At 40.4% G+C, this 57,671-nt stretch carries 53 protein-coding genes (1 of these 53 running past the window's edge); 12 read left to right on the top strand and 41 right to left on the bottom strand.

What is annotated here, in order from left to right; genetic code table 11:
• Positions 1-475 precede the first annotated feature (475 nt).
• The 12 genes from lysS to pth form a co-directional block, all read right to left on the bottom strand.
• Positions 476-1,954 (bottom strand): lysine--tRNA ligase, encoded by a 1,479-nt coding sequence (gene lysS / locus FC90_RS00005; RefSeq protein WP_057907378.1) that lies wholly within the window; start codon positions 1,952-1,954, stop codon positions 476-478.
• Between the two features lie 97 nt (positions 1,955-2,051).
• Positions 2,052-3,041, bottom strand: coding sequence for a tRNA dihydrouridine synthase DusB (gene dusB / locus FC90_RS00010; protein ID WP_057907254.1), 990 nt, complete (start codon positions 3,039-3,041; stop codon positions 2,052-2,054).
• Between the two features lie 88 nt (positions 3,042-3,129).
• Complete coding sequence (hslO, locus tag FC90_RS00015; RefSeq protein ID WP_057907255.1) at positions 3,130-4,008, bottom strand: Hsp33 family molecular chaperone HslO; 879 nt, start codon at positions 4,006-4,008, stop codon at positions 3,130-3,132.
• A gap of 74 nt (positions 4,009-4,082) precedes the next feature.
• Positions 4,083-6,185, bottom strand: a complete 2,103-nt coding sequence (ftsH, locus tag FC90_RS00020) for an ATP-dependent zinc metalloprotease FtsH (RefSeq protein WP_057907256.1) — start codon at positions 6,183-6,185, stop codon at positions 4,083-4,085.
• A gap of 88 nt (positions 6,186-6,273) precedes the next feature.
• The gene (hpt, locus tag FC90_RS00025; RefSeq protein ID WP_057907257.1) at positions 6,274-6,819 is read right to left on the bottom strand and encodes a hypoxanthine phosphoribosyltransferase; all 546 of its coding nucleotides are present in this window, start codon (positions 6,817-6,819) and stop codon (positions 6,274-6,276) included.
• A gap of 22 nt (positions 6,820-6,841) precedes the next feature.
• The gene (gene tilS, locus FC90_RS00030; RefSeq protein WP_057907258.1) at positions 6,842-8,221 is read right to left on the bottom strand and encodes a tRNA lysidine(34) synthetase TilS; all 1,380 of its coding nucleotides are present in this window, start codon (positions 8,219-8,221) and stop codon (positions 6,842-6,844) included.
• A 95-nt stretch (positions 8,222-8,316) separates the two neighbouring features.
• The gene (locus FC90_RS00035; protein WP_057907259.1) at positions 8,317-8,757 is read right to left on the bottom strand and encodes a S1 domain-containing RNA-binding protein; all 441 of its coding nucleotides are present in this window, start codon (positions 8,755-8,757) and stop codon (positions 8,317-8,319) included.
• A 118-nt stretch (positions 8,758-8,875) separates the two neighbouring features.
• Positions 8,876-9,274 carry an FtsB family cell division protein gene (locus FC90_RS00040; protein WP_057907260.1) on the bottom strand — a complete coding sequence of 133 codons (399 nt, stop codon included), beginning with the start codon at positions 9,272-9,274 and terminating at the stop codon, positions 8,876-8,878.
• Positions 9,275-9,431: 157 nt separating this feature from the next.
• Positions 9,432-9,698: an RNA-binding S4 domain-containing protein gene (locus FC90_RS00045; protein ID WP_057907261.1), complete on the bottom strand. Its 267-nt coding sequence runs from the start codon at positions 9,696-9,698 to the stop codon at positions 9,432-9,434.
• Positions 9,698-11,290, bottom strand: a complete 1,593-nt coding sequence (locus FC90_RS00050) for a putative polysaccharide biosynthesis protein (protein WP_057907262.1) — start codon at positions 11,288-11,290, stop codon at positions 9,698-9,700. The genes FC90_RS00045 and FC90_RS00050 overlap by 1 nt, the downstream gene beginning before the upstream one ends.
• Positions 11,291-11,312: 22 nt before the next feature.
• Positions 11,313-14,843, bottom strand: coding sequence for a transcription-repair coupling factor (gene mfd / locus FC90_RS00055; protein WP_057907263.1), 3,531 nt, complete (start codon positions 14,841-14,843; stop codon positions 11,313-11,315).
• Positions 14,844-14,958: 115 nt separating this feature from the next.
• Complete coding sequence (gene pth / locus FC90_RS00060) at positions 14,959-15,516, bottom strand: aminoacyl-tRNA hydrolase (protein WP_057907264.1); 558 nt, start codon at positions 15,514-15,516, stop codon at positions 14,959-14,961.
• Between the two features lie 229 nt (positions 15,517-15,745).
• Between pth and FC90_RS00065 the strand changes: the two genes are divergently transcribed.
• The 3 genes from FC90_RS00065 (at position 15,746) to cbpA (ending at position 19,164) form a co-directional block, all read left to right on the top strand.
• Positions 15,746-16,723: an L-lactate dehydrogenase gene (locus FC90_RS00065; RefSeq protein WP_057907265.1), complete on the top strand. Its 978-nt coding sequence runs from the start codon at positions 15,746-15,748 to the stop codon at positions 16,721-16,723.
• 196 nt (positions 16,724-16,919) lie between these two features.
• The gene (locus tag FC90_RS00070; protein WP_057907266.1) at positions 16,920-18,299 is read left to right on the top strand and encodes a L,D-transpeptidase family protein; all 1,380 of its coding nucleotides are present in this window, start codon (positions 16,920-16,922) and stop codon (positions 18,297-18,299) included.
• A 184-nt stretch (positions 18,300-18,483) separates the two neighbouring features.
• A complete protein-coding gene (gene cbpA, locus FC90_RS00075; RefSeq protein WP_057907267.1) occupies positions 18,484-19,164 on the top strand; it encodes a cyclic di-AMP binding protein CbpA in 681 nt (226 codons plus the stop codon).
• A 270-nt stretch (positions 19,165-19,434) separates the two neighbouring features.
• Here the strand turns inward: cbpA and FC90_RS00080 are convergent, their stop codons facing one another.
• The 16 genes from FC90_RS00080 to FC90_RS00150 form a co-directional block, all read right to left on the bottom strand.
• Positions 19,435-19,824 (bottom strand): MarR family transcriptional regulator, encoded by a 390-nt coding sequence (locus tag FC90_RS00080; RefSeq protein ID WP_057907268.1) that lies wholly within the window; start codon positions 19,822-19,824, stop codon positions 19,435-19,437.
• A gap of 178 nt (positions 19,825-20,002) precedes the next feature.
• Positions 20,003-20,920, bottom strand: coding sequence for a WxL domain-containing protein (locus FC90_RS00085; protein ID WP_057907269.1), 918 nt, complete (start codon positions 20,918-20,920; stop codon positions 20,003-20,005).
• A 198-nt stretch (positions 20,921-21,118) separates the two neighbouring features.
• Positions 21,119-21,289 carry a hypothetical protein gene (locus FC90_RS09135; protein ID WP_157053027.1) on the bottom strand — a complete coding sequence of 57 codons (171 nt, stop codon included), beginning with the start codon at positions 21,287-21,289 and terminating at the stop codon, positions 21,119-21,121.
• On the bottom strand, positions 21,282-22,376 hold the full coding sequence (locus tag FC90_RS00090; RefSeq protein WP_057907270.1) for a WxL protein host-binding domain-containing protein: 1,095 nt from the start codon (positions 22,374-22,376) through the stop codon (positions 21,282-21,284). The genes FC90_RS09135 and FC90_RS00090 overlap by 8 nt, the downstream gene beginning before the upstream one ends.
• Before the next feature lie 3 nt (positions 22,377-22,379).
• Positions 22,380-23,417 (bottom strand): WxLIP family cell surface protein, encoded by a 1,038-nt coding sequence (locus tag FC90_RS00095; RefSeq protein ID WP_057907271.1) that lies wholly within the window; start codon positions 23,415-23,417, stop codon positions 22,380-22,382.
• A 25-nt stretch (positions 23,418-23,442) separates the two neighbouring features.
• Positions 23,443-27,039 (bottom strand): WxL domain-containing protein, encoded by a 3,597-nt coding sequence (locus FC90_RS00100; protein ID WP_057907272.1) that lies wholly within the window; start codon positions 27,037-27,039, stop codon positions 23,443-23,445.
• Between the two features lie 693 nt (positions 27,040-27,732).
• Entirely contained in the window at positions 27,733-28,260 is a 528-nt protein-coding gene (locus FC90_RS00105; RefSeq protein ID WP_057907273.1) for a QueT transporter family protein, read from the bottom strand.
• 147 nt (positions 28,261-28,407) lie between these two features.
• A complete protein-coding gene (locus tag FC90_RS00110) occupies positions 28,408-28,773 on the bottom strand; it encodes a type II toxin-antitoxin system PemK/MazF family toxin (RefSeq protein ID WP_057907274.1) in 366 nt (121 codons plus the stop codon).
• Between the two features lie 15 nt (positions 28,774-28,788).
• A complete protein-coding gene (locus FC90_RS00115) occupies positions 28,789-29,055 on the bottom strand; it encodes a hypothetical protein (protein ID WP_057907275.1) in 267 nt (88 codons plus the stop codon).
• 70 nt (positions 29,056-29,125) lie between these two features.
• Positions 29,126-30,268: an alanine racemase gene (gene alr, locus FC90_RS00120; protein WP_057907276.1), complete on the bottom strand. Its 1,143-nt coding sequence runs from the start codon at positions 30,266-30,268 to the stop codon at positions 29,126-29,128.
• Positions 30,269-30,275: 7 nt separating this feature from the next.
• Positions 30,276-30,629, bottom strand: a complete 354-nt coding sequence (acpS, locus tag FC90_RS00125) for a holo-ACP synthase (protein WP_057907277.1) — start codon at positions 30,627-30,629, stop codon at positions 30,276-30,278.
• 138 nt (positions 30,630-30,767) lie between these two features.
• The gene (gene cshA / locus FC90_RS00130) at positions 30,768-32,339 is read right to left on the bottom strand and encodes a degradosome RNA helicase CshA (protein ID WP_057907278.1); all 1,572 of its coding nucleotides are present in this window, start codon (positions 32,337-32,339) and stop codon (positions 30,768-30,770) included.
• A 252-nt stretch (positions 32,340-32,591) separates the two neighbouring features.
• On the bottom strand, positions 32,592-33,971 hold the full coding sequence (locus FC90_RS00135) for a UDP-N-acetylmuramoyl-tripeptide--D-alanyl-D-alanine ligase (RefSeq protein WP_057907279.1): 1,380 nt from the start codon (positions 33,969-33,971) through the stop codon (positions 32,592-32,594).
• 115 nt (positions 33,972-34,086) lie between these two features.
• A complete protein-coding gene (locus tag FC90_RS00140) occupies positions 34,087-35,325 on the bottom strand; it encodes a DUF3114 domain-containing protein (protein ID WP_057907280.1) in 1,239 nt (412 codons plus the stop codon).
• Between the two features lie 67 nt (positions 35,326-35,392).
• Positions 35,393-36,292, bottom strand: coding sequence for a zinc metalloprotease HtpX (gene htpX, locus FC90_RS00145; RefSeq protein ID WP_057907281.1), 900 nt, complete (start codon positions 36,290-36,292; stop codon positions 35,393-35,395).
• Positions 36,293-36,305: 13 nt separating this feature from the next.
• On the bottom strand, positions 36,306-36,869 hold the full coding sequence (locus FC90_RS00150; RefSeq protein WP_057907282.1) for a LemA family protein: 564 nt from the start codon (positions 36,867-36,869) through the stop codon (positions 36,306-36,308).
• A gap of 150 nt (positions 36,870-37,019) precedes the next feature.
• Here FC90_RS00150 and FC90_RS00155 point away from each other — a divergent pair, with 150 nt between their 5' ends.
• A complete protein-coding gene (locus FC90_RS00155; protein ID WP_057907283.1) occupies positions 37,020-37,754 on the top strand; it encodes an SMI1/KNR4 family protein in 735 nt (244 codons plus the stop codon).
• Positions 37,755-37,780: 26 nt separating this feature from the next.
• Positions 37,781-39,022: a multidrug efflux MFS transporter gene (locus tag FC90_RS00160; RefSeq protein ID WP_057907284.1), complete on the top strand. Its 1,242-nt coding sequence runs from the start codon at positions 37,781-37,783 to the stop codon at positions 39,020-39,022.
• Positions 39,023-39,122: 100 nt separating this feature from the next.
• Here FC90_RS00160 and FC90_RS00165 read toward each other — a convergent pair whose 3' ends face one another.
• The 5 genes from FC90_RS00165 to FC90_RS00185 all read right to left on the bottom strand — a co-directional run bounded on the left by FC90_RS00165 (position 39,123) and on the right by FC90_RS00185 (position 44,189).
• A complete protein-coding gene (locus FC90_RS00165) occupies positions 39,123-39,800 on the bottom strand; it encodes a DUF2238 domain-containing protein (protein ID WP_057907285.1) in 678 nt (225 codons plus the stop codon).
• Between the two features lies 1 nt (position 39,801).
• Positions 39,802-40,431, bottom strand: a complete 630-nt coding sequence (locus tag FC90_RS00170; RefSeq protein WP_057907286.1) for a TMEM175 family protein — start codon at positions 40,429-40,431, stop codon at positions 39,802-39,804.
• A gap of 59 nt (positions 40,432-40,490) precedes the next feature.
• Positions 40,491-40,754 carry a type B 50S ribosomal protein L31 gene (locus FC90_RS00175; RefSeq protein ID WP_004270647.1) on the bottom strand — a complete coding sequence of 88 codons (264 nt, stop codon included), beginning with the start codon at positions 40,752-40,754 and terminating at the stop codon, positions 40,491-40,493.
• A 152-nt stretch (positions 40,755-40,906) separates the two neighbouring features.
• A complete protein-coding gene (locus FC90_RS00180; RefSeq protein ID WP_057907379.1) occupies positions 40,907-42,166 on the bottom strand; it encodes a UDP-N-acetylglucosamine 1-carboxyvinyltransferase in 1,260 nt (419 codons plus the stop codon).
• 430 nt (positions 42,167-42,596) lie between these two features.
• On the bottom strand, positions 42,597-44,189 hold the full coding sequence (locus FC90_RS00185) for a CTP synthase (RefSeq protein WP_057907287.1): 1,593 nt from the start codon (positions 44,187-44,189) through the stop codon (positions 42,597-42,599).
• A 269-nt stretch (positions 44,190-44,458) separates the two neighbouring features.
• On the opposite strand from FC90_RS00185, the gene FC90_RS00190 reads away from it, so the two are divergent.
• Positions 44,459-45,385, top strand: coding sequence for an ROK family protein (locus FC90_RS00190; RefSeq protein WP_057907288.1), 927 nt, complete (start codon positions 44,459-44,461; stop codon positions 45,383-45,385).
• Between the two features lie 59 nt (positions 45,386-45,444).
• On the opposite strand, the gene rpoE is transcribed toward FC90_RS00190, so the two are convergent.
• Both rpoE and FC90_RS00200 read right to left on the bottom strand, forming a co-directional pair.
• Positions 45,445-45,996: a DNA-directed RNA polymerase subunit delta gene (gene rpoE, locus FC90_RS00195; RefSeq protein ID WP_319016961.1), complete on the bottom strand. Its 552-nt coding sequence runs from the start codon at positions 45,994-45,996 to the stop codon at positions 45,445-45,447.
• Positions 45,997-46,084: 88 nt separating this feature from the next.
• A complete protein-coding gene (locus tag FC90_RS00200; RefSeq protein WP_057907290.1) occupies positions 46,085-46,525 on the bottom strand; it encodes a YwiB family protein in 441 nt (146 codons plus the stop codon).
• 162 nt (positions 46,526-46,687) lie between these two features.
• Here FC90_RS00200 and FC90_RS00205 point away from each other — a divergent pair, with 162 nt between their 5' ends.
• From FC90_RS00205 to FC90_RS00220, 4 genes are read left to right on the top strand one after another with little or no spacing between them, the layout of a single operon-like run.
• The gene (locus FC90_RS00205; RefSeq protein WP_057907291.1) at positions 46,688-47,518 is read left to right on the top strand and encodes a lipoyl protein ligase domain-containing protein; all 831 of its coding nucleotides are present in this window, start codon (positions 46,688-46,690) and stop codon (positions 47,516-47,518) included.
• Positions 47,519-47,542: 24 nt separating this feature from the next.
• Positions 47,543-48,892, top strand: coding sequence for an HD domain-containing protein (locus FC90_RS00210; protein ID WP_057907292.1), 1,350 nt, complete (start codon positions 47,543-47,545; stop codon positions 48,890-48,892).
• A gap of 15 nt (positions 48,893-48,907) precedes the next feature.
• Positions 48,908-49,735, top strand: coding sequence for a sugar-phosphatase (yidA, locus tag FC90_RS00215; protein WP_057907293.1), 828 nt, complete (start codon positions 48,908-48,910; stop codon positions 49,733-49,735).
• 17 nt (positions 49,736-49,752) lie between these two features.
• On the top strand, positions 49,753-50,805 hold the full coding sequence (locus FC90_RS00220) for a YdcF family protein (protein ID WP_057907294.1): 1,053 nt from the start codon (positions 49,753-49,755) through the stop codon (positions 50,803-50,805).
• 44 nt (positions 50,806-50,849) lie between these two features.
• Here FC90_RS00220 and FC90_RS00225 read toward each other — a convergent pair whose 3' ends face one another.
• On the bottom strand, positions 50,850-51,590 hold the full coding sequence (locus FC90_RS00225) for a TerC family protein (protein WP_057907295.1): 741 nt from the start codon (positions 51,588-51,590) through the stop codon (positions 50,850-50,852).
• Between the two features lie 181 nt (positions 51,591-51,771).
• Here FC90_RS00225 and mscL point away from each other — a divergent pair, with 181 nt between their 5' ends.
• The gene (mscL, locus tag FC90_RS00230) at positions 51,772-52,167 is read left to right on the top strand and encodes a large conductance mechanosensitive channel protein MscL (RefSeq protein WP_057907296.1); all 396 of its coding nucleotides are present in this window, start codon (positions 51,772-51,774) and stop codon (positions 52,165-52,167) included.
• Positions 52,168-52,217: 50 nt separating this feature from the next.
• Here the strand turns inward: mscL and FC90_RS00235 are convergent, their stop codons facing one another.
• Both FC90_RS00235 and glmU read right to left on the bottom strand, forming a co-directional pair.
• The gene (locus FC90_RS00235) at positions 52,218-53,189 is read right to left on the bottom strand and encodes a ribose-phosphate diphosphokinase (protein WP_004270350.1); all 972 of its coding nucleotides are present in this window, start codon (positions 53,187-53,189) and stop codon (positions 52,218-52,220) included.
• 350 nt (positions 53,190-53,539) lie between these two features.
• A complete protein-coding gene (glmU, locus tag FC90_RS00240; RefSeq protein ID WP_057907297.1) occupies positions 53,540-54,928 on the bottom strand; it encodes a bifunctional UDP-N-acetylglucosamine diphosphorylase/glucosamine-1-phosphate N-acetyltransferase GlmU in 1,389 nt (462 codons plus the stop codon).
• A 390-nt stretch (positions 54,929-55,318) separates the two neighbouring features.
• Between glmU and dhaS the strand changes: the two genes are divergently transcribed.
• The gene (gene dhaS / locus FC90_RS00245) at positions 55,319-55,894 is read left to right on the top strand and encodes a dihydroxyacetone kinase transcriptional activator DhaS (RefSeq protein WP_057907298.1); all 576 of its coding nucleotides are present in this window, start codon (positions 55,319-55,321) and stop codon (positions 55,892-55,894) included.
• A gap of 27 nt (positions 55,895-55,921) precedes the next feature.
• On the opposite strand, the gene dhaM is transcribed toward dhaS, so the two are convergent.
• The 3 genes in view from dhaM to dhaK are tightly spaced (at most 12 nt apart) and all read right to left on the bottom strand, a layout consistent with a single transcriptional unit that may run on beyond the window.
• Entirely contained in the window at positions 55,922-56,293 is a 372-nt protein-coding gene (dhaM, locus tag FC90_RS00250) for a dihydroxyacetone kinase phosphoryl donor subunit DhaM (RefSeq protein ID WP_057907299.1), read from the bottom strand.
• Complete coding sequence (gene dhaL / locus FC90_RS00255) at positions 56,290-56,874, bottom strand: dihydroxyacetone kinase subunit DhaL (RefSeq protein ID WP_057907300.1); 585 nt, start codon at positions 56,872-56,874, stop codon at positions 56,290-56,292. Before dhaL ends, dhaM begins: the two co-directional genes overlap by 4 nt.
• A 12-nt stretch (positions 56,875-56,886) precedes the next feature.
• A protein-coding gene (gene dhaK / locus FC90_RS00260) for a dihydroxyacetone kinase subunit DhaK (protein WP_057907301.1) crosses the window boundary here: on the bottom strand, positions 56,887-57,671 show its 3' portion. The gene runs 211 nt beyond the window's last position; the window shows 785 of its 996 coding nt (coding positions 212-996); its start codon lies off the right edge, out of view; the stop codon is at positions 56,887-56,889.

Genomic DNA, 57,671 nt, shown 5'->3' on the forward strand with positions numbered 1-57,671 from the left:
GGCGACCCTACACATTTGGTTTGTCGAAACTTTGTTCAGTTTTCAAAGGTCTACTGAGTTGAAACAGCTTAATTAATATACCATTTCTAATAAATAATGTCAAATGACATTAATTTTTTGAATAAATATTCAAAATAATTAACTTTTAACTTATTAACCATGAAATATCATCGCACTGACAACATAGAATACTATATCAGCTATCCAACATTTCGTCAACAATTAGCTTTACGCATTAATTGTGAACTATCATAAAGTAAACAGTTGATAATATCCGCTATTTATCCAAACAAGCGAGCCATACAACTTATAATAATTATTAATAACACAATATTACGAAAATTCTTGTAAATATAGCCAACACAAGTTCTAAAATTTTTTTAAATTTCTATTTCTATATCGTAATCACCTCCTTATTTTTACGCAAAATAAAAAAGGTTCAAATGATTACTCATTTGAACCTTTTAGTCTGTCCTTAATCATTATTATCAGGTCGCATAGTTGGAAATAGCAAGACATCGCGAATTGATGCAGCATCAGTTAGTAACATCACTAACCGATCAATTCCAATTCCAAGTCCACCAGTTGGTGGCATCCCATATTCCAGCGCTTCAATATAATCTTCATCGATTCCTTCAGCTTCATCGTTTCCATTTTCTCGTTCCTCAGCTTGCGCTTCAAAACGTTCACGTTGGTCGATTGGATCGTTTAATTCAGTAAACGCATTGGCATATTCGTTACCGTGCATAAACAACTCCCAACGATCTGTGAAACGATCATCTTCGGCATTTTTCTTAGCCAATGGTGAGATTTCAACTGGATGACCATAGATAAAGGTTGGTTGTACCAGTGTATCTTCCACAAATTCTTCAAAGAATGCATTAATAATGTGACCCACTTGCCAGTATGATTCATACTTTACGTGGTGTTGATCAGCTAATTCTTGCGCAGTTTCAACAGTCATTGGTTGCCAGAAGTCGACACCCGTCTTTTCCTTAATCGCATCAACCATGTGAACTCGGGCAAAATCGCTGTCAAGATCAATGGACTGACCCTGATACGTTATCTTACCAGTATTGAGCACCTTGTGAGCAGCAAACCGAATCACACCTTCGGTTTCATCCATCACGTCTTTATAATCAAAATATGCAGCATATGTTTCCAGCATTGTGAATTCAGGATTATGTTTCGTATCAATCCCTTCGTTCCGGAAAACACGGCCAATTTCATAAACACGTTCCATTCCACCGACAATCAACCGTTTCAAATGGAGTTCGAGGGCAATTCGTAAATATAAATTAATATCTAATGCATTATGGTGTGTTATAAACGGCCGCGCTGAGGCACCACCAGCTTGACCATGCAAAACTGGCGTTTCAACTTCAGTAAAACCATTGTTATCTAAGTATTCACGAATAGCCGAAATAATCTGACTCCGTTTTGTAAAACGGTCTAAACTTTCTGGATTAGCAATTAGATCTAAATACCGTTGACGATAAATTTGCTCCACGTTTGTTAAACCATGAAACTTATCTGGTAACGGACGTAGGGCTTTTGATAGAAAAGTCAGGCGCGTTGCTTTAACAGTTAACTCGCCCATGTCAGTTTTCATAATTTGCCCAGTGATTCCTAAATGATCACCCAAATCAGCTTTTTTGAAAATTAAATAGTTTTCTTCGCCGACTTCATCTTTACGCACATAAATTTGAATTTTACCGGAGCGGTCACGAATATCAGCAAAACCAACTTTTCCTTTGCCACGCTTAGACATCATTCGTCCTGCAATCGTCACTTCGACATGCTTAATATCTAAAGCTTCTTTTTCGACCATTTCATATTCGTTGTGTAATTCAGCAGCCATATGTGTTCTATCAAAACGACTTCCAAAAGGATCAATCCCGGCATCCTTTAGCAGTTGTAGCTTTTCCCGCCGAACTTTTAGTTGGTCGTTCATTTCTTTTTGATTATCTTTTTGTCCCAACTGACAATTCCTCCATACATTCAATTATCTACTAATGCGATTTTAACACGAAACTAACAACATAAGGAACCTAATTTGCCATTCGTGCTTCAGTTTCTTCCACAAAACGATCCAAGATATCACCAACAGCTTGTTCAGTTTCAACTTCGTTCACTGCAGCTTTGGTTTTAGCAGCGCGGGGAATTCCCTTCAAATAGTAGGCAGCTTGCTGTCTAAATTCACGACAAGCCACGTTTTCGCCTTTTAATTCAACTAAGCGGTGGAGCTGTAACTTTGCAGTAGTAATTTTCTCACGTGGTGTTGGTTCGGCAATCAATTCTCCACTTCGCAAATAAGTTTCAACTTGACGCAACACCCACGGATTACCAAGGGCTGCCCGACCAATCATCACCGCATCGGCGCCCACTTCGTCTAACATGCGTTTCGCATCTTGCGGCGTCCGGACATCGCCGTTGCCCATAAATGGAATTGTTAATTCAGATTTGACTTGTTTTAAAATGTTCCAATCGGCTTTACCGGTATACATTTGTTTCCGCGTCCGGCCGTGCATAGCAAGGGCTGCAGCACCCGCTCGTTGTGCAGCGAGTGCATTTTCAACAGCAAAAATATGATCTTCATCCCAACCAGTTCGCATCTTGACTGTTACCGGCTTTTTCACTGCGTCGGTTACATATGAAACCATTTCATAAACTTTATTTGGATCTAATAGCCAACGGGCACCAGCATCGGTTTTGACGACTTTATTAACTGGACACCCCATATTGATATCAATGATATCCGCTTGGGTATGTTGATCTACAAACTTAGCAGCTTCAACCAAGGTATCTTTGGAACCACCAAAAATCTGTATACTTACAGGGTGTTCGTTTGGATCAACAAACATCATTCCCATTGTTTTTTTATTATTGTGCATAATTCCGCGATCACTAATCATTTCACAGACTACTAAACCGGCGCCAAATTCTTTAGCTGTTACGCGAAACGCCGCATTTGTAATACCTGCCATTGGTGCGACGACGACTTGATTTGGAATCGTCACGTCTCCTATTTGCCATGTCATATTACCAACCCATTCCCTTCGTGTCTTGCGACAATATCCAAACCATCATAGCAAAAAAATAGTCTTCAAGCAAAAATTTGCTTTGTTGCTATTGTGCCATTAGAATATTTCGAAGTTCGATTTCTGTAAACTGGTATTTCTTGCCACAGAATCGGCAAACTGCTTCTGCACCATGATCTTCATCGATTAACTGTTGTAGATCAGCGGGAGCCACAGAACTTAATGCTTTTGCAAATCGATCTTTAGAACAATCACATTCATACTTAACCGGCATCTGTTCCAGCGTCTTCATTGGTAGTTCACCAACAATTTCCGCGATGATTGCTTCTAATGTCATATCTTGCTGTAGCAAATCAGACACTCGTGGCATTTCTTTCAAACGTGCTTCCAAAATATCGATTAACCGATCATCTGCACCTGGTAGAATTTGAATCATAAAACCACCGGCGACACCAATTGAATTATCATCGTTCACAAAAACTGAAACACCAACCGCAGATGGTGTCTGTTCTGACTTAGCGAGGTAGTACGTAAAATCTTCGCCAAGTTCCCCAGAAACTAATGGCACTTGACCAGTAAAAGGTCCTTTTAAGCCGAGATCTTTAGTCACACTCAACGTGCCAACGGTCCCGACACCGCCTCGCACATCAATTTTATGCTTATCATTCAAAGGTAAATTAACATGGGGGTTAGCTACATACCCCTTGACTGTGCCTTGAGCATTCCCGTCGACCACGATTTTCCCAACCGGACCATCGCCATCAACCCTAACCGTCATCTTGGTATCTCCTTTTAAACCAGCAGCGCTCAATAGCAATGTTCCAACAATCGTTCGACCAAATGCTGCCGAGGAAGTTGACCACGTATCATGTTTACGCTGTGCATCTGATACCACTTCAGTCGCGTTCACAGCATACGCACGCAGTTGTCCATTTTCTGAAATTTGTTTAAGTAAGTAATCTACCATATAAATAACCTCTTTTATTGATTGATACAAAAAGGTCGACCACTCATGCGTGTCGACCTTTTTGGTGTAACGATTTATGCCTCATCGTTTGGATGTTGATCATCTTCGGATGTGTTTGAGGTTGATTGGTTCTCATCAACCGGCATTGTTGACGTTTCTTTTTTATCAGCTGTTTTTTCTAAATCGGCTTTTTCGGCCTCTTTAGCTTCAAGGGCCTTCTTAGCCTCTTCAAAAGTTGCTGCTTTTTCACTTGGAAATTCTTCAGCGTTCTTTTCGGGCATCTTGCCATCATTGAACAAGCTCAGGATTTCCTTTTCGTTTAATGTTTCATACTTCAAGAGCATTTCCGCAATTAACTTATGTTGTTCACGGTGAGCTTCGATAATTTCATGGGCTCGTTGATGTGCTTCGTCAATAATTCGGCGAATTTCACTATCAATTGCAGCCGCAGTTGTTTCAGAAAAGGCTGGGCCTTGACCGTAAGCTGCCCCAACGAATGGTTGCCCTTCTTTTTCAAGGGATACTGTACCAAGTTTATCTGTCATTCCGTATTGAGTGACCATTCCTCGCGCAATGTCTGTCGCTTGTTCAAAATCGTTAGAAGCCCCAGTTGATTGTGAGTTGAAGATAATTTCTTCAGCCGAACGACCACCCAATAAGCCGACGATTTGTTCGGTTAATTCTTTTTTACTCATCAAGAATTGATCATTCTTCGGTAACATAATGGCATACCCGCCAGCACGCCCACGAGGGACAATTGTCACCTTACGAACAACACGAGAATCACTAAGAACTAAACCAATGATAGCATGACCAGCTTCGTGGTAGGCCACGGTTTCACGTTCTTTCGGATTAATGACGCGATCGCGCTTAGCAGGACCAGCAATTACGCGATCTTCAGCTTCATCAACATCAGAAGCGTCAATATCGGCCTTGCTACGCCGCGCAGCTACTAAGGCGGCTTCGTTCAATAAGTTTTCCAAATCAGCACCAACGAACCCTGGGGTTTGTTGGGCGATTTCTTTCAAATCAACATCAGCAGCTAATGGTTTGTTCTTAGCATGGACTTTCAAGATGGCTTCACGGCCCTTAACGTCTGGACGACCAACTAAGATCTTCCGGTCAAAACGACCTGGACGTAAAAGCGCCGGATCTAAGACGTCTGAGCGGTTAGTAGCAGCGATGACGATAACGCCTTCGTTACCCGTAAATCCGTCCATTTCAACTAACATTTGGTTCAATGTTTGTTCCCGTTCGTCGTGGCCACCACCCATACCAGCACCACGTTGACGTCCAACAGCATCGATTTCATCGATAAAGATAATTGATGGCGCTGCTTTTTTGGCTTGTTCAAACAAATCACGTACTCGACTTGCCCCAACACCAACAAACATTTCCACGAAGTCTGAGCCAGAAATCGAGAAGAATGGGACACCCGCTTCTCCGGCAACGGCTTTAGCTAATAATGTTTTACCGGTACCTGGAGGTCCTTCCAAAAGAACCCCTGCTGGAATTCGAGCCCCGAGTGAAACAAACTTTCGGGGATCTTTCAAGAATTCGACAACTTCGACTAACTCTTGTTTCTCTTCTTCTGCACCAGCAACGTCTGAGAAACGAACCTTATTAGCTTTTTTATCAGCCTTTTGCGCTTTGGATTTACCAAAGTTCATCATCCGGCCACCTTGACCGCCGCCTTGACCGGCTTGGCCCATCATCATATAAAATAGAGCAAACATGATAATTAGTGGTAGCACCAGACTTAGGATACTTACCCACCAACCAGACTGTGGTTCTTGGAGCGTTTCAACTTTAGTTGCTGACTGGTCAGCCAACTTAGTCATTGCGCCCACTTGTGAATCACTTTGTAATAAAGTGGTAGTAAAGTGCTTGACTGATTTTGCTTTTAATTTTTGTCCTAAAAGATTCTTTTTAGGCTGTTCTGTCTTTTGTGCTTTACGATATTCTCCAGAAATTTTATAAATACCATTCGTCGGTTGAATTGTGAGTGACTTGACCTTATTAGTCTTCAATTCACTTAAAAATGTACTTGATTGAACTTCCTTAGACTCTGATCCAGCGTTACCGTTCATGAAGAACGAAAATACACCGACTAAAGCCACTAAGATAATAATGTAAAACAGACTATTACTAAACAGTCCATTCTTTTTGTTGTTCATACGTGACCTCCTGAAGCTTCTCATCATTTGTGACACTGTGTCCTTTTGACACTGTTAAACTATAACATATCTGACTTTTATTGACCATTTATTTACCCGAATAAATTTCAGGTTTTAAAACACCAATTGATCCCATATTTCGGTATTGTTCGGCATAGTCCAAACCATAACCAACAACAAATTCATTTGGGACCTCCATCCCAACATAATCCGAATGAACTGGTATAATTCGCCGACTTGGTTTGTCCATTAAAGTACAAACTTTAATGGAATTTGCTTGGCGGGTTTTCAGAATTGCCATTAAGTAATTTAATGTCCGCCCAGTATCCACGATATCTTCAATAATAATGATGTCGCGCCCTTTGACACTCGTATCTAAATCTTTGATAATTTTAACTTCACCAGACGAAATCGTTTCAGCGCCATAACTCGAAACATCCATAAAATCGATTTCAACATGGAGGTCAATCTCGCGAATCAAATCCGTCATAAAGACGATGGCCCCTTTTAAAATACCAATTAGTAGTGGGTTTTTGCCCTGATAATCTGCCGTGATTTGTTTACCCAAGCGCTCATTAACTTTTTGGATATCTGCTCTTGAATATAATACGCGTTCAATATCTTTTTCTAACATTGTGCCTACCTCCATAATTTGCCTAACCATCCAAGTAACATAGTATGTACCGTATTTTACCAGTTTGTTCGTGATTAAACAACGCCGAAATTTGTAAATCTGGCCGACCAATCAACTGATTTTTGGCCCAGATGGCCCATGCCTGATGCCGCTTTGATCGCGCAGTCTTAGTATCAATCCATAATCGCTGAATGGTTTTATGATGTGTATTATCAAGCATTATTCGATCGTTCGCTACTACTGGTTTAACTTGTAACGGCCAGTCTTTTGGGGCCAACCAAATGACATTTTGGTATTGCACATGATTGGGTAAATGCTCAATCTCAAAAATACCAATTTGTTCGTCATTTTCTAATCGAAGCCACTTATTAATCGATAATATTCGTTTTTTAATGGATAAATCAGAACATTTATTTTCTGATTTCGGCCCAATCCGAAAATGTCCATACTGCTTTTCAAAAACTAGTCCCGCACCCAACTCAATTATACCTTGCGGCTTTTGTCTATTTGCCAATAGCTGCTGTATTTGATCTAACTGGGCTAGTTTAAGGGCCGGTAGTTGTTTAAAATAGCTATGCCATACCAACTGCCATAACGCTCGTTGTTGAGTAGCACTCGCTGTTGTGAGTTGATCTAACCGCCCCTCAACGTCCTTATTATGCGTTTTAATCGCCAATAAGGGTAATAACGCTGTTGTTAAAGATGCCTGTTGCTCCATCAAATTAGTCAATGCCTGGCTAAACCGATTAGCATTTTGAATTAGCCGCGGATTTTCTTGTTTCAACAACGGCACAACCGCATGTCGGATTCGGTTACGAAGAACTGTTGACTCGTGATTAGTTTGATCTTCATAATAAATTAGCCCAACTTGTGCGGCGTAATCCCGGATTTCTTGCTTACTAAACGGAAGTAACGGACGAATTAAGGTTCCCGATTCAAACGGACGTTCTTGTCGAATGCCCCGCATCTCGTGCAATTCCCCACTACGAATGAGCTTCATTAATAAAGTTTCTAACAAATCATCACCATGATGGGCTGTCAGTAAATAATTTGCTGCTTCGGCTTGCATAACTTGTGCAAAAAAAGTGTAACGAAATGCTCGAGCAGCCGCTTCAATCCCTGTTTGCGGATGATCAGTTTGTGGCCAATGCTGGACTCGCAAAGGCACGTGATGCATTTGACAAAAACGTTGCAGATATGCTTCTTCTGTATCACTTTGCACTCGCAGCTCATGATTCACATGAGCCACAATTATCTGTGGTCGCTGGGCCTTAGGTAAGTGTAACAACAGCCACAGCAAGACCATCGAGTCGACCCCAGTTGACGTTGCTACAATCACCTTCTCACCTGGCTGCCAGAACTTTTGTTTTTGAATTTTGGTTTGAAATACTTGTTCTAACATTGTGACTCCTCTCCGATAACTATTTAAAATAAAATAAAGGCTGACCTGAAAGTCTATCGCTAAACTTCCAAGCCAACCTTTATCAATTCACTTTATTAACTACGGCGACCTCCGCGACCACCACGTTTGCCTTCTGTATTGCGTTTAATCGTTGATAAACGATCTTCACTATCTTTTAAGAACCCTGATAACAAGTCATCAAAGCCTTCTTTTTTGGGTGCGCTTGCGCGCTCTGGCTTGCGATATCCACCGCGATTATTATTTGGACGGCTTTGAGGACGCGAATGTTCTTGCACTTTGGGTTGATCAACTGCTTTTCGAATTGATAAACCAATCTTACCGTTTTGATCGGACATAACCTTAACCGTGACTTCATCTCCAACAGTTAAAACATCGTGAATGTCTTTAATATAACTATCAGATACTTCACTAATATGTACCAACCCGGTTTGGCCTTCGCCTAAATCCACAAAAGCCCCAAAATTCGTAATGCCCGTTACTTTTCCAGCAACCTTTGAACCAACTTCAACTGCCATATAAAACTACGTCCTCCTAAATGGTCGTTTGAACTCGTCAAACTTTTAATCACTTAGCGTGATATTTAATAAAATAAGTATAGCACGCTTTGGCTTTGAAACAAGGTTGTATTCTGAATTATTTTTGTTGCTGATTTAAATTAGGGGCCTTGTCCTGTGGCAAACTAAAGATGGTTTCTCCATCTTTAGAATAGTAATATTTGTAGCGAATATACTTGGCTAAATAATTACTATCCTGTAGTTGCTTAACCTGAATTTTTAAATCAGATTCGGTAGTCTTTGCCTTTTTTAATGTCTTTTCTTTAGTAGCGGCTGTTTCTTTAATCTCTGCTAGTGATCGATGGGCTTGTAGAATCTGAACCCCACAAATCAAAACGACTAATATTGCAACGATACCTAAGATCCATAAGCGCCGTTGATGTACGTGATTAACATGGTCGGCCTGATTTTGCATGACCCTTTGAGCAGCTTGTTGTTGCGTAAATGCATTTTCGATCTTGGTAATTTTTCGACTCACTTGAAAGACCCCCCAGCTTGCGATTAGCTTCATTATAGCAATTTCATAAAAAGGTCGTCAACTAAGATTAGCGATTATTAATGGCTTTTATTAAGCCCCTCAATAAAATTCCTAAAAAAACACGTCTGCGGTGTTAATCGGCCAGACGTGTTTTCTATCAGTCAAATGTTTCGGCTTGTCGTGTTTCTAAGACTTCGTACATCTCAGCCGCGTCGCTTTTCTTTGTTGTTTCGATAATTTGGGTTACTTTAACAATCATCGTCTTGTTTCCAAAGCCAATTTCAAGCTGATCCCCGACAGTTACATTACTCGATGATTTTGCTGGCCGATCATTAATCATAATACGTCCCTTATCTGCAATTTCTTTAGCAACTGAACGCCGTTTAATAATTCGTGAAACTTTTAAAAATTTATCTAAACGCATTATTCTGTCCTACCTTTTATTTTTTTTGAAAGCCGTAATAACTGCCGGCCACCGGGCATCGTTAGCCATTCTCGTATAGAAAATAGCTGCCAGTGCAATGCTAATCCACCAAAGACAAACATGCCGACCAGCACCCCCAATGCCGTGCCTAAAAGCGCGTGGCCTCGAGAACTTAGTGATTGGGGTACAAGCCACATTACCATCTTAACCCCAAACCACATAATGGAACAGATAAAAGACAACTTCCCGATAAAGCGCCGTAAGTCAAGCGCCTGTATAACGACGGTTGGTGACTGGCGCAAAATTAAGGCTAACACCACGCCTAAACTGATAACAGTCCCAACACTTGCGCCCATAATGTCGTAGTGTTGCACCAGCCATTGATTGATCAGAATTTTAACCAAAAGCCCGCCAATTAAAGCTACAGTTGTTTTATGAAATTGATCAAGACTTTGTAAAACTGAGTTACAAGCATTAATCAAGGCAATCATTATAATGCTTAGCATGTACCAAACAAGCGCTAGATTACCATCAGTATCGCCGAATAAGAAATAATTAATTTGCGGCATTAACCCAATTAATCCAATTGTAGCCGCTGCTGACAGACCTAAACTGATATGAATTAAGGCCGTAGCAACCTGCTGAAACTGATGATGTTGATGGCGTTGTCGTGCTTGCGATAAACTTGGCACCAAGGTTGATGAAAAGGAAAGTGACACCACTAAGCCAAGTTGGACTAACGGTTGGCCACGATCAAAGATGCCCTTCATATTCTTAGCGAGGTTTTCTGATAGTCCCCCGAGTACCAGGCCTTTTTTAACAGTAAAAGAATCAACTAATTGTAATAGTACAATCAAGGATGCAAACAAACAGATTGACCCACCCTCAATTACTAAGCGTCTTGCCAATTGTCGGTATGCTTTAAAATCAAGCTTAGTCTGTTGCGGCGCCTTAAATTGGCAGGTGGTTGCCGCTGACCGTAATAAAATCCCCGTCGCAACTAGCCCCCCAAAAAAAGCGCCCGACATCGCCCACATCCCCATTTTATAAACCGACCAATGGCATTTAAGGGATAGCCAAGCTGCCACCAAGATGACAATCACCCGGACTAATTGTTCGGCTACCTGTGATATCGCAGTTGGTAACATATTAAATAGCCCTTGAAAATAACCACGTGTCACTGCCAGAAAAGGCATCAGTAAGAACATAAATGAAACCATTTTAATCAGTGGGGTTAAAGCCGGATCAGCCATTGTGGCCGCAATTCGTGGCGCTTGATTCTGCAGATAAATGAATACCCCACCACCAAAGATTCCCAATAAAACAAACGTACGGCGTAATAATTGCATCCGTTTTTCTGGATCAACTTGTTCTGCAACTAATTTTGAAATATAAACGGGAAACCCGCTCAGCGCAAACGTCATCCCAATGCCGTAGATTGGATATACTTGTTGATACACATAAAAACCGGTGTTACCAACCATATTTTGAAAGGGTACGCGGTAAATCGCACTTAATACCTTTGCAATAAACGACGCAATCGATAAGATGACCGCGCCTTTCATCAGATGTTGCATCTGCCGATTTTGCATGCCTGCCCTCCATCCATTTTATTTAAGCTTGAGAATTGCTAGTGTGCTTTTGCTCAATTTTCAAAAGACTTGCGACAAAAGTTGTGAGTTCACCTAACCAGTCCGCCGAATGCATCTTAGGCTGAATCACTAGCTTGACACCTAATTGCTCCTGATTAAAACCGACTGTTGCCTTTAAACAAGTTGTCGCTAATGCTTCAAAAATTTGTTCACCAGAAACTAGACGACTGCCTTTAGGTGATAAGGTCACTTGGAGGATGTCATTGGTTTGTTTAATCGTTTCAATCAGTGCTTCATCCGCATTCATCTTTAATTGGCCAATCGCTAACAAATTAGCAACTTGATCTGGATAATCACCAAAGCGATCGATTAAATCCGCCTGAAGTTCATTATAAGCCACCTCTGAATCTAGTTGACGAATCCGTTTATAAATTTCAATTTTTTGCCGTTGATCGTTGATATAGCTTTCCGGTAAGTAAGCTTCCAGTTTAAGATCAATTTCAGCATTAGTTTTAGTAACCACTTGTTTGCCTTGTTTCTTAGCGACCGCCTCACCCAACATTTGTGAATAAAGATCAAAGCCCACCGAATCAATGAAGCCATGTTGTTGCTGGCCTAATAAGTTACCAGCGCCACGAATCGATAAATCACGCATTGCTATTTTAAAACCCGATCCTAATTCAGTAAAATCCTTAATTGCTTGGAGCCGCTTTTCACTGACTTCAGTTAAAACTTTATCCGGTTTGTACATAAAATAACCATACGCAATTCGACTACTTCGCCCAATCCGACCACGCAATTGGTAAAGTTGTGAAAGCCCATAATGGTCGGCATCTTCAACAATCATGGTGTTGACGTTTGGCATATCAACACCAGTTTCAATAATGGTCGTCGTTACTAAGACATCGTATTTACCTTGCACAAAATCATAGATAACACCTTCCAATTGAGTTTCAGACATCTGACCATGCGCAAAACCAACCGTAGCTTCTGGGACTAATGCCTGAATCTCATCGACCGTGCGTTCAATATCACTCACCCGATTATGGAGATAAAAAACTTGACCATTGCGTTCTAATTCACGTTCAATAGCTTCTCGTATTGCACCAGCATTTTGTTCCATGACATAGGTCTGAATCGGATAACGGTTGGTCGGTGGCGTTTCAATGACTGATAAATCACGCACACCAAGCATCGACATGTGTAACGTCCGTGGAATTGGAGTCGCCGTCAGTGTTAAGACATCAACTTGGGCCTTTAACTGTTTGAGGCGTTCCTTATGTTTAACCCCAAAGCGCTGCTCTTCATCGACAATTAGTAATCCGAGGTCCTTAAACTGAATATCTTTCGACAATAAGCGATGAGTCCCAATCACGATATCCACTTGCCCATCCGCTAAATCTTTAAGCGTTGCCGTGACTTCTTTGCGCGTTCTAAAACGCGAAAGTAGTCCAATTTCAACCGCAAAATCAGCAAATCGTGTCAACATATTTTCATAATGTTGTTGGGCCAGAATGGTCGTCGGTACTAAAAAGGCCACCTGCTTACCTGCCTCAACTGCCTTAAAAGCTGCTCGTAATGCAACTTCGGTTTTACCAAACCCAACATCACCAACTAACAAACGATCCATCGGCCGTACACGTTCCATATCATGTTTGATTTCTGCTGTACTTCGCAATTGATCATCCGTTTCGGGATACGGAAATTGCTCTTCAAATTCAGCCTGCAATCGATCATCCTTGGGAAAAGCAAATCCCTTTTCAGCTTCACGCTGGGCATAAAGTTCAATTAAGTCATCAGCGATATCTTCGATTTTAGCTGAGACTTTATTTTTAGTCTTTTGCCACTCGCCGCCGCCTAGCTTATTAATTTTTGGGGTTTTAGCCTCAGCCGAAACGTATTTTTGGACCATATTCAACTGCGTAACGGGAATAAATAATTTTCCGTTGTCACGGTATAAAATAGTAATATAATCTTGGTGGACACCGTCAACTTCTAACGTCTCCATCCCAACATACTCCCCAATTCCGTGATTAACATGCACCACGTAATCCCCGGGTTTTAATTCATTATAACTCTTTAACCGCTCTGCATTTGCAAGTGTTTGTCGGCGCGCTTTTTTCTTAGGGGCGGTATTAAAAAGTTCCTTTTCGGTTAAGACCACCAACTTTAAATCTGGCAGTTCAAATCCATTTTGCAATGCACCCTGAACAATCTGTGTTTTACCGACTTCTAGCTGCGTCTTATTAGCAATTACAGCATCAATTTCAAAGTCGTGAAATGTCTGATCTATCTTTTTCACCCGTTTTAAATTAGAAACTAACACAATGACCGTTTGCTTTTGTTTTTGCCAATGGGTAATCTCTGTTTTTAATAGCGGCATTTGACTAAAGAATTGTTGCACAGTTCGCGTTGGCAAGTTATCCAATACATCGAGGCTCAGTTTACCCATGCCTTTTTGGAATAATGATAAATACAAGTGTGCATGTTGGTCTTTTTTTAATAAAGTCTGTGCATCCAACAAAAATTGTTGTTTTGGCAATAAACGGTGCATTTCAAGCATTTCAGTTTGCCAATTGGCGGCCTCTTCGCTTAAAATTCGTTGGGTTTCCACAATTCGTGGATAATCATCAAAAATAACCAATCCACTCTTTTTAAAATAATCGATTAAACTCGAATGATCAGGATAAAGATAATCAACAAATAATGCTAAATTCTCGATGCGTTCTCCGGCTAATAGACGTTCAATCGGAGTTTCAAAGTTCCTCGCCAGTTGATTTTGTGCCGCCTTTTCCATTAATTTAGCCGTCGTTGCTTCATAGTCAGTCTGCAAGGCTTCACCGACCATTTCTAATTGCGCCGTATTCGCCAGTAAATCAGTGGCTGGTATAATTTGAACCTGATCTAGATTTTCGATGCTCCGCTGGGTGTCCGCTTCAAAAGAACGTAGTGAATCGACTTCTGTATCGAAAAGTTCAATCCGCACTGGATTTTCAGCGTCTAATGGGAAAATATCGATAATGTCACCGCGCATCGCAAATTCGCCAGGTTTACCTACCAATTTATCTCGAAAATATCCCATGGCACTCAATTGTGTGGCCAGTAATTGTGGGTCAACAGCGCTATCAGCATTAATGATCAGCTGACTATCTTGCCATTGCCGAACAGTTGGCAATAGGCGACGCATTCCAGCCACCGATGTAATTACAATGCCTTTCTTTCCAGTGGCTAAAAAACTTAACGTCCGTACCCGTTCTGCTTTGGATTCTGGTGAACTCACGGCCATTTCAGCCGCCAACACTTCTTCTACCGGAAAAGTGTAGACTTGCTCGCTTTTTAGTATGTTACTTAAGTCGTCAGCAATTTGGTTCGCTTGAAAAGTATTACTTTCAATAATCAACAATGGCGATCGTTGTTGTTTGTAAACCGACGCCAAAAACAGGGTTTTCGCTGATCCCGAAAGCCCTGTGAGTAAATGTCGCATTCCTGGTTGTTGATTTTTTAAAACGGATTGAACTTGTTGAGTCTGCCCCAGCATTGTCATTAAATCCATGTAAAAGTTCCTTTACTTTCTATTATATTGCGTTGAAATATGTGTTTTAAAGCCGACACTTGCACTTAGCATAACCTTGTCAGTGTTTGTCGTCTGCTTTACTAGCAACAACTAGTTAATTAAATTTATTCATGGTCTGCATAAAATCATCATTTTGACACCAATCGGTTATCGCTTGGCAAGCTTGATCAAGTGCCTGGTTAATCATTGGGGTGCTGTCTTTGTCAAACGGGGTTAGCACCCAGTTAACGACCGTACTTTTTTGTGGGTGCTGAATCCCAATCTTCACGCGCTTAAATTCCGAGCTTTGCACACTGGCAATAATGCTCTTGATTCCGTTGTGCCCACCTGCTGAGCCTTTTTGACGCAGACGTAACTTACCAAGCGTTAAATCCATATCATCTTGCACCACAACTAATTCATCCAAATTAATTTGATAATATTTCATTAAGGGCCCCACTGAGCGCCCGGAATCATTCATAAACGTTAGTGGTTTCACTAGAAGAATTGTTTCATCTTCATATTTAAAACTACCGTATTCAGCTTCAAAATCATGCTTATTTAAGGTTACATTAAACTGTTCACATAATTGATCAATTACCATAAAACCTATATTATGTTTTGTCCGTGCATACTTACTGCCTGGGTTTCCCAGACCAACAATCATTTTCATTTTTAATATCCTCTTTTTAACCGGCACTACTATGTCAAAATTTTGAGCAGTTAATGGCCCTCAATCACCAGTTGGTTTTAAAAATCATTATACCATATTCATTTTATTTCTCGCGTTGTAGTCGAAATAGTTTTCTGAAAATTTGGGTAAAAATCGCGAACTTAAGCTTAAATTATGCTATACTGGTTTTCGAAATGAAGAATTGATTTACAGAAAGGACGTCATTATATTGGCAAACATTGAAAAAGATCACCAAAAAGTTATCCTCGTCGGCGACGGCGCTGTTGGTTCTAGTTACGCTTATGCATTAACTTTACAAGGGATTGCACAAGAAGTTGGTATCGTAGATATCTTTAAAGAAAAAACACAAGGTGATGCAATCGATTTATCTGATGCATTAGCTTTCACTTCTCCTAAGAAAATTTATGCTGCTGAATACTCAGATGCAAAAGATGCTGACGTTGTTGTTATCACAGCTGGCGCACCACAAAAACCAGGTGAAACACGTTTAGACTTAGTAAGTAAAAACCTTAAAATCTTAAAGACCATCGTTGACCCAATCGTTGAATCTGGCTTTAACGGTATCTTCTTAGTTGCTGCTAACCCAGTTGATATCTTGACATATGCTACATGGAAATTATCAGGTTTCCCTAAAGAACGCGTTATCGGTTCAGGGACATCACTTGACTCAGCTCGTTTCCGTAAAGACATCGCTGAAATGGTTAACGTTGACGCACGTTCGGTCCATGCTTATATCATGGGTGAACATGGTGATACAGAATTCCCTGTATGGTCACACGCTAACATCGGCGGAATCAAAATTTCTGAATGGGTTAAAGCTCATCCAGAAGTTAAAGAAGAAGAACTGGTTAAGATCTTCGAAAGTGTTCGCGACGCTGCTTACACAATCATTAACTTAAAAGGTGCTACATTCTACGGTATTGGTACTGCCTTAGCTCGGATTACTAAAGCTATCTTAGATGACGAAAATGCTGTCTTACCACTATCTGTATACATGGAAGGCCAATACGGCTTGAACGATATCTTTATCGGTTCACCTGCTGTTATTAACCGTTCAGGGATTACAAGTGTTCTTGAAATTCCATTAACAGATCACGAAATGGAAAGCATGCACAGTTCTGCAAAACAATTAAAAGATATCGTTACAAAAGCATTTGCTGAATTAGATATCGAAACACGTCAATAAACATTTTTAGTTTAGACCAAACGGCTCTCATACAATGGGGGTCGTTTTTTTTGCTAAATGACATTTTTTGGTTAAAATCAATACTTTTTTATTTCTTTTTAAAGGCATATCTAGTATGCTTACATTTAATTAACACCTTTGTATTTTAGCCAATACTGGGGTATGATTAACCTATGCAAAGATTGGAGTTAAGGTTGTGAAACTTACAAAGAAAGCCTACGTCGTCCTTGGCGTAGCAACCATTGTGCTCATTGGTGGCTATTCGGCAGTTAGTCTGCATTATCAAAATGCGTTCTTGCCACATACTACCGTTGCTGGGGTTAGTATTAGTGGCCAGTCAGTAGTAGGCGCTAATGAACAATTGTTAAAAAAGGTCAACAGTCAAAAATACACGCTAAAGGATAAAGAACAAAAATTATTAACTTTTACTGGCCAAGATGCTGGCTTTAGCCACAATTTCAAGCCTTTATTACAGAAAATCAAGCAAAGCCAAAACGGCTGGACTTGGCTTGGTCATCTTTTCGGTAAGGATCAAACGACAAAATCAGAAGATGCCCTCATTTTAAACGCTAACGATTTTGACAAATTCTCAACGCAAACTCTCGAAAAGGTCAATGCTAATCGACAGTCTTCTGTGGATGCCCACATCAATCTAACGGATCAAAAATTTGATCTCGTGAAAGAAATTTACGGGAATACGATTGATGTTGCTCAATTCAAAAAAACTGTTGCCCACGGAATTAATCAAGGTCAAGCCACAATTAATTTAAAAAATGACTATACCCAACCCGCAGTTAAATCCACAAATCAGCAATTACAAAAAGCAGCTAAGCAATTGAAAACTATCGCGAATGAGAAAATTAGTTACTCAGTCAATGGTAATGCCGTTCAAGTTCCTAAAGCAGAAATTCAAAGTTGGTTAACTTATGATCATGGCACAATTAGCCTTAATAAGGCTGCAGTCACTAAATACGTTTATCAATTAAAGGCTAAATATGATACTTTCGATAAAGCACTGACCTTCAATTCCACGAAAGAAGGCACAGTGACCGTTCCAGCTGGTATTTACGGTTGGAGTATTTCACCGGCCGATGAAATCAGTGCTCTCATGACTGAGGTGCCTAAAGGGAAAGACTTCTCCAGAACGGCAGTTATTCGCGGTTCTGGTATCGATCAAAAAACGCGAAGTGTTGGTTCAACCTACATCGAAATTGATTTGAAAGCACAACATATGTGGCTCTATCAAAATGGTAAAGTCACAATTGAAACCGATATTGTGTCGGCACAACCACCACAAGTCACCCCCACCGGTGTTTGGAGTATCTGGAAGAAAGAACGAAACGCCACCTTGAAGGGTAAAAACTTCGATGGTGTCAGTGAATATGCTAGTCCTGTTAATTACTGGATGCCAATTGATGAAACTGGCGTCGGGATTCATGATTCACCATGGCAACCCAAATACGGTGGTGACTGGTATCAGCACCATGGTTCACATGGCTGTATCAATACGCCACCTGGTACTATGGCTAAGTTATACAACACCGTTAGCGAAGGAATTCCTGTTGTTGTTATTTAACTATCGTAAACAGGTCGTTAATCTAATTAACGACCTGTTTTTTTATGCCAAGCTCAATCGATTTTTTCTCATTAATTACTAATCAAGCTTTCGCTAAGACGAAAAACTAGTTATTTTAATTCTATTGATGATATGCTATGATTACACTAGTATATGAGAGAATTTTAATCTAAGGAGAAAAGCTATGCTCATTAAATCCCTAGTATTACCCAAAGAACGTCTTACCACGATTGTTGAATCAGTCACCTTAGAAGAAGCCTTACAGCGATTAGAGGAATCTGGCTTCCGCTGTGTACCGGTCTTAGACGCCAGTGGTAAGATTTTCCGAGGTAACATCTATAAGATGCATATTTACCGGCATAAATCCCAAGGTGGTGATATGCAACTGCCTGTGACCAGTTTATTAAAGAACATGACTAAATATATTCCGGTTGACGCCCCCTTTTTTAAAGTGTTTTTTAATATCAAGGATTTACCGTATATTGCAGTTTTAGATGAAGACAGCAATTTCTTCGGGATTTTAACCCATAGTACCTTATTAAATATGCTTTCTGAAGCATGGAACCTTGAATTGAGTAGTTACGTGCTCACTGTGCTTTCTTCTGGCGCACAAGGTGATTTGGTTGCGATGTCGAAGATCATTGCTAAATATACTTCAATTGCGAGCTGTATCACCTTGGATGCTAAGCAAGATGAATTTGTCCGCCGGACACTTTTTACTTTACCAGCTGGTCTGGAACTAGACATTCTCAAAAAAATTATTTATAAACTTGAAAAAAAAGGTTATCGAGTGCCTGAAATTGATGATCTTCAATCTGGTAAAGCTCTGCGGAATGATTCAGATCAACTTGAAAATTTAATTTAATTGTCAAAAAAAACAGAACCTATAGATACCTAGGTTCTGTCAAACTGGCAAGGGATTACTAAACGGTCTTATTCCGGATAATACTGGAATAAGGCCGTTTCTTTGTTGTGCGTGAATTATCGCCGAGCATCACCTTTACAAAGCCTTAATGGCTTTGTAAAGGTGATTAACTAGGCGTCTTCGCTCTTCAAATATATTTATATTGAGTTCTGATCTGGCCGTAATTCTGGTCTTCATTTACATCATTTAAAGGATTTATTAATACGAGTATTAAAAGATATTAACAAATTCACGCGCTGCCGCGTCCAAATATTCATACTTGTCATCAAGTTGCTTCTTAATTTGACTGAAGACCGATTCACCTTCCGGCGTTATTTTAATTTCAACTAACCGTTGATCGCTCTGTTCCAACCCGCGTAGTTTACGAATATAATGTTTTTTTTGTAATAAATTAATTTTACGAGAAGCAGCCGGCATTGACGTGTTAAACAGTCTAGCCAGTTGACTCGGTGTCGACGTTTGCTGTTTCAAATTCTCTAGAATCAAATACTGTTCAAAACTAATCCCATACGCTTGAGTTAATGCATTTAATTCATTTGCAATCATCTGTGTATTTTTATACCATCGACTATAATGACCTTCAATTTCCTGATTCTTCAATATCTTCTCACCGCCTAAATAGTAACGCCCTTAATAATTATATTGAAAAAATAGTAAACCAATCATTGGTTTACTATTCATTGCTCGCTTAATTGAATCGTATTCACTCTAAAAATCTGATAGTCTTCCAGTCAAGCTTGCAGCAATACTCGATTCCATTTCTCACGATATTAATAAATTATGCTTTTGCGCCAGCATCTGAACCAGTAACACCAGTGCTTAATGTCCATGTTAAGTTAGCTGTGTATTCAGCATTTTGAACAGATGATGTTGCAGGTAATACTAATTGGATATCTGTTGGTTTCCAACCAAAAACGTTAGCCCCAGTACCTTGATTTGCATCAGCATGAGCAACTTTATGTTGTGCATCTTTATCAGACAAATCTAAAGCGAAACTCTTAGTGATAGTGCCAACATCTGCAACACCCTTATCTGTAGCAGTACTACTTGCTAAATCGGCTGTAAATGTTGAATCTTGATCTTCATTCGTTAAATCGTAAACAGCATCCGTTTTTGCGTAAGCTGTATTTTTGAACAAGAGTTGTGCATCAGCTAATGTTTTACCGTTTTTCGCCATTAAAGCACCATCTGCTTTAACGTTCAAATCCCATGTCCCAGCAGCTTGATTTGTTGTTGTAGCATATGTGTCAAGTTGTTCACGAGTCACTTGTTTATCAACAACCGTTGCCCATGCATCCCCACTCAATTCTTTTAACTTTGTATCGTCTGTATTTAAGATAGCTGTTTGGTTTGTAACACCATCTTCCTTATATGAAGGTTGACGATCGTTGGTCCCGTTAGCATAGTTTTTACCATCAGCAGTAAATGTTGTGTAAGCTGAATCAAACTTTACGTGGTTACCAAAGTCTAATACATGCGGTACCATTTGAAGACGTAAGAAACCAGTGTTAGCATTAGGTTTGTTATCACCAAAAGAAATCCCAGCAACTGTCTTATCTGTTTGTGGTAATGGTGTTCCGCCATTATCTTCTGTCTTACCTTCGGTAGTTGCAGCAAATGTCGATGTTGCTGGTGCTAAGATTGATAATAAAGTTGCGCCTGTTAATGCAACGCCTGTTAATTTTGTGAATTTCATTTTGAAATTCCTCCCTTTGTTGTAGTTGCGACAAAGTCGCGATATTTTTTTATAATTCGATATTAATTACATAATATCGAGGTTATAAACTAAATTTAAGATGGTACGTCACTAGCCTAATCTGGCTTTCCGGCATGCTCAGAGTTCTAAGCAATCTAAAACTATATCGAATCAACTTAACTTTGGTCAAGCAACCACTCAACCCAAAGTAATTGTGGTAAAAGAATTGAGCTCTTGCTGAAACATAATCGCAAAGTATAAACTGATACAGAAAACGATTGATAATCCAACGACCAGCGCAATCAGTCCCCATTTATACTTTCGGTAATTCTTACTAGTTACATAAGAGGTCACCCATAATTTATTCATTTAAATCCTTCTTTCTACGTTTGAAGCGGCGCCGTAACCCAATCGTTAAAGCAGCCACAATTATCAACAGCACTAATAACCCGATTAATAGACGATTGCGATACTTCAAATATAAATAGTTGTGTGCATTGATAAACCGAGCTTTATTCTTAGTGATTTCTACATATTTCGTCGCCGTCTGATGATAGCGATCCGTTTTAGCCGTCATGGTTAACCGATACACACCTGGTACTAACCGTTTTCCTCCCAGTAATATATCATCCTTAAAACTGGAATTAGGTGCAATTTTCAAATCCTTTTTAACATCTTGATACTTAAAAAAATGATATTTGCGATTGACTAACTTCACCTGTAATTTCGTTTGTTTTAAATAAGTCGCATCAGGATTAGCTAATTTAACACGAATCGCAGCTTTTTTAGCTTTGGTGAGACCCACATCGATTCCGCTTACCTTCAACCTCTGGAGCTGCCGTTTGGGCAACTTCTCGCCTTGTAAAACAACCCCAATCGCATAAACATATCGATTTCTAATACTACTTCGATTTGCATTCACGCCATCAGCGATAATGTTCAACGCAGCGGCTTTTTGTCCTTTAAAATTATCCGCTACGTTTTTAACTGTAAATGTCACAGACCGGCCTGCTTGAGGCTTAAGCTTTAAACTTTGTGGCACTTTAATCATCGACGAGGCTGGTTTTTTCAATAAACTATGATCAACTGCGTGAGCACCCGTATAATCGACCGATCCATTATTGTTAGTTGTCGCATCCGCGGCCTTAAAACGAATCTTAATCGTTTGATTAGTCGGATTGTAAAGTCGGACGGTCTCTTTGCGTTCCTTATGATCAACCATTGGTAACACGAAGTAGCCTAAATGACGTCCGCCCAAATTATCTGGAGGCAATTTGGGCAATACTTGCACCGTCATCGGGACCGTATTATCCACTTTAGATTTGATCCGGTGGGACTTCGCACTCACTGAACCACTAGCAATACTCAACAACAACAAACCATTTAAAATAATAAGCAGAAGTACCCGCCAAATATTTTTTTTGTAAGCGTTCGTTAACTCAGCTTTCTTTATCATTAATTAAACACCACTTGATAACAATAGTTTTAACAATTCAGCCGTTGCGACCAATAACAAGCCACCAGTTGCAACACTGACATACAGCCATTTATTCTTAGGTTGTTGTAACGCATTTTGGTTAATTTTTTTAGCAGCCGTTCGCTTAACAGTAAAATGCTTTTTAAACCGCCATGACATTGGCAATCGATTCCAATTATTTTCCCCAGTTACCTTAACATTGACTGTATATCGGCCCGGTTTTAGTTGGTCGTAAGACCAAGTAATCGGTAACGTTACCTTAGAGTTCGGCGCAATTTGACTGTCTGTTACATTGAAGATGTGCTTCGAAGCAAATAGACCTTCTTTGGCAACGACCGCTTGCATCGTAACGTTATTCAATATCATCGGTTGTGTATTACGTAAATCAATTCCCATGCCGGCATGTTTCTTATAGAGTATCGCTTTGGTCTTATTGTATTTAAGTTCAGGATATACTTTATAATTTTTGCCTCTGAGAACAACCCCCACTGAGTAGGCGTAGTTACTTGAAACGGCCGAACCACTGCCTTTACTACTTAAATACTCGATGAAATGCCAATCGCCATAAATTAAGCCGCGAGTTACGCCCGTTGGCATCTTGACGGTCGCTGTGATATCCCGAGTCTCGTTTGGACCAAGATGTAAAACGCGATCTTTGGCATTGACATGCGCAACTTTAGTCAGAGGGACTGCTAAACTACTATCTAACTGTTTAGTATCAGATGTAAAATCAACACCCCCCCCAACTTGCGTAAAACTATTGCGTAAATCAGTTTTGACGGTGATTTTATGATCTGTAAAATTTTGAACCCGCATTTTTATTTCTTCACGTTCACCAGGTGCGATTTTTAAGTCAAAATATTTAACATCATTATTGACTTGTGTTTCAGACGGTAAACGTTGAATCTCAAAGTCTGCATTTTGCGTTTTTACTGCCGCTAAAGTTGGGTTTGAAGCCATCGCGAAACACGCGGCTGCAAAAAAAGTCCCAAGTAACAACCCTTTTATCTTATTTTTCAAAACCCTTACCTCTTTACTTCATGGATTATGGTGCAACGGTTAAACTCCATTCCAAGGTAGTTGTATACCGAATTTTATGCCGTTTAGTGGTTTCAGGAACGTGCAACCCGATACTATAATCAGCAGACTTCTGATCTCCAAATTGATAGCTATATGTTGCATAACCTGGATTATCATATTGTTGATTCTTGGAATTATCACCGGTTCCGGCAGCGTACTGTCCTTGCTTGTGATAAGTAACTAATGTTGTTTTATTCTTAACACCAGGAACTAGGGTGAACTGTTTTAAAGCGTCGATTTGATCGGTCGCTGTGTTTTCATTGTCAGATGTTAATTGACTCAAACTTGCATTCGCAAAGCGTAACTCAGCGTTATCCAGCTTAACTTCCTGGAGTACATCCCGATCAACAACTACGTTACCCTTAAATTGTTGAGCTTGTTCAACCCCCAGCGACCAGTCCTTGACCCCATAGTAATCAGAAATTCCAATGCTATAGGGAATTTTCTCATGCTTCTCATCACCTTTGAGTGCTTTTAAATAATAAGTTGCATCACTCTCATGTGCTAAATACTCGCCAAAATCAAAGTCTTGGGGCGCTGAAAGCGTCAGACCAGAACGTTCATAACGAATCGTAATAACTTGTGGCTTGCTATCAATCACTGGATCAATATCTTTAATCTGATAAAAGTTGTTGGGGCTCGTGTCATCGCCATAATCAACTGCGACCCAGCCATCAATGAATTCAGGTCGAATTTTATTTGGATCAAGCTTACCACTGATATTACTTGTGGTTAATTCTGAAACTTTTTTGCCGATCGGCCCATTAACTGTTACCTCTTTATCACCGATTGCTTCATTCGTTTTGCGATCGATATATTTAAACGTAATTAAGCCATTTTCGACCTTTTTAATATTAATATCGGCTTCATTACTATCGCTAGTTGTCTTTGTGTCGGCATCCGTTTGCCCATCGACTAAATGGCCTACATTCTTAATTGGCGTTTTTGTGTCGACTAAAGATTTAGCCTGGTCATTAATTTTTACCTGAAAATCAATCTGTGCTTGTTCGCCAATTTTTAAGGGGTTAATGGTTACTTTGCTTAAATCATCAAACGTCCGATCATCCTGATTATCGCCCGATACTTTTACTGAGCCTTTAACCAAATCAACTTCCTTAGGTAAAGTATCTTGGATTTCACCAGCTTTCAACCCCTGAGGGCTGTCTCTATCGACAGTATATGTCATCCGATAATCAATAATGTCTCCAATATGACCATCAACTGCATCTGCAAAAGTAGTTGGTTTGTTAGTTGTTTCATTTTTAACCTGTTTCGTCAAAGTCGATTGATAGGGTGTTTCTGGAATATTAATATCTGCTTCACTTGAGCTGTTAAACGTTCCGTCACTACCAGTCGTCGCCTCAGCTCGGCCAATATTTCGAATGGTTGTCCCTGCTTCGGCAGATTGGTTAATTGTCGCTTCGAAGTCAACCACTGTTTTTTGTGCTTGACCAACGGTTGTTGGTTTCAAAGCGATACTGCTTAGATCATTAGGCGTGTCCGTTGTTCCGTCAGGATAGGTGACTTTAATTGATTGATTATCAATATCTAAACCACTCTTTGGTAATTCGTCACTTAAGGTCCCACTGACCATGGCAGCAGTCGACTGAGCGTCAACGTTATAAGTCAGGCGATAGGCGACCTTGTCACCAACATGGCCCACCGTCGCGGTTTGATAGTCCGTATCTTTAGCGGTCTCATTCTTAACTTGCTTGGTTAACTCGGCCATATAAGGCGATATTTCAACCGGGATATCGACATACGCGTCGGCGTCTGTATACTGATTAGTACTATCTTTCCCATCATCACCCGTTACGTTCACAGTATTCCGTAATGTTTTGCCAGCGGCTTGACTGTTAATTGTTGCATCAAATGTGACACTACTCCACTGGTTATCGGTTAAATTCGGTGATGCCACTTTTAATGTTCTGGTCGTTGCATCATAGTTACTTGCGGGGACAGCTGTTGTCTGTCCCGCGGCATCGGTCAACTTGAAGGAAGCTGTATCAATATCTAAACCAATCGGAATTTGATCATCAATCTTAATATTTATCCACTCACTCTCATACCCAATGTTGTGAGCGCTCAACTTGAAGGTTAACTTATCGCCCACGCGATTTTTACCATCAGTAGAAGTTGTGTTGCTATATTCTTTAAGCGCATTCGGGACCGTCAAGGGGGAAGTTGACACCCCGATATCCGACCGGTAATGGTCCACTTGATGATATTTGAGCTCGTGCCATTTCCAATGCGCTGAATACGCCGAGTTATTGGCGCTTTCAACAATCCTAGTTCCTTCAGGATAATTTTCACTTTCATCCCCGACCCCCATACCGTTCGGTCTAAAACGATCTAATACAGCGCTACTTCCACTTTGGGCAGCATATGCATCCGGTCCATCTGGAACTTTCATATTAAAATACATCTTAAGCTTTTGGTTTTCCTTAGTATTCATCACGTACAATCCAGTATTATTTCCCATAGCATACATTGGAACATAATCCTGGTCACCTAACATTGTATTGATCCCGAAGAATGCCATATAATATATATACCCAGCCGAATCAGTATTTTTTACATATGCTTCTTGCTGGATAACTGGCGCCTTGGCCTGAAAACGATAAAGGACCTCGACTTCTAAAGAAGTTTTATCATGGAAAGTACCTTGTGCTTTAATTACTTTCCGTCCATTTTTATCAACCGTGGTATACAGCTGCAGATTGTCGCCAATCGGATCTTCCGTATAATTGGTTATCGAAAAAGCATTATTCGGAACAAATTCACCACCAGCTGTCGGATTCTTAAACGTAAGCTCAAAATTAGGCGAAGTAGACGGCACACCTTTAAGACTGTCCAAATTAAACCCATTTGCAACATCAATACCATGCTTTAGTAAAAAAACATTTGGTGTCGCACCACCAGGACGCTTAGCCACCTTGCCGTGTGTATCTCCAAAAGTGAACTGCAACTTAACAGTGCTACTTAACGTTATTGACGAGATACCAGGATCAACAACTTTCACCCAATTGCTTTCACCATCATCAATATCCTTGTTGGGATCTATCGCACTTACTTTGAAGGTTTTATCATATGCTGCACGTAATTTAACTTCATTTGAGAGCGCGTTATTATTTTCATCAATTACTTTAAGTTGGTTAGTACCTTCATCAATCGATTTTAAAACAACATCAAACTGTTTGGTGAGGGGCTGCTGACTACTTATTTTCAATGTTGGTTTGCCAGCCGGATTCTTAGTTGCAACCACATGTATCTCCGGATGATCTGCAACAATCGCCTTACCTAACTGAATCGTCGGCGCATTTGATAAGTCAATAGTTAGTTCATGCATTTCGTTTGATTGATCGACATTAACATGTAATAAAAAATTACTACCTGCTGTGATTTTTGTGGTATCAACACTCAACTTCACTTTATTATTAGTTTGAGTTGTGACCGGTACAGTAGCAGCTTGACTTGCTTGCATACTTTGCATTGCAGGGCTCAGCCCTAACATCAACGACAGCGCAACTATGATAATTTTTGTATTTTTCAATCTCCGCATACCTTTTCCTCCGGCTACAACTCATGAGTTATGAACTAATATAAAAAAACTGATATTTTTTACAAAAATATACAACGCGTTATTTTTATAAAAATAAAAATCCGCGTGTAAAAACTTTGAAAATGCTGTTAAATCAGCCATTTAAAGATTATTTCTGTTAAAATATCTTAGAAAGAATATGCTTGTACAATTTTCAGAAATAAGATAATATTGTAATCAAGTTAGTAGTTCATAACTCATGAGTTATGAATCGGTTTACATGATTCCCAGCTTATACACCGAACAAGGGGTCAATGGAATAAATCTATAGAAACCAAATTACAATCAGTAATCTTCCACTCGACATGTTCTCGATATCCAATCGAAGCATGCCGACTATTTTTGCGTCTTGAATTGACATAATGCAGTCAGCGTGTAACTTCATCCTAAGTAATAAATCCGGTTTGGCAATCTCGTAATTAGCGTTAATATTACTTTTATATATAGAAGAAAGCGAAAAATGCGTTATTATGATGCTGTCTCAATCACTGTGTTTACAAACCCTAAAAAAACCGACAAATACTGCGTGAAAAATAAAACTAGGCGACCTATTATCGATGTTTTATCGATGATAGGTCGCCTAGCAATGGCTTTATCTATTAGCTTCAATTTTTAAGTATCTTCAGATTCCTCAATAGAATTATTTTTGAGTTATTACGATTTCATTTGAGCATCAAAATGAACGACTTTATCCACCATATACATAATTGGTGCCGTAATCGTCATAATTAGCCCTTCTGAAAGTGCCAATGAAATATATGTCGGCCAGAATGGCATTTGCGTCCCACCGGTCGATCCTGTTAGAACAATCATCCAAGCAATCATGCTCATCGAACCAGTAAACAAGAGGATATTCATGAGCATTTTTTGCCAAGTTTGTTTTAAATACGGCATTACCAAGGTCAAAATTAGTAGTGCTAACAAGGTTTGCCCGCCGCCAAAGAGCGTGTCGAGTAATTTATTTTCTGAGCTAAAAAAGAAATTAAAGACGAGCACCCCACCGAAAACACCCCATAAATATTTCTTGTTAAACACGACTAGATGATTTAACCCTTCAGAAATTCGAAATTGAATCGCCCCCGAAGCAAACCCCAGCATCCCTGGGAACAATGATAAAACAACATATAGTGCTGCCACTAATCCGTTTAAAATCACCATTTTTAAACGTCTTTGATTGGTCATTTTGAAACCTCCTATTTTTTTGTAATCATTATACGTTACTACTTGTACGCAGTTTCACCATCATAGCATATTTAATGTTTTATAATAAAAGCCACAAAAAAACGGTGACCGACCCTAAAAGACCGTCCCGTTTTAATCATCTATGTATTAAGGATTTAAAACCGGCTTAAGACCAACACTTATCGTAAGTGCTCGGTCAACTTGGCTCATCTTATCCGCTGTCAATTGTGTGACATGGTCTTTAAGACGCTGCTTATCAATCGTACGTACCTGCTCTAATAAAATTACAGAATCGCGCTCAACCCCATTATCTCTAGCCGTAATCCCCACATGGGTTGGTAATTTCGGCTTTTGAATCTTCGCTGTGATTGCCGCCACAATGACAGTTGGACTGTGGTGATTCCCCACGTCATTTTGAATGATTAAAACAGGTCGCATCCCACCTTGCTCTGAACCAACCACCGGTGATAAATCTGCATAATAAATATCGCCACGTTGTATTGATACGCCCACTTGTTCTCCCTCCAATTAGGATAAATCCGCCACGCGAATATGCGCATATGCCTCACTTTCGCAAGCGTTAAATTCGGCAGCGATTTGACTATTAATACTAGCCATTTCAGCATACCCGTTAATGATGTTATCTACTTTCGCCTGTCTCGTTGTCATAAATTCATGCAACGCATCACGAATTAAATCATTCTCATCCAGTGCATAAACCTCACAGTATTGCTCGATTTCTTGGACTAACTCAACATCTAGTTTAACAGGTCTTTGTTTCTGGTTAGCTTGCATCTGCATCACCCTCCAAATTAACACTATAGCCTTTATCTATCCTACCATATAAATGATAATAATTAAATTCTTAATGCTGATCTAACCCGGTATATATCCGGGGTAATCGGTCTGATAAACCACAAATAATTTCATAATGAATCGTGTCGGCATATTCTGCAACTTCTTGTAACGTAATTTCCTCATCACCACTACGCCCAACTAAAACTACTTTCGTTCCGACTGGATATTGTTGGGGTAACCGAATCATTAGCTGGTCCATACAGATTCGTCCAACAATCTCACACCGCTGACCATTGACTAAGACGGTTGACCCTTGCATGCGTCGTGACCAACCATCAGCATAGCCAATCGGAATTGTACCAATCCATTCATCGGTTACTGCTTCATAGCTCGCACCGTAGCCAATTTTGCTGCCAGCTTGTACCTTTTTAACAAATACTAATTCCGATTCAAGACTTAGTGCTGGCTTGAGCGGGTATGGTAATTTCGAAATCGTATTTCCAGAGGGGTTTAACCCATACATACTGATGCCCATCCGGATTAAATTACCATTGCATGCCGCATGCCATAAACTGGTCGCCGAATTTGAAACATGGACAAATCGTGGTCGCTCAGGTAAGACGGCCAACATCGCATTAAATCGTGCCCTTTGCTCCTGAAAATACGTGTCATCAGGATCATCGGCCGTGGCAAAATGCGTAAAAATCCCTTCTAAATCAAAATACTTAGCATGCGTTTTGATGAATGTGTAAGCCGCAAGTAATTCAGTCGCATCTCTAAAACCAATCCGGCCCATACCACTATCCACACTTAAATGGATATGGATTGGTTGTGGATAGGCCATTCGTTGGACGATTTGGTAGGCCGCTTGAAGCCATTCGAGGGATCCGACCGTCACTGAGATTTGATTGGCGATCACTAACTCAATTTCACTCGGTTGAGTGATCCCCAAGACAAGAATTGGTACGGTAAAATTGGCCCGTCTCAACGCCAAAGCTTCATCTAAAATTGCAACACAAAAACCGGCCGCGCCAGCAGCTTGAGCGGCTTGAGCCACTGGTAGGAGCCCGTGTCCATAGGCATTCGCTTTAAGTACCGGGAAAATAACCGTTTCTGTTCCTTCAAGCTCTTTTAATTCATTTTGAATATTTTCGTAAATTGCGTTTTGATCAACTAAAATACGCGTTGGTCGTAAATATCCGACTGTCATCGTTTAACTAACCTCTTTCCAAAATAACTTCTGCCATCACTAACGTTGCTGTATGCGAAAGCGAGACATGCACGGTTCCGGTAAACAGATCTTGATTAATATAGGGTTTACCTTGCGCGTCGTTTAGGGTCTCAACTGCATGCAGTTGAACCGGACCGATTCCCGTGCCATATGCTTTACTGAAGGCTTCCTTCACTGCAAAGCGGCCCGCTAAGAATTCTAACGCACGGTGACCGCTATAGTGCCGGAAATATTCATATTCATGCAATGTTAATACCTTTTCAGCAAAATGCTGATTGTTATTTTGCGCTTTTTCAAATCGATCAATTTCAGCTATATCAATTCCTAATCCAACAATCATCTTATTCGCCTCTAGTAATCTAATTTCATTAAGTTTACCACAAAAAAGACAGAGACTAAACTGACATCTCTGCCCACTTTCAAATATGAAAACAGCGGGTTTCCTTATTAGGAGACCCGCTGTTTTTGGTTTCATTAATTATTTATCGTTTGTACGAATCGTGAAGTTGCGTTTTGAACGACCATCAGTCTTCTTCCGGTTGTCACGATTATCATTACTGCGACGCTTACTACTGTCGCCATTACCACTGTTGCGACGACCGTCTTTGTTATCGCCACCACGACGTTTACCGTCACCATTACCGCGACGATTCCCACCGCGATAACCGCCACCGTTACCGCCACGACGATTGCCGCCGCCATTACGGTTACCACTGCGATTTCCACCTTTTTTATGTGAGGGTAATGGCCGTTCAGGTGTAATTTTAACCGGCACAGATTCCTTGCTAATTGTCTTCAATAAGACGGAAGCTAATTCAATATCTGAGAATTGTTTCAATAATTCTTCAGCTTCTTCACTGAATTTAGCCAATTGACCTTTTTCAATCATTGAATTGATATCAGCCACTGCTGCTGCTAATTGCCCCTTAAAGGCCTCTTTTTCTGTCGGTGGTTGTAAAGGTAACATCCGTTTCTTCGTTAAGTTTTCGATAATGTGTAAATATTCCATCTCATTTGGTGTTACAAAGGTCACTGAAACCCCTGATTTACCAGCACGGCCAGTCCGGCCAATCCGATGGACATAGCTATCAGGATCTTGTGGAATATCATAGTTATAAACATGAGTTACCCCTGAAATATCAAGGCCACGTGCAGCAACATCGGTTGCCACTAAAATGTCTAAACGACCAGATTTAAATGACTTCAAGACGCTCATCCGTTTTTGCTGTGATAAATCACCATGGATTCCTTCAGCATTGTATCCACGCGCCTTTAACCCCCGAGTTAATTCGTCAACCCGTCGTTTAGTCCGACCAAAAATTAAGGTTAATTCTGGTGATTGAACATCGAATAAACGCGTCATAATATCGAATTTTTCAAAATCTTTAGCCCGAACATAGTACTGATCGATTAAGTCAGCCGTTAATTCTTTTGACTTAACTTTGATCATTTCCGGGTTGGTCATGAAACTCTTACCGATTTTCATAATTGGTGCCGGCAAGGTAGCTGAGAATAAGAGTGTTTGTCGTTGATCTGGTACTTGTTTGATGATACTTTCGATATCATCCACAAAGCCCATGTCTAACATTTCATCAGCTTCATCTAAAACCAACGTCTTAACGTGATCTAATTTAACAGTGCGCCGATTAATATGATCCAATAAACGCCCTGGTGTCCCAACTAAGATTTGTGGGTGTTCTTTTAATGATCGGATTTGCCGCCGAATATCAGCACCACCGTATACCACTTGGACTTTCGCCTTACGGTCGCGACCTAAGCGATAAAGTTCTTCTTGTGTTTGGATGGCTAATTCACGCGTTGGTGAGATAATTAACGCTTGAATATTAGGATTATCTAAGTCTAAGTTTTGTAAGATTGGTAGTCCAAAAGCGGCAGTCTTACCGGTACCAGTTTGTGCTTGACCGATAACATCCTTACCAGCTAATGCTAAAGGAATTGTCTCGCCTTGGATGGGTGTTGCTTCTTCAAAGCCAGCGCGTTCGATGGCTTTCATGATTGGTTCTGATAGACCTAATTCTGCAAATTTCAAATAGTGTTCCTCCTTGTTTTGTAAAAAACATCCCATTACAAAACAGGTCCACTTCGTCAATTGCACCATTTTCAAAAATCTGTCTTGTAATATAATTGTTTTCAAAAGCTCTTTTCATTAAAAAAGCTCCCTAATAGCTTATCATGCTACACCTTAATTAGCAAACGGAATTACTCCGATTGTCAACCAAATACCATGCTTTGCTTGTTAGGCAGCTTACTCGTACTTCGATTTAAAGACGATCATTAAAAGTCAATTAGCTTCAATTGCTTGTAAAGCCGCAACAACATTCTCGAGGTGTAATCCATGACTGGCCTTTAAAACGATTAAATCAGCTGGTTGTATCATTGCTTGTAAACTATTAATTAATTCGGCTTGTTCATAACGATTGAAGTAATGCAGATGCTCTGGTTCGTAGCGCCCTTGTAAACTAAAATAGAGCGGTTTAATTTCATCACCATATAAAAAGACTTCTTGAATTACTGTTGGATCTAATTCCTGGGCCAAACTTTCATGTAATTTTTTGCTGGCCGTCCCGAGCTCTAACATGTCACCTAATACAGCAATGCGGCGCCCGTCAGTTTCAAAATGGCTAAAATTATGCAAGACTTCTTTAGCGGCGGTTGGATTTGAATTATAAACATCACTCAACATTCGGGCCCCAGTTTGACCCATTAACCATTCGGTCCGATTGCGTGTCACTTCAAAGTGGGCTAAAGCTTTTTTCATTAATTCCGGTTTAATATGAAATTGTTGACCAACTAAGATCGCAGCTAACGCATTATTGACATTATAAGTCCCCATCATTGGAATCGTAAACGTTATTTCTGGCCAAGCATTTAACTTAAATTCTGTTTTAGTTTCACCAGCGCGCACTTGTAATGGATACAAGTCATTAGTCGTCGAACTGCCAAAGGTGGCCGTTGTTAACGGACCAATCCGCTCATTTAGTAATGGTTCATCACCTGCATAGATCAGTAACCCATCTTCTTTGAGACCATCGGTAATTTCCATCTTAGCATCAGCAATCTTGGCTCGTGTCTTAAAAAATTCAATATGGGCTTCGCCAATCATTGTAATGACAGCAACATCTGGCATGGTAAGTTCACTAAGGGCTGTTAATTGCCCCGGCCGATCCATTCCCATCTCAACTACTAAAATTTCGGTATTGGCTTCCATTGATAGAATCGTTTGTGGGACACCAATCTCATTATTAAAATTGGCTTGAGTCTTATGAATGTTATATTGACTCCCTAAAACAGCTGCAGTCATATCCTTAGTGGTGGTCTTGCCATTGCTACCTGTAATTGCAACCACTTTAGGATTAATTTTTTGGAGATAATGCATGGCTAACTGCTGATAAGCCTCGAGTGGATCAGAAACCACTAAAACCGGAAAGTCGGTCGGTTGATCCGCATGGTCACTGGCCCAAAAGGTCGCCACCGCCCCGTTTGTAAACGCCTGTTCAACGAAGTCATGACCATTACGGGCCCCTGCTAATGGTACAAACAAAGCCCCCGCATTTAATTGACGTGCATCAAAAGCAACGCTTGTTACTTCAATCGTTGCCCACTGTTCAATATCATTATTAGCGCCAGTTACCCGTGCAATTTCACCCAATTGCATTTTCATATCTCACTAACTCCTATTATTTAGTGCATTTTGCAGCACGCTTTTTTAATTATGGCTTAAAATCCTACGCAATATTGTACCACAGATTCAAAAAAGCCCCAAAAATGACTAGTTTTTAACGATACCATTGTGAATAACCATCGACCTTTCGATCACCAGGTTGATACTGTTGCTTGCTCGGGCTGTGCCAACCTTTAAAAGCCGTTTCACGCAAGGCGTGATCATTTTGCAGCGGTGGCTGGCGATCTAAACGCAGATGTTCACGGTCATTACGGTTGGCATAATTAAATGACTCGCCGTTGAGTAGTTGCCGACACGCTGCAGTATCCAAATGATAATGGGCTGGATTACTATCAATCGTTCCATCAGGATTTTCGTTTAACACTTGCCATTGGCTGATAAATGCGCCGTTGGGGTCCAAAATAAACTCACTATGAAAATCAGGCGTTAACCGTTTTCGATTCCAGGGAACTGTTGGTTGTAACCCAATTCGAAATTTATTGTGCAAGCGCGCTGGTTCACGGCGCAACCAATAATGCGGCTGCTTTTTTTGTCTATCTTGAACAAAACGCTTTAACCCCTGCTCATCTGTTTCATACGGTTGTCGAAAATAATGGCGGATGTAACGTAGATTTTGACGATCAAAATACATTCTCAATTGATGAATACGGGGATCAGTCAATGTTTGCCCCTTATAAGCCCACTGCACACACCGCGCAAAGGTCATCAGAAAAGGCGCATCCGGAGCTAATTGAGGATCAATTTGATAGTACTGGGCAGTTAATTGTAGAAAATTATCATGATCCATCTGTGTTCCTAAATGATTACAGACCAATTCCAATTGTTGACCATTAATAATACGATGGGCGCTTTTTTGCCCATATGCGGCGAATAGTCGCTGATAAAGTGATGAACCCACTAAATGTAGTGCCTGCCAATTTTGTTGTAAAATAGGCTTAAGTGCTGTTGGTTGGGCTTTAATCTGCTCATTCAGATACGTAGCGTAGGCTCGCAAGCTTGCCATGTCCCAATTAGCTTGTTCCAATTTTTCAAAATGGGCAATCACTGCGGAATTAGCAATGATACCGTACCGTTGTGGGATTGTTTGGCGCCAGAGTGCCATTAATTCAGTCCCGTCCGTTTTAGCTGCTAACGTCATGATAATGGCTTTCTGAACTGCCGCCACTTGTTGATCAGTTAACACCACTTGACGTTGTTCATCTAACGCCAATAAAAGTTGTCCGCGAACTATCGCCAAATAACGCGTCATTCTTTTTTCAAATGTTCTGGTTTTCAGTTGTGCAATCAGCACTGACTGTAACACGGATAACTGTTGAATTTTTGATAAGCGCATCCCAACTCTCCCTTTTATTTCATTATCCAAAAAAAGAAGCTCAAACGGATCGTCTGAACTTCTGATTCTACATTGCCTTTAATTTAGCAACCCGAGCTTCAATCGGCGGATGGCTATCAAATAGATGCGCTCCTGAGCGACTGAGCCCTTTAAATGGATCGGCGATATACAATGCAGCACTCGATGGATCAGCAGTTTGCATCGGTTCACTATCAGTAATTTTCAGTAATGCATTAATTAAACCCTGTGGATTACGGGTCAACTCAACTCCGGCGGCATCCGCCAAATATTCTCGATTTCGCGATAATGCCATCTGAGCAATACTAGCCGCTAAAGGACCCAATACTAATAGCAAAATTGAGACGATTAGGCCAATAATATTACCGGCTCCTTCTTCACGATCATCATCACGACTACGACCAGCGCCCCACCATAACATGTTGCTACCAATGTTCACGAGCATTGAAATCACCGCAGATAATGCTAAGGCAATCGTCTGTAAGCGAATATCATAGTTGCGAATATGTGATACCTCGTGGGCAATTACCCCTTCCAATTCTTCACGGTTCAAACGAGCCATAATCCCGGTTGTAACTGCAACAGCTGCATGTTCTGGATCATTACCGGTCGCAAACGCATTTGGGCTGTCATCAGCTACAATGAACACGCGTGGCATTGGCACGCGTGCCACCAATGCCATATCTTCGACGATGTGCCACAGATCTGGGTATTGCTGGGCATTATGGATTTCTGTAGCATGATTCATCTGCATCACAACGTTGGTTGAATTACCAATCATGATTGCCATATAAATGATAGCTAAAACAGCTGCAACTACGATGCCACTAATGAGATTCCGCATAAATAGGTAACCCAATGCAGCGCCAATTACTAATACTAAAGCGAAAAAGCCAACCATAACGAAGACTGTTTTGCGTTTATTCTGTTGAATTTGTTCAAATAACATCCCTTATCACACCCTATTCAAATGATACTTTAGGCGCTGATTTTTCTTCAACTGGTGTTTCTAAGTAAGCTGTTTTTTGGAAATTGTGGGCACCAGCCAGTATATTCCCTGGAAACGTTTGAATTTGATTATTATAACGAGTGGCGCTCGAGTTGAATAATTGGCGGGCATACGCAATTTTGTTTTCTGTATTCGTCAATTCTTCCATTAATTTCGTAAATTCAGCATCGGCTTTTAAATCAGGATAGCTTTCGGATAATGCAAAGATACTTTTCAATGAATCTGTTAACTGATTCGAAACTGCCATAGTTGCTTGTCGATTATCAGCTGGAGTTGCAACCAATTGATTCCGCATCTTGATAACCTTTTCTAACGTATCTTGTTCGTGCTTAGCGTATCCTTTAACCGTTGATACTAAGTTTGGAATTAAATCATTGCGCCGTTTGAGCTGCACATCAATCTGACTCCAAGCTTCATCGGTCCAGTTCCGACTCTTGACCATGTTATTGTAGGTGCTGATGTAAAATACAACGGCACCGACCACCAACAAAATAATGATAACAATTAACCACAACATACGCTTATCCTCTTTTCTTTACGATTATCTTCATATTATCAGACTCTTGCCAACAAATAAAGAATCAGCTGTCAAGCTTAACAAATCCTTTGTTTGACATAAATGGTAGAATAAAAGAGTTCCTAATTTTCTTGGAAAGGAGGAATTTATATGTTTACTGCGCACCCATCAATTGCTGATGCTGATTTAACCGAACCTCAATTTATCGCTGATGATGATCGAATTCCGGCTATTTATCGCGCAATCTGTCGAACAATGAATGGTGGTTTCCTTGCGCAGTTTAGTTTGCCAACCAGTGAACCAACTAACGATGGGTTAGCTGACGTTGAGTGTCACTATTTGGCTGGCATTGCCCAACATGGTGAAGTCACCATCCAAGCGCCGGCACTTCCCGATTATTTAATCCCATTTAGTCAACATCACCAACGATACTTTGCCTTTGATTATCACCAGTCATCAGATGAACCACAGATTCGCTACATAGATACTGAAGTTGATCAATGGTTAGTGGTTGCTGATTCGTTAACTAGTTTCCTCACGCAATTAAGTCCGAAAATAATTGATTTAAATATCGAAAATAAATTAACGCCCTTGCAGCGCAATCATTACTTGTTAGTGGCCCAAGGTGCACAATTAGATGCTTTGTTGGCACGCTATGAAGCAGACGCTGATAAGCAATGGCTCTTCGATTGGTTATTATATTTTGCTGAACAAGGGACACCAGCACAGCAAATGAGTGCCCTGATAGCCTACGATATCCAACGCTTGTATTTTAAACGGCAGCTGCCACGCATTAAAAGTGCACAACTCACCACCATTTTTGAACAATTACCGTCCCTAAAAGATGCCTATCACGCCTACCAAAAAACGTGGTCGCCTCTTTAACTTTTTAGAATCGAGATGATTATGGTATGTTGACTGCTATTCGTCAACGCTTATTCAAACGTCGTGCACAATGGGAACAAAACCTTATCGTTTTATGGTTTGGTAATTTCATGGCCGGCGTCGCATTTAGTTTAATCATGCCGTTTATGTCACTTTACATCGACACTCTCGGCCATTTTACAACCACTCAACTCAGTTTATGGAGTGGCCTCACATACTCTGTCACCTTCTTAATTACCGCCTTAATTTCACCGTGGTGGGGCAAGATCGCTGATCAGCGTGGTCGCAAGTTGATGTTACTCCGTGCTTCTTTAGGGCTGGCCATCGTCCTTGGATCAATGGGTTTAGTACAGAATATTTACGAACTGATTGGCTTACGCCTTTTACAAGGTTTCTTTTCAGGCTACATCAGTAACGCCAATGCTTTAATTGCCACTTCAGCACCTCGCGAAAAAAGTGGTCAAGCTTTAGGTACATTAACGACTGGTAATGTTTCAGGTACCTTATTAGGTCCTTTATTAGGCGGAATTATCGCTCAAGCAACTGGTTACCGCACCACTTTCTTTATTACTGGTACAATCTTATTCATTGTTTTTATCCTCTGCTTGGTCTTCGTTCATGAAGACTTCACCCCAGTTCAAAAAGGGGATCAAGTTCCTGGTCGACAATTAATTCACGAATTAAAATATCCACATCTCATCATCGGGATGTTCGTCACCACGATGATTATTCAAGCTTCAAATAATTCAATTAGTCCATTATTAAGTCTATATGTTCGCCAATTAATCCACCATGGCCATAATGTCGCCTTAATCAGTGGGATTGTTGCTGCAATTCCGGGAATTGCGACATTAATTGCCGCGCCTCGGTTTGGTGCACTCGGTGATCGCATTGGTTCCGAAAAGATTCTACTCGGTGGTTTAATCTTTGCCGTCTTCGTTTATGTTCCACAGGCGTTCGTCCAAAACGTTTGGCAACTTGGTGCGCTGCGCTTGTTGGTCGGTGTGGCCGATGCCGCATTATTGCCGCAAGTTCAAACGATTCTCGCGAAGTATTCACCCCATAGTTCTGCTGGGCGTATTTTTAGTTATAATCAATCTTTCCAAGCAATGGGCAACGTTGCCGGACCTTTAATTGGTTCGAGTGTTTCTGGTTTATTCGGCTACAGTGGTGTCTTCCTATCAACTACCGTCTTAGTCGTGATTAATCTCTTTTGGGTTCGTCAGAATACCAAAGTCCTCCACGATGAGCATCAACTTCAAAAATAATACAAAAAAGTGGTGTCGTTTAAATTTAAGCGACACCACTTCTTTAATATTCCAAACTAACTTTTTATAAGATCAGCTATTTAAACGCTAAAATTGCGCATCATTTTTTGGTGAACGTTAATTTATTCAGCCAATTACGATTATGTTTGATACAAAAATAGCCAATCAATGCAATTAAACATGAGCCTAATACATCTGCCAATAAATCCCCCATTGTGTCTACCAATGCTGCTTGACCTCGTAATAATTGACCACCGAGCATATACCGTTGCATATTCAACCCTAATAAGCGATCGCCGGTAAATTCATAAAATTCCCACAAAATCCCAATTGTACTGCCAAACGTAGCTGCAAATAAGCTCATCAGCAATGCTGAAATGCTCTGCCGTAATTGTTTAGAAATCAAGCCATTAAATACAGTGTAACCTAAGCCAGCCAATAAACCAGCACTTAAGACATGTAAAAACTTATCCCAATAGTATAAACGACTATAAAAATGCAACCCCGTTCCCAATAAAATTGAACAGTACACAAAAATTAAATAAACTGCGTACAATATTTCTGGAAAACGATACGGTATGAAGCGCTCGACGACAATTGGTAAGGTCGCAATTACCAAGCCGACAACGACCTGTAAAACGGTCATTGATAACATCGTATTTTCTGCAGACTTTTTAAGTATTTGTTCTAGGTAATAGCCAATATAGATTAATTGGCTTACGATAGTAAAGACGTACAGCCAGTCTACCCAGCGCCAATTTGATTTCCGTTTTGCCATCTTAGTCATCCTTTCCATTCAAATGATAACGTGTCACACTGCGATTAAGCCGTAAGTACGCAATAAAGTGAAATATATTTCCCATCAATATTAAAAACACCCCTAACCAACTATTAAACTGAATCCCAATCAGCGCAATTGCATAAATCGTGACACTGCGAACCGGATCATTTTTTATTGTTTGATAGAACTGCTCGTGATGCCGCATTAACTCATGGTGGACTGCCATATAACGATATAACGCCCAAAACAATGCCGATATGACTAACGCAACAAGTGCATAACAGGTAAAAGCAAACCGAATATCAGCATTATTTTGTTTAGCAATCGACTCTGATAACAAACTCGTGGGATAATTAATCAGGGTCACAGTAAATAAAATACTGAGATTAATCACATTCAATTGGCGGTTAGTCTGCTTGATTTTGGCAAAGTAATCATGATGAAACAACCATAAAGTCCCGACATAGAAAAAAGACAAGATATAGGCTGCTAATGTTGGCCACTGGGCAATCACTGCCTGATTTAAATGGCCGATTTGGTAATTTGGTACCTTAAAATCTAACACTAAAAGCGTTAATACAATGGCAAAAACCCCGTCACTAAAAGCTTGTAGCCGATCAATTTTCATAATAGCCTCCTAAAAATGACAAAAAAAAACCGAGGAAAGCTTCCCCAGTTCTAAAATACTTATTTGGCAGCATTCTTGTCTGCAAAACCATATTTTTTGTTGAAACGATCGACACGTCCATCTGCTTGAGTAAACTTTTGTTTACCAGTGTAGAAAGGATGTGAATCTGATGAAATTTCAACACGGATTAATGGATATGTGTTACCGTCTTCCCATTCAACAGTTTCAGCTGAGTTAGCAGTTGAACCAGAGATGAATTTGAAGCCAGTTGATGAATCCATAAATACTACCTTGTGATAATCTGGATGAATACCTTGTTTCATGTCTTTTCCGCTCCTTTTTACTAAAGTTATCTGCATCAATTCAGACACACAACTTAAGTCTTGCCCTGAGATATTTGCTATGTCAGAGATATTTGTTTACATAACCATTAAATATTAGCATGAATACCCCAAAAAAACAATAGATGGCCGACTTATTCTTCAACCATTTTAACAATGGCCCCCAGACCAGTCAATTTATCAACTACGCGGTCATAACCACGTAAAATATTGCTTGCATTATCAATGGTCGTCACCCCATTAGCCATTAAACCCGCAATCATCAAACAAGCACCGCCACGAATTTCATCGGCCGAGACTTCTGCCCCTTGTAATTTATCAGTATGGTGTAAAATAATGACGTCATTTTCAATCGCAATATCAGCACCCATCCGGATTAATTCTGGCACGTGCCGTGTCCGTTTAGGATACAGTGTGTCAACCACGATTCCTTCCCCTTTAGCTTTTAATAACAGTGGGGTCAATGGTTGTTGCAAATCAGTAGCAAACCCCGGATATGGCATCGTTTTAACTTGCACCATTTTTAAATCTGGTGATGGATAAACGAAAATACTGTCTTCTTTAACATCCATCTTGACACCCATCTCTTCTAACTTAGCAAGATAAGCGTCCATATGTTCACTGATGATGTTTTTGACGTTCACACCATCACCAATTGCTGCTGCCATACTTAAATAAGTCCCCGCTTCAATTCGATCAGGAATAATAGTATGCGTATTGCGCCCGTACAGGTGTTCAACCCCATCGATTCGGATAATATCAGTCCCCGCACCGCGAATTTTAGCCCCCATATTATTCAAAAAAGTAGCAATATCCACAATTTCAGGTTCACGGGCTGCATTTTCAATGACGGTTTGTCCTTCAGCACGGACAGCAGCCAACAATAAATTAATTGTTGCCCCAACTGATGCCATATCGAGATAAATTTTAGCACCATGCAGGCCGTGGGGGGCTTTAATTTGGATGGCCCCGTGGTTATTAGTCACAGTTGCCCCAAGTGCTTCAAAACCTTTAATATGCTGATCAATTGGTCGTGGCCCAATATCGTCACCACCTGGCAAGCCAACAATTGCTTCGCCAAACCGGCCCAATAGCGCTCCCATGAAGTAGTAAGAAGCCCGTAAACTTTGAATCTTTCCACTTGGTAGTGGTGTTGAAATGATATGAGTTGGATCAATTTCAACAGTATCACCTTCAAATATCGATGAGACAGACATATCTTCTAGAATTGATAGTAAGCTATTGACGTCTTTAATGTGCGGAACACAGTCCAAAACAACCTTCGATTCTGCCAAAATAGCCGCGGGAATAATCGCGACCGTGCTATTTTTTGCACCGCCAATTGTGACCTCTCCAGACAAGAGATTGCCACCTTGAATTAACATTTTTTTCATTTTTAGATTTCCCCGTTCGCTTTGCAACAAAAGAACCGTCTTCAACTTAATCCACTTCTCCGGTGGATTAAACCAGAAGGCGCTTTTGATATTTTTTAAGTTTTAATTGTTATTAATTTTAAATTTTAGTTAAAAAACGGCCGTAATTTACTCAATACCGTTGATAATTAGTCATACATGTATAATAATAATTAATCAGCACTTAAATTACAAGGCATTTAGAGATAACATTTATTTTTTAATTTTTAGATACGCCAAAAATTTGCGTAGCCAATTAATAATCAATCGACTCCGGATGACATCACTTTTCTAATCATCTCGTCTTATACCCACCTTACAGATAGCATGAAGTCTGCTAGTGCTCATCGCCTCAATAAAAAAAACCATCAATTAAATTGATGGTTTTTTTTATTTTATGCTATTGTACTAGTTACATTGTTGCACCGATAAAGGCCTTGAACAAGCCTTCGGGTTTGTTTGGTCGTGATAAAAATTCTGGGTGATATTGTGCAGCTACGAAGAACTTATTTTCAGGTATTTCAATAATCTCAACTAACCGATTGTCAGGAGAAGTACCGGCAAAGACCAAGCCCTTATCCGCTAACAAATCACGGTATTCATTATTAAATTCATAACGGTGCCGATGGCGTTGCTGAATAACACTTTGATTATCGTAAGCTGCTGCAGCCTTAGTACCGGGTCTTAACTTACATGGATATAAACCAAGTCGTTGAGTGCCACCCATATTTTCCACATCTTTTTGATCAGACATGATATCGATTAATTTGTGTTCAGCATCTGGATTAACTTCACCGGTTGTGGCATCTGAAATTCCAGCAACGTTCCGTGCAAACTCAATGCTAGCCATTTGCATTCCTAAACAAATACCAAGATATGGGACATCGTTTTCCCGGGCATACTGGATTGAAAGTATCATGCCTTCTAAGCCCCGATCACCAAACCCTCCAGGAACGAGAATGCCATCGAAACCAGCTAATTTTTCTGCAACGTTGTCTTTGGTAATGTCTTCTGATTGAAGTGCGGTCACCTTAACGTCCGTATTATAAGCATAGCCTGCATGTCGTAGTGCTTCATTCACTGAAATGTAAGCATCTTGTAATTCGATATATTTACCAACCAAGGCAATCTGCTTGGTTCCTTGAAGGTGCTTGATAGTGTGTAACATATCAATCCACTCTGTCATGTCAGCTTCTGGTGCTGTCATTTTGAAGTGGTTTAAGACAAAATCATCTAGGCCTTGGTTCTTCAAGAACAATGGAATATCATAGATTGATTCTGCGTCACGTGATTCAACAACCGCTTCTGGTTCAACATCACAAAATTGCGCAATCTTATTACGCATGTCATCTGGAATTGGTTTTTCAGTCCGACAAACTAAGACATTCGGCTGAATACCGATTCCGCGTAATTCTTTAACACTATGTTGCGTTGGTTTTGTTTTCATTTCGCCAGCAGCCTTCAAATAAGGAACTAGTGTGGTATGAATGTAGATACAATTTTCCGCGCCAACATCCGCCTTCATCTGGCGAAGTGCTTCTAAGAATGGTAGTGATTCAATATCACCAACAGTCCCACCGATTTCAGTAATCACGATATCTGAATCAGTCGTTGTGGCTGCTCGCATAATTTTTTCTTTAATCATGTTTGTGATATGGGGAATCACCTGAACTGTTGCCCCTAAGTATTCACCTTTACGTTCTTTGCGTAAAACTTCTGCATAAATTTTACCAGTTGTGACGTTAGAATATTTATTTAAATTGTTGTCGATAAACCGTTCATAATGGCCAAGATCTAAATCAGTTTCAGTCCCATCGTCTGTTACGAAAACTTCGCCATGCTGATAAGGACTCATTGTACCAGGATCCACGTTAATATATGGATCAAATTTTTGAATCGTTACTTTTAAACCACGATTCTTTAATAAACGACCAAGTGAAGCCGCAACAATCCCTTTGCCTAATGAGGAAACAACGCCACCTGTTACAAAAACATATTTGGTCATATAAATATTCTCCTTTTCTTCTTAGCCAGTGCTAAACATGCCTGCTTTTGGGAACCAACAAAAAACAAAAACAAGCTCCCTATTCAAAATGAACAGGGAGCTTGTTAACCGATTCTGGCTTCGCAATTAAAGTAACTGCAAAGCGCCCAAAGAATATAATACAAGAAATGCTATTTAGCGTCAAGCAAAAAGATTAATCATTTATCGTCCAAAGTTAAATCGCCTATGCTACACTATTGGCATAATCTAGTCTGAAAGGATTGAAACGTATGTCACAAAAGACCTTACTGGTACTCGATATCGGCGGCTCCGCTGTCAAATATGGTCTCTGGAGTAACCAACAATTAACCAACCAGGCGCAATTTCCAACACCGTTAACTCGTAATCGTTTCTTCACAATTATAGCCCAACTATGTGATCAGTTTAATGCTGAATTTCAGATAACTGGGATTGCGGTCAGTTGTCCCGGTCAACCAGATGAACGTACAGGAATTATTCATGGCGTGAGTTACGTGCCCTTTTTACATCATGGTGCATTCCAAACCGAGTTTACTAACCGGCTAGCATTGCCAGTATCATTCCAAAATGATGCCGACAGTGCTGCTCTTGCTGAAATGACCGCTGGTATCGGCCAAGGCCACCAAGACGCGTTATTCACGATTATTGGCTCCGGTGTTGGGTTAGCAATTATTAAAAACGGCATCCTGCTTAAAACGGCGGCAAATAAAATCGATAACTTCGAAAAATTTATCGCCGATACGATTAAAACGTTAAATAATGCCAAAGTTTCGCCTGTTCAAATTGGTAAGACCGTTTCCCTGAAAAATTTTAAATTGCCAAATACAATCGATGGTAAAACAGTTTTTGAACTTGCTGAACAAGGTGACCCGATTGCCACTCAAGAAATCACCCAAATGTATACCGCTCTTGCCGAGATCATTTTATTCCTAAACGTGGCATACGCCCCTGAAATCATCGGTATTGGCGGTGGCATCAGTCGTCGGACTGATTTACTTCCCAAATTAACGGCTGCTATCGAGGCTACCCTAGCCAATCCCAATAGTAGTATTAATCATTATTGGCAATATCGTGCTAATGCAGCTGAGGCGATTCCCCGACCGGTTATTCAGATCTGTCATTTCAGTCAAGATGCCAATTTAATCGGGGCTGTATATCACTTTCTCGAACACCACTAAAAAAGGATTCCCGCAATTTCTATTGTGGCAATCCTTTTTTGATTGATCAATATCTAACTCTAAAGATCATCGTCGTCTTCATCTTCATCGCTGAATTCTGATAACTGACCTTCGATGCCATCTTCTAAGGCATCATCGTCTTCATCGTCATCGTCATCACCGATATTTTGTAAATCGGCTTTGTATTCCGTTAAGTCATCAGTGGCAACGTCGTCGCTAGCTGCTAAATCGACATCGTCTTCAGCTGCTAAATCATCGTCTTCTGGATCATCATCACTGTAATCAATCACATCATCATCGTCAGTGACATCCGCTAAGAATGCATTGACTTTCTTACGACGCTTCTTCTTGGTTGGTTGATCTTCTTCATCTTCTGGATGGTTAACTTCTTCATCGACAGATTCATATGGGTACCAAGAACGGAGGCCCCAAACGTTTTCGCCCAAAGAAATAAAACTACCATCTTCATTTAAATCCGTATAAAATTGTGATAAACGGGCACGCACTTCTTCATCACTTTTGCCTAAATATTTTTGAATCGCATTCGTTAAATCTGCGAATGCAATGGTATCGCCCTTTTCATCTAAAATTGCATGTGCGACTTCAATCATTGATAGTTCTTCTTTATTTTGGCCTTTAAAAACGTCTAATTTCAACCAGTACACGTCCTTTCAACAGTCTATCTTTAATCATACTAGCTTACGCCGTAAAAATCAAACGCAATTTGTAATCCCCCACAGTTTGATGGTTAATCACCAGCTGATAATGAACAGTAATTTCTCCAGATAAGGGTTGGGCTTTCACCATCGACACCAGATGCGTAGTTGTAGTTAACACTGGCATATTTCCATACTTAGTTTGGTAGATTGAGCCGAGGTCTTCCCCCTTTTTAAAATACAAACGTAGTTGGGTCTCATCTTCATCAGTGCCGCGTGTCAATTGAACTTGCCCGTCTGCCGCAAGTTTAAACCGGACCGCAGTCGGTTGTTCACCGCCATGTTCTATATATCGTAAATAGAGTGATTCCCCCATTTTAACGACTTGTCCATCTTCATCGAAGACGTGTTTTTCAAATTGTCCATCCTGTTCAATCTGCGTTTCAAGGTGTACTTTTACCGGAACTCCACTGTGACTTGCCATAAATAACTCCCTCTTGTTTTTTATCTAATGCCATTATAAGCCATTCAAATTTCGAGTGCCAGAATAATCAGCTAATTCCGCTAGTCACACTCACCCATTGCAGACAGTATGCAGGATTTACGGTATAATTAGGTAGCGTTTTAATTTTTGGAGGTGACAGTCGTGGTCGATTTAGCAACATTATATCCCCATCAAAACTGGGGCGTTTTAACCCAACATTTTACAAAAGAAGCTGGTCCACTTGCTTTTGCCCATACTAATAGTCTTCTAGCGTTGAGCAATCAAACCCAACAACCCATTATTCATTTTTGGACACTTACTGAGAACGTCATTTTGGGGATGATGGACACCAAGCTCCCGGCCTATCCCCAAGCTACACAGGCATTAACGACTGCGCATTATGCCCACTTTGTCCGTAACGCTGGTGGCCTTGGGATTGTATCCGATGATGGTGTTTTAAATATCAGCTTTTATTTACCTGCGATGGCTAACCGATTAACTATCAAACAAGCTTATGCACTCATGCACCAATTATTCACAACCACCTTTACTGATTACCCTGTCACCATTGACCATTTCGAAGTGACCCACTCTTATTGCCCCGGTGAATATGACCTCAGTATTAACGGTCAAAAATTTGCCGGAATTGCGCAACGACGTGCTAAAAATGGGATTGCTGTGCTTTTATATGCTAGTATTAATGGTGATCAATTGGCACGCGGTCAACTCATGCACACCTTTTACACAGCCGGGCAAGCACATACGCAAACTCGGTGGACCTTTCCTGATGTTATCCCGGATACTATGGCCAATTTAGCCGATCTGTTAGACTATCCCCTCTCTGTGAATACCGCTATTCAACACTTGCAGGCTGCCTTTTGCCATCTAGTCCAGCAGCCACAATTAATCGACCTAACTGTGCAACTAAAAACAGCTACTTACCAACAATTACTGCTAAAAAATCAAACAGCACTCAAGCGTTATCAAATTTAATATGCCGATAAAGGAGATTTTTTTGTGACCCATATCGCTAACAAACTACCGCGCGAAAAAGTTTTCCGCGACCCCGTGCATAATTATATTCGTGTCGAGTATCAAGTGATTCTTGACCTCATCGATACCCCTGAATTCCAACGACTTCGTCGGATCAAGCAACTGGGAACAACTTCATCCGTCTTTCAAGGGGCTGAACATTCCCGCTTTACCCATTCGTTAGGCGTTTATGAAATCACCCGCCAGATCTGTGATCAGTTCCAACTTAACTATCCTAGTCAAGTTGCCGGTGATGGGCTTTGGAATGACGACGAGCGCTTGGTCGCATTATGTGCGGCTTTATTGCATGATATCGGGCATGGTGCTTACTCACACACTTTTGAACATATTTTCAACACCGATCATGAATTAATTACGCGCCAAATCATCACTAGCCCTGCAACTGGTATCAACCACGTGTTAACTCAAGTCGCTAAAGATTTTCCAGCAAAAGTCGCTAGTGTAATCGACCACTCATACCCAAATCCACAGGTGGTCCAGATGATTTCTAGTCAGATTGATGCCGATCGTATGGATTACTTATTACGGGATGCTTATAATACCGGGACTAAATATGGTGAATTCGATTTGACACGTGTTTTACGAGTCATGCGACCTTACGAAAAAGGCATTGCCTTTTTAGCAAATGGGATGCATGCCGTTGAAGATTACATCGTCAGTCGTTTCCAGATGTATCAGCAAGTCTATTTTCATCCTGTTTCACGTGGCATGGAAGTCGTTTTGCAAAAACTCTTGCAACGTGCGAAATTTCTTTATCAACAGCCTGATCATCATCAGAGTCTCGCACCGCAATTATTGATTCCGTTTTTCGAACAGCATTTCACCTTACAGGACTATTTAAAATTAGACGATGGCGTTTTGAATACCTATTTTTTATATTGGTTGGACTATCCAGATTCAATTCTCAATGATTTAGCCGACCGATTTTTAAGCCGGCGCCCATTCAAATCAGTTACGTTTAATCAACAGACCCAACAAGTACTCCCTAAATTACGTGCTTTAACTGAACAAGCCGGATTTAACAGCGCATACTATACTGCTGTCAACAATAGTTTTGATTTACCTTATGATGCTTATGATCCATCCGCTAAGTCCCCCAAGACACAGATTGAAATTATGCAGTCTGATGGTCAACTCGAAGAATTATCATCTTTAAGTGACTTAGTGGCCGCCATTTCAGGTCGTTTTAGCGGCGATGAACGCTTCTACTTTCCCAAAGAAATGCTTAACGAAAATGATATTGAAGTTTTCGCACCTACTTACCACCAATTCAAAGATTATCTGCGCAATGGCGCCATTAAGCCCAATCATTAAAAAGGAGTTTTTACAATGTCAATTAAACTTGTCGCTGTCGATATGGATGGCACCCTACTCAATGAAAATAATATCCTGAGTCCCAGAACAATTAAAGTCGTTAAAGCTGCTAAAAAACATGGCGTAAAAATCGTCTTATGTACCGGGCGGCCATTGACTGGCGTAACACCATTCCTAAAGACCCTGGGACTTACCGAAGCAAGCGATTACGTCATTACTTTCAACGGTGCGCTTGTCCAAAACACCGCAACAGGTGAAATCCTCGTGCGCCACACGCTTAGCCATAACCAATATCTTGAGCTTGAAACCCTTGCGCGTCAAATCGGTTCGCATCTACATGCCGAAGACGACCAATTCATCTACACCGCTAATCGCAATTTGAGCCCTTATACAGTTAGTGAAAGTGCCTTGGTTAACATGCCGATTCGTTTCCGTCATGTTGATGAAATCGATCCTGACAAAGTCTTTTCAAAAGTAATGCTAATTGATGAACCAGCTATTTTAGCAGAGGCTAAGATGAAGATCCCAGCCGAATTTTTCAAGCGATATCAATTCGTACAAAGTGAAGCCTATTTCCTCGAAGTATTAAACAAAAATGCTGGGAAGGGTAACGGTTTACGCGATTTAGCCGATGCCTTAAATATCGATCAAACCGAAGTGATGGCGATTGGAGATCAAGGTAATGATTTATCAATGCTTGAATATGCTGGCTTCCCAGTCGCAATGGAAAATGCCATCCCTGAATTGAAAAAGATTGCAAAGGTCGTTACCAAAAGCAACCGTGAAGGCCAAGATGGCGTCGCACATGCCATCGAAACTTACGCCTTTACCCCCAATGCTTAATTAGCGATGGTAGCATAATGTCAATATTAATTAATACCATTTATACAGCTCCCTTTGTATGCCTAATCTTATTCAGCGTATTACAACTTCATGAGAAACGCCAATTACTCAACGGCATCGTTTTTAATTTTTTCCTCTTCACACTCTTAATGGCAGCAGGTCTAATGATTGTTCGCCTCAATAATCCAACTCTCAATTATATGACCATCGCATTGTCCATTGTGACCACCTTAATTTTCATATTTCTCTACCTGTTCGGCTTTGCGCTCCTTTTATGGAACGCCTATGTTGTTTGGCAAAAAGAAAGCCATACTCTCGCCAATATGTTGACCTTATTCATTGGTTTAGCGATTATCGACTCCTTTTTCATTCCAACAATTACCCGTTTATTGCATATTCCTACTGATGTCAATCGTTTTCTGGGTACAATTATCTCGGTTTTTCTCTTGTATCTCCCCATCTTCTTCTATTTGTACTTATCGTCATTGTTTATTTACCAATTTAACCGGCCCCGTTATCGTCAAGATTACATTATCGTCTTGGGGAGTGGCCTAATTGACGGTGAACGTGTTTCGCCGCTACTTGCCAGTCGAATTGACCGCGCAATACACTTTTATCGTAAGCAAGTTAGCAAGCATCGGCCAGCTCCAAAGCTTGTTTTTTCTGGCGGACAAGGGCCAGATGAAAAATTATCCGAGGCCGTCGCCATGCAACAATACGCGATTATCCATGGCATCCCGGCTGCACAGACATTAACAGAAGAAAAATCACTAAATACACTTCAAAACATGCAATTTTCCAAAGCACTCATCATGGCCGATTCAAATAAAACAGCCCCCAAAATTATTTTTGCAACGAATAATTACCATACTTTCCGGGCTGGTCTCTTCGCTAAACAGGCTGGCTTAAAAGCAGATGGAATCGGCGCTAAAACATCCCATTACTTTCTGCCCAACGCCATCATCCGCGAATTCATCGCCATCTTAAAAATGAAACACCATCAATTCATTTTAGTCGCCATTACAAGTATCATCTTGGCATTTATAAATGTTTTATTCAGTCATCAATAACAAAAAAACCGTTGTGAGTAAGTACACAACGGTTTTTTGATGTTTTATTTAGCCCGTGCTGTTCGAACGTAATGAATAATCAAAGTTAAAATAATTACTCCGAAGACAACCCCTGCAAAGACCAGGTTTGGAATTTCATAATCAATGGCCGGAATCGACAAGAATAACTTAACCGCGATAAATAAAATCAAGATATAAGCCATTGGATTTAATTCCGGAATTTTCTTCATTAATTGGGCAATTAATTGGGCAATTCCCCGCATACAGATAATCCCGATCATCCCACCGATTAGTACAATCACTGGATTATTTGAAATTGCTAAGGAAGCTAACACTGAATCAATCGAAAAGACGATATCCATTAACTCAATTGAAGCCACTGTGCGCCAAAAATGATGTGGACTACTAATTTTAGTTCCAGCAGCTGTTTTTTTGGCTGACTTAGGCTGACCATTTTTTCTGAAATAAGCAATCACTAAGTAAATTAAATACAATGAACCAGCAACTTTAATTTCCCATAAATGAATCAAGAAAGTTCCAACCCCGATGATAATGAAGCGAAAAAGATACGCCCCCCATAAACCATAAACAAGTGATTTTTCTTGTTCAATCTTAGTTGGTAGGGTTTGCGTCTGTGCCGCTAAAACCACGGCATTGTCTACTGATAGTAGGCATTCCATAATGACTAAGGTTAAAATTAAAAGCCAGTCTTCAGACGATGTAATGACTGTTTGCCAATTACTAAGTTCGAAGAATGGTTGATATAACTGTATAATCCAATTCATTTAATTATCCTCATACCTTTTATTGTAATTTATTTCCTGTAACTATCTTAACGATTTTTCATGAAAATAACAAATTTATCGACGACGGAATTAACAATCTCAGCATTTTTATTTTACAGGCGCTTGAAATACGGTATACTTTTGATTGTAATAATTAATAATATTAATGGAGGCATTTTTCATGATCAAAGAATTTAAAGCATTTATTATGCGCGGTAACGTGCTAGACATGGCAGTCGGGGTTATTTTGGGCGCAGCCTTGAAAAGCATCGTGGACTCCTTAACAAAGAACTTAATTAATCCAATCATTTCATTATTCATCGGCCAAGTCGATTTATCGGGCATTGCGCTCACCATTCCTGGTACCAAAGCTGTCTTTAGAATCGGTAACTTCTTAAACGATGTCATTAACTTCTTAATCATCGCATTTGTCGTCTTCCTAATCGTCAAGGGCTTCAATAAGTTACGTGAGATGGGTAAAAAGACTGACGCAGAAGAAGCAGTTGAAGCGGTTGAAACAAAAGAAGCGATTTACTTGAAAGAAATTCGCGACTTATTAGCCAATAAAGAAAATTAACCCCCAAAAAACGCCTGAACAAAATGTTCAGGCGTTTTTTACTTATCCGCTTAGCGTTTAAAACGATTTTCAAACAATGGACTAACTGGTTTATTCTCATGAATCCGTTTGATGGCATCCCCAATCAGTGGGCCGACAGAAACTTGAACCATCTTATCGATTAATTTTTCTTTTGGTAGGTTAATTGAATCTGTAACAATCATTTGCTTAATTACTGAATCTTCGATGCGTTGAATTGCTGGGCCAGATAATACTGGATGCGTACAGCAAGCAAAGACTTCTGTTGCACCAGCATCTTTCAATGCTTGCGCTGCTAACGTAATTGTTCCGGCAGTATCAATCATATCATCAATGATGATTGCGCGTTTGCCATTAACATTGCCAATGATATTCATGACTTCAGAAACATTCGGTCTTGGCCGCCGCTTATCAATAATCGCAATCGGTGTCTTCAAGAAATCGGCCAATTTCCGGGCCCGAGTAACCCCCCCATGATCAGGTGAAACAACAACCGCATTTTCAGCTAAATCATTACTTAAGAAATAATCAGCTAACAACGGTGCGCCCATCAAATGATCGACTGGAATATCGAAAAAGCCTTGAATTTGTACGGCATGTAAATCTAATGCTAAAATCCGATTAGCTCCAGCCATCGTTAACATATTAGCCACTAATTTAGCCGTAATCGGTTCCCGTGAACGAGCCTTACGATCTTGGCGCGCGTAACCGTAATAAGGAAGCACCACATTGATTGTTTTTGCAGATGCACGCCGCAATGCATCAATCATAATCATGATTTCCATCAAGTTATCATTAACGGGTGCTGATGTTGATTGAATGATAAAAATTTCGTCGCCACGAATACTTTCTTCAATATTAATTTGGATTTCACCATCACTAAAACGTTTAACAGAAGATTTCCCTAAAGGAACCCCAACTTCAGCTGCGATTTTCTCAGCTAAGGGCTTATTAGAGTTCAAAGCAAAGATTTTCAACTTAGGGTCGAAATATTGTTCAGACATGTTAGCCTCCAAAAAAATTTATGTTAGTACCTATCTAAAGTTTAGGCATTTTCATCACGGAAATCAAGATTAAAACCTAAAAAGTTGATAATTGTCGCAAAGTAAGCGCTGTTCATTAGAATCGTGAGAGAAAATATCGAAGTTAATTGCACTAATTGATGCGCTTTCCCCTTGAATGCTTGGATTCCTATTATTTTTAGACGACCACTGTTTGTTTTCGAAAATTGATTTTCCATTTTTGAAATCGGCCATTAGCTTTCGAATGGTTCCTTGAAGTTAAAAATCGCATTAATCCAGGAAGCTAGGATTAATGCGATTTTTTAAAATACACCACTAATAATGATGATCTGTTATTGCCATTCTGTGTCATTAGCCACTGGTAATTTAGCCCAGTAATTAGCTTTATTGGTTTGACGGGCCCGGGCGATGGCCATTGCCTTTTCTGGGACATCATCCGTGATCGTTGAACCCGCTGCAATGAATGTATGATCAGCAATTTCAACCGGTGCCACAATGTTTGAGTTGCTGCCGATGAAGACATGGCTGCCAACATTTGCGTGGTGTTTAGCCACACCATCATAGTTCACAAAGACTACACCACAGCCAACATTAATATCAGTGCCTAATGTTGCATCGCCAACATAACTTAAATGGCCAATCTTCGTGCGATCGCCAATTTTGGCATTCTTCACTTCACAGAAGTTCCCCACATGGACGTCTTCGCCAATTTCAGCGTTTGGGCGTAAATGACTGTTAGGCCCAATGTTTGACCCTGTGTGCATGATAGCTGATTCAATCGTTGAACTTGTGATTTGAATATTATCTTCAATCGTTGAGTCAACGATTGTTGAACCAGCACCAACGAAACAATCTGAGCCAATAATTGTATCGCCTTTTAAGACTACATTTGGTTCAACGATTGTATCATTACCAATCTTAACGCCAACTTCGATATAAGTATTTTCTGGATCAATTAATGTCACACCATTACGCATATGTTCCGTATTAATCCGTTTACGCATCACTTTTGTTGCTGTAGCAAGAGCAACTCGATCATTAACCCCCATTGATTCTTCAAAGTTTGGCATTTTGTAAGCAGCGACAATTTCGCCTTTTTTCTTCAAGATTTCAACTACATCCGTTAAGTAGTATTCACCCTGAGCATTCTGATTGGTCACTTCATGTAGTGCTTGGAATAACGTCTGGTTATCGAAGCAGTAAACACCTGTATTAATTTCTTTGACGGCTGCTTCTTGATCATTGGTATCTTTTTGTTCAACAATTTTTTCAACAATACCAATCTCATTACGAATAATCCGACCATAACCCGCTGGATCTACAGCCGTTGCGGTTAAAATTGTGGCCTTAGCGCCCTTGTCGTGATGGTATGCAAATAATTTTTCAAACGTTTCAGCAGTCAAAAGCGGAGTATCACCACTGACCACAATCGTGATACCATCTTCAGCTTTCAATAAATTTTCAGCCTGTAAAACGGCATGTCCTGTCCCTAACTGTTCGGCTTGTAGTGCGTATTGTGACCGATCACCAAGGTAATCCTTTACCTTTTCAGCACCGTGACCAACAATCGTCACAATATTGGTGGGGTGGGTTCTTTCGACTTGGGTTAAAACATGATCCACCATTGGACGGCCACAAACTTCATGTAGTACTTTATATAATTTGGACTTCATGCGGGTCCCTTTACCCGCTGCTAAAATAATTGCATTTTTATTAACCATCATAAGCTCCTCGTCATTCGTAATTACTGGTCTATTTTAGCTTAAATACCGGTTTAGAGCAAGCTAACCAACATTGCAGTTTAACACCTTATCCCTTATACTGGGACGTTAACGATGGCTCAACTAACAAGTAACCCTAAATTAATGGTTGGTAGCACAATCAGGCCTAATTAACGGATCCGGATCCGTTGGAAAATAAACCATATCCGCATTTAACTGTACAGCCGATTGCAATATTAATTACCAAACAACTGGGGCAACAAACTAATTCATAAGGGTGTATTTGTTTATCCCTGTGGTTCTATATTGCGATTTCATATCATACAAAAGTCGCCATTCACTAACTAGAATGACGACTTTTTATTAAAAATATTTTCAAGGAGATGTACGATGATCCCAACGACTCAACAAAAGATTGTTACTGTTTTTAAACAATTAATGATTGAACAGCCTTTCAATAAAATCAGTGTCACCGCTATCATGCATCAGGCTGGAATTCGCCGCCAAACCTTCTACGATTATTTCTCCGATAAATATGCATTATTGGATTGGATTTATGAGCAAGAAATCGGTGTTTACATTGATGACAATCTCAATTATATCCACTGGACACAAGTATTGGTACAACTATTCAACTACTTCGATGCTAATCGTGATTTTTACCAAAATGCGCTATCGATTAAAGGACAAAACGCCTTCGAACTTCATTTTATTCACCACGTCCACCAACTCATCAATCGGATTATTCAAGATCTCGCTGACGCCCATCACATTACGCTATCCACCGACTATCGAGCCTTTTTACTCAACTTTCTTTCCAACGCACTAGTCGCTTACACCGCTGATTGGCTCCGCAGTCGCCACCCACAACCAGTTTCCAAGATCATCACCGCTTTAAAAATGACGTTAACTGATAGCATTAATGGCTTATTGCTACGTACTGGGCATCTGTATGAACAACGCTAACCATCAGGAATTAGGGAGCTTTGCCTGCTATTTAATTTTAAGCGGCGCCAACTGAGCCTCAATAGTTGCTAAATCAGTTCCCACTTGTAATAATGCTGCAGCAGTATAGGACCCTTCAATCAAAGCCACATCATATAGATACACCTTTTTATTTGTTAATTCCTGTGCCAATTCAAGATTCATCTTGGCACTCCCTAAATCATAGAATGCTAATAGGCATTGACCGGCATTGGATTCGAAAGCACTTTGAATCTTCAGCGCACTAGTACCAACGCCCCCTTCATCAGTACCACCAGCAGTTGTCACTGATACATCGGTAGCCACTTCATTGATTAACGCCGCCACTCCCGTTGCAATTTCCGGTACATGGGATACGATTACTACGCCATAATCACTCATGATACGACGCCTGCCATTAACATCGTTGTGAAGAGATACCCACTTGAAGCAGCCCCAGGGTCAATATGCCCAATTGAACGCTCACCAACGTATGATGCTCGTCCTTTAGTCGCTTGCATATCTTTTGTCGCCATAACAGCTGTCTCAATGGTTGCTCCATCGAGCATATCAGCTTCAACTGCTTGGATAACTGGTGTCCAAACATCAATCAAAGTCTTCTCGCCAACTTGGGCATGACCGCGTTTTTGAATGCCCGCAAGACCAGCGGCCAATAATGGTGCAACCTCAAGGGTTGTACTACTTAACTTAGCCATTTCCAAAAAAGCAGTTCCATACAATGGTCCTGAAGCCCCACCGACCTTGCTGATGAGCATCATCGCTGTTGTTTTCAAAATACTTGGGACATCAGTCGCTGATTGAGTAGTTAATGCCTCATGAACTGCCAATAAACCGCGTGACATATTGTTACCGTGATCACCATCCCCGATGGGCGTATCCAATTCACTTAAATAATCTTTTTCCGCCTGAATTTTAGCATTAAATAATTCGAGCCATTTCAATGTGTTTTCAACTGTTAACATTCCCATTCTCCTTTACCAAGCAATTGTTGTAACCGGTTCTTCTAATTTTGCTAACCATCCAGGTTCAATTAATTTCATAATCGTTAATGACACCCCGGCCATATCAAGCGACGTCATATAATTACCAACTTTTGTAAAATCAACTTCCACATTTTCAGCAGCTAATAAATCCAAGACATCGTTCATAAAAACGTATTGTTCCATTAATGGTGTCGCCCCCAAACCATTGACTATAACAGCAAAATGTTCCCCCGCAGTCATATGGTGGGCTTTTTTTAGTTTATTGACTAATTCGACAGCTAAGTGTCGCGAATCTTGTAATTTTTCCCGGCGGTACCCTGGTTCACCGTGAATCCCGACACCATATTCAATCTCATCAGGGGCCAATTCAAAACCAGGTTGGCCAACTTCCGGTACAGTGGCCCCAGAAAGTGCCACCCCAATTGTTTTGATATTAGGTGTTACTTGTTGGGCTAACGCTTCAATTGCTTCGATATCTGCCCCTTGCCGTGCATAGGCACCCAGAATTTTATGCACGAAAATGGTCCCTGCTACCCCGCGCCGACCTTGCGTATAAGTACTATTCTCAACAGCAATGTCATCATCAACAACAATTGAACGTACATCAATATTATCCATCGCAGCCATATCCTTAGCCATTTCAAAATTCATGACATCGCCCGAATAATTCTTGATAATTAAGAAAACCCCGCGCCCAGCATCAGCAGCTTGAATGGCTTCATAAATCTGATCAGGCGTAGGCGATGTAAAAACTTGTCCACATACTGCGGCTGTCA

Source organism: Latilactobacillus graminis DSM 20719 (assembly GCF_001436415.1).
GTDB classification, from domain to species: Bacteria; Bacillota; Bacilli; order Lactobacillales; family Lactobacillaceae; genus Latilactobacillus; species Latilactobacillus graminis.

What these genes read in the sequence shown, in the direction of transcription:
- lysS (WP_057907378.1), bottom strand. Translation starts at nt 1,954, where the DNA reads ATGAACGACCAACTAAAAGTTCGGCGGGAAAAGCTACAACTGCTAAAG.
- dusB (WP_057907254.1), bottom strand. Translation starts at nt 3,041, where the DNA reads ATGACATGGCAAATAGGAGACGTGACGATTCCAAATCAAGTCGTCGTC.
- hslO (WP_057907255.1), bottom strand. Translation starts at nt 4,008, where the DNA reads ATGGTAGATTACTTACTTAAACAAATTTCAGAAAATGGACAACTGCGT.
- ftsH (WP_057907256.1), bottom strand. Translation starts at nt 6,185, where the DNA reads ATGAACAACAAAAAGAATGGACTGTTTAGTAATAGTCTGTTTTACATT.
- hpt (WP_057907257.1), bottom strand. Translation starts at nt 6,819, where the DNA reads ATGTTAGAAAAAGATATTGAACGCGTATTATATTCAAGAGCAGATATC.
- tilS (WP_057907258.1), bottom strand. Translation starts at nt 8,221, where the DNA reads ATGTTAGAACAAGTATTTCAAACCAAAATTCAAAAACAAAAGTTCTGG.
- FC90_RS00035 (WP_057907259.1), bottom strand. Translation starts at nt 8,757, where the DNA reads ATGGCAGTTGAAGTTGGTTCAAAGGTTGCTGGAAAAGTAACGGGCATT.
- FC90_RS00045 (WP_057907261.1), bottom strand. Translation starts at nt 9,698, where the DNA reads ATGCGTTTAGATAAATTTTTAAAAGTTTCACGAATTATTAAACGGCGT.
- FC90_RS00050 (WP_057907262.1), bottom strand. Translation starts at nt 11,290, where the DNA reads ATGCAAAATCGGCAGATGCAACATCTGATGAAAGGCGCGGTCATCTTA.
- mfd (WP_057907263.1), bottom strand. Translation starts at nt 14,843, where the DNA reads ATGGATTTAATGACAATGCTGGGGCAGACTCAACAAGTTCAATCCGTT.
- pth (WP_057907264.1), bottom strand. Translation starts at nt 15,516, where the DNA reads ATGAAAATGATTGTTGGTCTGGGAAACCCAGGCAGTAAGTATGCACGG.
- cbpA (WP_057907267.1), top strand. Translation starts at nt 18,484, where the DNA reads ATGCTCATTAAATCCCTAGTATTACCCAAAGAACGTCTTACCACGATT.
- FC90_RS00085 (WP_057907269.1), bottom strand. Translation starts at nt 20,920, where the DNA reads ATGAAATTCACAAAATTAACAGGCGTTGCATTAACAGGCGCAACTTTA.
- FC90_RS09135 (WP_157053027.1), bottom strand. Translation starts at nt 21,289, where the DNA reads ATGAATAAATTATGGGTGACCTCTTATGTAACTAGTAAGAATTACCGA.
- FC90_RS00090 (WP_057907270.1), bottom strand. Translation starts at nt 22,376, where the DNA reads ATGATAAAGAAAGCTGAGTTAACGAACGCTTACAAAAAAAATATTTGG.
- FC90_RS00100 (WP_057907272.1), bottom strand. Translation starts at nt 27,039, where the DNA reads ATGCGGAGATTGAAAAATACAAAAATTATCATAGTTGCGCTGTCGTTG.
- FC90_RS00105 (WP_057907273.1), bottom strand. Translation starts at nt 28,260, where the DNA reads ATGACCAATCAAAGACGTTTAAAAATGGTGATTTTAAACGGATTAGTG.
- FC90_RS00115 (WP_057907275.1), bottom strand. Translation starts at nt 29,055, where the DNA reads ATGCAAGCTAACCAGAAACAAAGACCTGTTAAACTAGATGTTGAGTTA.
- alr (WP_057907276.1), bottom strand. Translation starts at nt 30,268, where the DNA reads ATGACAGTCGGATATTTACGACCAACGCGTATTTTAGTTGATCAAAAC.
- acpS (WP_057907277.1), bottom strand. Translation starts at nt 30,629, where the DNA reads ATGATTGTTGGATTAGGAATTGATATAGCTGAAATTGATCGATTTGAA.
- FC90_RS00135 (WP_057907279.1), bottom strand. Translation starts at nt 33,971, where the DNA reads ATGAAAATGCAATTGGGTGAAATTGCACGGGTAACTGGCGCTAATAAT.
- FC90_RS00140 (WP_057907280.1), bottom strand. Translation starts at nt 35,325, where the DNA reads ATGCGCTTATCAAAAATTCAACAGTTATCCGTGTTACAGTCAGTGCTG.
- htpX (WP_057907281.1), bottom strand. Translation starts at nt 36,292, where the DNA reads ATGTTATTTGAACAAATTCAACAGAATAAACGCAAAACAGTCTTCGTT.
- FC90_RS00150 (WP_057907282.1), bottom strand. Translation starts at nt 36,869, where the DNA reads ATGTTGTGGTTAATTGTTATCATTATTTTGTTGGTGGTCGGTGCCGTT.
- FC90_RS00155 (WP_057907283.1), top strand. Translation starts at nt 37,020, where the DNA reads ATGTTTACTGCGCACCCATCAATTGCTGATGCTGATTTAACCGAACCT.
- FC90_RS00160 (WP_057907284.1), top strand. Translation starts at nt 37,781, where the DNA reads ATGTTGACTGCTATTCGTCAACGCTTATTCAAACGTCGTGCACAATGG.
- FC90_RS00165 (WP_057907285.1), bottom strand. Translation starts at nt 39,800, where the DNA reads ATGGCAAAACGGAAATCAAATTGGCGCTGGGTAGACTGGCTGTACGTC.
- FC90_RS00170 (WP_057907286.1), bottom strand. Translation starts at nt 40,431, where the DNA reads ATGAAAATTGATCGGCTACAAGCTTTTAGTGACGGGGTTTTTGCCATT.
- FC90_RS00175 (WP_004270647.1), bottom strand. Translation starts at nt 40,754, where the DNA reads ATGAAACAAGGTATTCATCCAGATTATCACAAGGTAGTATTTATGGAT.
- FC90_RS00180 (WP_057907379.1), bottom strand. Translation starts at nt 42,166, where the DNA reads ATGAAAAAAATGTTAATTCAAGGTGGCAATCTCTTGTCTGGAGAGGTC.
- FC90_RS00185 (WP_057907287.1), bottom strand. Translation starts at nt 44,189, where the DNA reads ATGACCAAATATGTTTTTGTAACAGGTGGCGTTGTTTCCTCATTAGGC.
- FC90_RS00190 (WP_057907288.1), top strand. Translation starts at nt 44,459, where the DNA reads ATGTCACAAAAGACCTTACTGGTACTCGATATCGGCGGCTCCGCTGTC.
- rpoE (WP_319016961.1), bottom strand. Translation starts at nt 45,996, where the DNA reads ATGATTGAAGTCGCACATGCAATTTTAGATGAAAAGGGCGATACCATT.
- FC90_RS00200 (WP_057907290.1), bottom strand. Translation starts at nt 46,525, where the DNA reads ATGGCAAGTCACAGTGGAGTTCCGGTAAAAGTACACCTTGAAACGCAG.
- yidA (WP_057907293.1), top strand. Translation starts at nt 48,908, where the DNA reads ATGTCAATTAAACTTGTCGCTGTCGATATGGATGGCACCCTACTCAAT.
- FC90_RS00220 (WP_057907294.1), top strand. Translation starts at nt 49,753, where the DNA reads ATGTCAATATTAATTAATACCATTTATACAGCTCCCTTTGTATGCCTA.
- FC90_RS00225 (WP_057907295.1), bottom strand. Translation starts at nt 51,590, where the DNA reads ATGAATTGGATTATACAGTTATATCAACCATTCTTCGAACTTAGTAAT.
- mscL (WP_057907296.1), top strand. Translation starts at nt 51,772, where the DNA reads ATGATCAAAGAATTTAAAGCATTTATTATGCGCGGTAACGTGCTAGAC.
- FC90_RS00235 (WP_004270350.1), bottom strand. Translation starts at nt 53,189, where the DNA reads ATGTCTGAACAATATTTCGACCCTAAGTTGAAAATCTTTGCTTTGAAC.
- glmU (WP_057907297.1), bottom strand. Translation starts at nt 54,928, where the DNA reads ATGGTTAATAAAAATGCAATTATTTTAGCAGCGGGTAAAGGGACCCGC.
- dhaS (WP_057907298.1), top strand. Translation starts at nt 55,319, where the DNA reads ATGATCCCAACGACTCAACAAAAGATTGTTACTGTTTTTAAACAATTA.
- dhaM (WP_057907299.1), bottom strand. Translation starts at nt 56,293, where the DNA reads ATGAGTGATTATGGCGTAGTAATCGTATCCCATGTACCGGAAATTGCA.
- dhaL (WP_057907300.1), bottom strand. Translation starts at nt 56,874, where the DNA reads ATGTTAACAGTTGAAAACACATTGAAATGGCTCGAATTATTTAATGCT.